48 protein-coding genes and 1 pseudogene are annotated in these 53,955 nt (G+C 61.4%); 14 read left to right on the top strand and 35 right to left on the bottom strand.

What is annotated here, in order from left to right:
• The 7 genes and pseudogenes from ACLRGI_RS18320 to ACLRGI_RS18290 form a co-directional block, all read right to left on the bottom strand.
• Window positions 1-288: pseudogene (locus ACLRGI_RS18320) on the bottom strand (hypothetical protein); the annotation flags it as partial.
• Entirely contained in the window at window positions 285-875 is a 591-nt protein-coding gene (gene ruvX / locus ACLRGI_RS18315; protein ID WP_419202968.1) for a Holliday junction resolvase RuvX, read from the bottom strand. The gene ruvX and the pseudogene ACLRGI_RS18320, both read right to left, overlap by 4 nt.
• A 2-nt stretch (window positions 876-877) precedes the next feature.
• Window positions 878-3,556: an alanine--tRNA ligase gene (gene alaS, locus ACLRGI_RS18310; protein WP_419202967.1), complete on the bottom strand. Its 2,679-nt coding sequence runs from the start codon at window positions 3,554-3,556 to the stop codon at window positions 878-880.
• A gap of 114 nt (window positions 3,557-3,670) precedes the next feature.
• Complete coding sequence (locus ACLRGI_RS18305) at window positions 3,671-3,901, bottom strand: hypothetical protein (protein ID WP_419202966.1); 231 nt, start codon at window positions 3,899-3,901, stop codon at window positions 3,671-3,673.
• A 43-nt stretch (window positions 3,902-3,944) separates the two neighbouring features.
• Window positions 3,945-4,319, bottom strand: coding sequence for a DUF948 domain-containing protein (locus ACLRGI_RS18300; RefSeq protein WP_017197541.1), 375 nt, complete (start codon window positions 4,317-4,319; stop codon window positions 3,945-3,947).
• A gap of 158 nt (window positions 4,320-4,477) precedes the next feature.
• Window positions 4,478-5,098, bottom strand: a complete 621-nt coding sequence (gene rpsD / locus ACLRGI_RS18295; protein ID WP_011774968.1) for a 30S ribosomal protein S4 — start codon at window positions 5,096-5,098, stop codon at window positions 4,478-4,480.
• Between the two features lie 205 nt (window positions 5,099-5,303).
• Entirely contained in the window at window positions 5,304-6,773 is a 1,470-nt protein-coding gene (locus ACLRGI_RS18290) for a replication-associated recombination protein A (RefSeq protein WP_419202965.1), read from the bottom strand.
• Window positions 6,774-6,814: 41 nt separating this feature from the next.
• On the opposite strand from ACLRGI_RS18290, the gene ACLRGI_RS18285 reads away from it, so the two are divergent.
• A complete protein-coding gene (locus ACLRGI_RS18285; protein ID WP_419202964.1) occupies window positions 6,815-7,414 on the top strand; it encodes a Vms1/Ankzf1 family peptidyl-tRNA hydrolase in 600 nt (199 codons plus the stop codon).
• Here ACLRGI_RS18285 and ACLRGI_RS18280 read toward each other — a convergent pair.
• The 3 genes from ACLRGI_RS18280 to hisS all read right to left on the bottom strand — a co-directional run bounded on the left by ACLRGI_RS18280 (window position 7,411) and on the right by hisS (window position 11,539).
• Window positions 7,411-8,205 (bottom strand): GNAT family N-acetyltransferase, encoded by a 795-nt coding sequence (locus ACLRGI_RS18280; protein WP_419202963.1) that lies wholly within the window; start codon window positions 8,203-8,205, stop codon window positions 7,411-7,413. The two genes, ACLRGI_RS18285 and ACLRGI_RS18280, sit on opposite strands and share 4 nt — an antisense overlap.
• 68 nt (window positions 8,206-8,273) lie before the next feature.
• Window positions 8,274-10,079 carry an aspartate--tRNA ligase gene (gene aspS, locus ACLRGI_RS18275; protein WP_419202962.1) on the bottom strand — a complete coding sequence of 602 codons (1,806 nt, stop codon included), beginning with the start codon at window positions 10,077-10,079 and terminating at the stop codon, window positions 8,274-8,276.
• 113 nt (window positions 10,080-10,192) lie between these two features.
• Window positions 10,193-11,539, bottom strand: coding sequence for a histidine--tRNA ligase (gene hisS, locus ACLRGI_RS18270; RefSeq protein ID WP_419202961.1), 1,347 nt, complete (start codon window positions 11,537-11,539; stop codon window positions 10,193-10,195).
• A 206-nt stretch (window positions 11,540-11,745) separates the two neighbouring features.
• On the opposite strand from hisS, the gene ACLRGI_RS18265 reads away from it, so the two are divergent.
• The 3 genes from ACLRGI_RS18265 (at window position 11,746) to ACLRGI_RS18255 (ending at window position 14,917) form a co-directional block, all read left to right on the top strand.
• A complete protein-coding gene (locus ACLRGI_RS18265; RefSeq protein ID WP_419202960.1) occupies window positions 11,746-12,534 on the top strand; it encodes a peptidylprolyl isomerase in 789 nt (262 codons plus the stop codon).
• A gap of 66 nt (window positions 12,535-12,600) precedes the next feature.
• The gene (locus ACLRGI_RS18260) at window positions 12,601-14,187 is read left to right on the top strand and encodes a DUF349 domain-containing protein (protein WP_419202959.1); all 1,587 of its coding nucleotides are present in this window, start codon (window positions 12,601-12,603) and stop codon (window positions 14,185-14,187) included.
• A gap of 121 nt (window positions 14,188-14,308) precedes the next feature.
• Window positions 14,309-14,917 (top strand): hypothetical protein, encoded by a 609-nt coding sequence (locus ACLRGI_RS18255; RefSeq protein WP_419202958.1) that lies wholly within the window; start codon window positions 14,309-14,311, stop codon window positions 14,915-14,917.
• On the opposite strand, the gene ACLRGI_RS18250 is transcribed toward ACLRGI_RS18255, so the two are convergent.
• From ACLRGI_RS18250 to pdxT, 9 genes are all read right to left on the bottom strand, one after another.
• On the bottom strand, window positions 14,914-17,307 hold the full coding sequence (locus ACLRGI_RS18250) for a RelA/SpoT family protein (RefSeq protein WP_419202957.1): 2,394 nt from the start codon (window positions 17,305-17,307) through the stop codon (window positions 14,914-14,916). The genes ACLRGI_RS18255 and ACLRGI_RS18250 overlap by 4 nt on opposite strands.
• Before the next feature lie 161 nt (window positions 17,308-17,468).
• Entirely contained in the window at window positions 17,469-18,458 is a 990-nt protein-coding gene (secF, locus tag ACLRGI_RS18245; RefSeq protein ID WP_419202956.1) for a protein translocase subunit SecF, read from the bottom strand.
• Complete coding sequence (gene secD, locus ACLRGI_RS18240; protein ID WP_419202955.1) at window positions 18,458-20,209, bottom strand: protein translocase subunit SecD; 1,752 nt, start codon at window positions 20,207-20,209, stop codon at window positions 18,458-18,460. Before secD ends, secF begins: the two co-directional genes overlap by 1 nt.
• Before the next feature lie 114 nt (window positions 20,210-20,323).
• On the bottom strand, window positions 20,324-20,707 hold the full coding sequence (yajC, locus tag ACLRGI_RS18235) for a preprotein translocase subunit YajC (protein ID WP_026005306.1): 384 nt from the start codon (window positions 20,705-20,707) through the stop codon (window positions 20,324-20,326).
• A gap of 143 nt (window positions 20,708-20,850) precedes the next feature.
• Window positions 20,851-21,927, bottom strand: coding sequence for a Holliday junction branch migration DNA helicase RuvB (gene ruvB, locus ACLRGI_RS18230; RefSeq protein WP_402933048.1), 1,077 nt, complete (start codon window positions 21,925-21,927; stop codon window positions 20,851-20,853).
• A complete protein-coding gene (gene ruvA / locus ACLRGI_RS18225) occupies window positions 21,920-22,564 on the bottom strand; it encodes a Holliday junction branch migration protein RuvA (protein WP_419202954.1) in 645 nt (214 codons plus the stop codon). The genes ruvB and ruvA overlap by 8 nt, the downstream gene beginning before the upstream one ends.
• 103 nt (window positions 22,565-22,667) lie before the next feature.
• Complete coding sequence (gene ruvC / locus ACLRGI_RS18220) at window positions 22,668-23,246, bottom strand: crossover junction endodeoxyribonuclease RuvC (protein ID WP_419202953.1); 579 nt, start codon at window positions 23,244-23,246, stop codon at window positions 22,668-22,670.
• Between the two features lie 83 nt (window positions 23,247-23,329).
• Entirely contained in the window at window positions 23,330-24,085 is a 756-nt protein-coding gene (locus ACLRGI_RS18215; RefSeq protein ID WP_419202952.1) for a YebC/PmpR family DNA-binding transcriptional regulator, read from the bottom strand.
• Window positions 24,086-24,088: 3 nt separating this feature from the next.
• Window positions 24,089-24,790, bottom strand: a complete 702-nt coding sequence (pdxT, locus tag ACLRGI_RS18210; protein ID WP_419202951.1) for a pyridoxal 5'-phosphate synthase glutaminase subunit PdxT — start codon at window positions 24,788-24,790, stop codon at window positions 24,089-24,091.
• A gap of 102 nt (window positions 24,791-24,892) precedes the next feature.
• Here pdxT and ACLRGI_RS18205 point away from each other — a divergent pair, with 102 nt between their 5' ends.
• On the top strand, window positions 24,893-26,224 hold the full coding sequence (locus ACLRGI_RS18205; RefSeq protein ID WP_419202950.1) for a Mur ligase family protein: 1,332 nt from the start codon (window positions 24,893-24,895) through the stop codon (window positions 26,222-26,224).
• Entirely contained in the window at window positions 26,221-26,997 is a 777-nt protein-coding gene (locus tag ACLRGI_RS18200) for a type 1 glutamine amidotransferase (protein WP_419202949.1), read from the top strand. The genes ACLRGI_RS18205 and ACLRGI_RS18200 overlap by 4 nt, the downstream gene beginning before the upstream one ends.
• A 3-nt stretch (window positions 26,998-27,000) precedes the next feature.
• Here ACLRGI_RS18200 and ACLRGI_RS18195 read toward each other — a convergent pair whose 3' ends face one another.
• Complete coding sequence (locus ACLRGI_RS18195) at window positions 27,001-28,266, bottom strand: CapA family protein (RefSeq protein WP_419202948.1); 1,266 nt, start codon at window positions 28,264-28,266, stop codon at window positions 27,001-27,003.
• Between the two features lie 73 nt (window positions 28,267-28,339).
• Here ACLRGI_RS18195 and ACLRGI_RS18190 point away from each other — a divergent pair, with 73 nt between their 5' ends.
• A complete protein-coding gene (locus ACLRGI_RS18190; protein ID WP_419202947.1) occupies window positions 28,340-30,352 on the top strand; it encodes a M3 family metallopeptidase in 2,013 nt (670 codons plus the stop codon).
• A 57-nt stretch (window positions 30,353-30,409) separates the two neighbouring features.
• Here ACLRGI_RS18190 and pdxS read toward each other — a convergent pair whose 3' ends face one another.
• The 7 genes from pdxS to ACLRGI_RS18155 all read right to left on the bottom strand — a co-directional run bounded on the left by pdxS (window position 30,410) and on the right by ACLRGI_RS18155 (window position 39,861).
• Window positions 30,410-31,336 (bottom strand): pyridoxal 5'-phosphate synthase lyase subunit PdxS, encoded by a 927-nt coding sequence (pdxS, locus tag ACLRGI_RS18185; protein ID WP_017197521.1) that lies wholly within the window; start codon window positions 31,334-31,336, stop codon window positions 30,410-30,412.
• 255 nt (window positions 31,337-31,591) lie between these two features.
• On the bottom strand, window positions 31,592-32,221 hold the full coding sequence (gene pgsA / locus ACLRGI_RS18180) for a phosphatidylinositol phosphate synthase (RefSeq protein WP_419202946.1): 630 nt from the start codon (window positions 32,219-32,221) through the stop codon (window positions 31,592-31,594).
• Window positions 32,211-32,804: an HIT family protein gene (locus ACLRGI_RS18175; protein ID WP_419202945.1), complete on the bottom strand. Its 594-nt coding sequence runs from the start codon at window positions 32,802-32,804 to the stop codon at window positions 32,211-32,213. The genes pgsA and ACLRGI_RS18175 overlap by 11 nt, the downstream gene beginning before the upstream one ends.
• Window positions 32,805-32,823: 19 nt before the next feature.
• Entirely contained in the window at window positions 32,824-34,833 is a 2,010-nt protein-coding gene (gene thrS, locus ACLRGI_RS18170) for a threonine--tRNA ligase (protein WP_419202944.1), read from the bottom strand.
• Between the two features lie 151 nt (window positions 34,834-34,984).
• A complete protein-coding gene (locus ACLRGI_RS18165) occupies window positions 34,985-38,503 on the bottom strand; it encodes a DNA polymerase III subunit alpha (protein WP_419202943.1) in 3,519 nt (1,172 codons plus the stop codon).
• A 3-nt stretch (window positions 38,504-38,506) separates the two neighbouring features.
• Entirely contained in the window at window positions 38,507-38,851 is a 345-nt protein-coding gene (locus tag ACLRGI_RS18160) for a DUF6504 family protein (RefSeq protein WP_419202942.1), read from the bottom strand.
• Between the two features lie 80 nt (window positions 38,852-38,931).
• Complete coding sequence (locus ACLRGI_RS18155) at window positions 38,932-39,861, bottom strand: FAD-dependent monooxygenase (protein ID WP_419202941.1); 930 nt, start codon at window positions 39,859-39,861, stop codon at window positions 38,932-38,934.
• A gap of 58 nt (window positions 39,862-39,919) precedes the next feature.
• Here ACLRGI_RS18155 and ACLRGI_RS18150 point away from each other — a divergent pair, with 58 nt between their 5' ends.
• Complete coding sequence (locus tag ACLRGI_RS18150; protein ID WP_419202940.1) at window positions 39,920-40,456, top strand: TetR/AcrR family transcriptional regulator; 537 nt, start codon at window positions 39,920-39,922, stop codon at window positions 40,454-40,456.
• A 46-nt stretch (window positions 40,457-40,502) separates the two neighbouring features.
• Entirely contained in the window at window positions 40,503-40,892 is a 390-nt protein-coding gene (locus ACLRGI_RS18145) for a hypothetical protein (RefSeq protein ID WP_419202939.1), read from the top strand.
• Between the two features lie 3 nt (window positions 40,893-40,895).
• Here the strand turns inward: ACLRGI_RS18145 and ACLRGI_RS18140 are convergent, their stop codons facing one another.
• Window positions 40,896-41,642: an SOS response-associated peptidase gene (locus ACLRGI_RS18140; protein ID WP_419202974.1), complete on the bottom strand. Its 747-nt coding sequence runs from the start codon at window positions 41,640-41,642 to the stop codon at window positions 40,896-40,898.
• A 168-nt stretch (window positions 41,643-41,810) separates the two neighbouring features.
• Here ACLRGI_RS18140 and ACLRGI_RS18135 point away from each other — a divergent pair, with 168 nt between their 5' ends.
• From ACLRGI_RS18135 to ACLRGI_RS18125, 3 genes are all read left to right on the top strand, one after another.
• Entirely contained in the window at window positions 41,811-42,071 is a 261-nt protein-coding gene (locus ACLRGI_RS18135) for a mycoredoxin (RefSeq protein WP_026542441.1), read from the top strand.
• A 150-nt stretch (window positions 42,072-42,221) separates the two neighbouring features.
• Window positions 42,222-43,307, top strand: coding sequence for an S-(hydroxymethyl)mycothiol dehydrogenase (locus ACLRGI_RS18130; protein WP_419202938.1), 1,086 nt, complete (start codon window positions 42,222-42,224; stop codon window positions 43,305-43,307).
• A complete protein-coding gene (locus ACLRGI_RS18125; RefSeq protein ID WP_419202937.1) occupies window positions 43,304-43,942 on the top strand; it encodes an MBL fold metallo-hydrolase in 639 nt (212 codons plus the stop codon). The genes ACLRGI_RS18130 and ACLRGI_RS18125 overlap by 4 nt, the downstream gene beginning before the upstream one ends.
• A gap of 35 nt (window positions 43,943-43,977) precedes the next feature.
• Here ACLRGI_RS18125 and ACLRGI_RS18120 read toward each other — a convergent pair whose 3' ends face one another.
• From ACLRGI_RS18120 to ACLRGI_RS18105, 4 genes are all read right to left on the bottom strand, one after another.
• Entirely contained in the window at window positions 43,978-46,296 is a 2,319-nt protein-coding gene (locus tag ACLRGI_RS18120) for an FdhF/YdeP family oxidoreductase (RefSeq protein ID WP_419202936.1), read from the bottom strand.
• A 67-nt stretch (window positions 46,297-46,363) separates the two neighbouring features.
• Complete coding sequence (locus tag ACLRGI_RS18115; RefSeq protein ID WP_419202935.1) at window positions 46,364-47,131, bottom strand: lipoate--protein ligase family protein; 768 nt, start codon at window positions 47,129-47,131, stop codon at window positions 46,364-46,366.
• Window positions 47,131-47,934 (bottom strand): thioesterase family protein, encoded by an 804-nt coding sequence (locus tag ACLRGI_RS18110; protein WP_419202934.1) that lies wholly within the window; start codon window positions 47,932-47,934, stop codon window positions 47,131-47,133. The genes ACLRGI_RS18115 and ACLRGI_RS18110 overlap by 1 nt, the downstream gene beginning before the upstream one ends.
• 31 nt (window positions 47,935-47,965) lie before the next feature.
• On the bottom strand, window positions 47,966-48,454 hold the full coding sequence (locus tag ACLRGI_RS18105; RefSeq protein ID WP_419202933.1) for a DedA family protein: 489 nt from the start codon (window positions 48,452-48,454) through the stop codon (window positions 47,966-47,968).
• Between the two features lie 115 nt (window positions 48,455-48,569).
• Between ACLRGI_RS18105 and ACLRGI_RS18100 the strand changes: the two genes are divergently transcribed.
• Window positions 48,570-49,559: a coiled-coil domain-containing protein gene (locus ACLRGI_RS18100; protein WP_419202932.1), complete on the top strand. Its 990-nt coding sequence runs from the start codon at window positions 48,570-48,572 to the stop codon at window positions 49,557-49,559.
• On the opposite strand, the gene ACLRGI_RS18095 is transcribed toward ACLRGI_RS18100, so the two are convergent.
• Window positions 49,556-51,070 (bottom strand): FAD-dependent oxidoreductase, encoded by a 1,515-nt coding sequence (locus ACLRGI_RS18095; RefSeq protein WP_419202931.1) that lies wholly within the window; start codon window positions 51,068-51,070, stop codon window positions 49,556-49,558. The two genes, ACLRGI_RS18100 and ACLRGI_RS18095, sit on opposite strands and share 4 nt — an antisense overlap.
• A gap of 67 nt (window positions 51,071-51,137) precedes the next feature.
• Complete coding sequence (locus ACLRGI_RS18090; RefSeq protein ID WP_419202930.1) at window positions 51,138-51,629, bottom strand: DNA alkylation repair protein; 492 nt, start codon at window positions 51,627-51,629, stop codon at window positions 51,138-51,140.
• Between the two features lie 60 nt (window positions 51,630-51,689).
• On the opposite strand from ACLRGI_RS18090, the gene ACLRGI_RS18085 reads away from it, so the two are divergent.
• Window positions 51,690-52,778 carry a PDDEXK nuclease domain-containing protein gene (locus ACLRGI_RS18085; protein WP_419202929.1) on the top strand — a complete coding sequence of 363 codons (1,089 nt, stop codon included), beginning with the start codon at window positions 51,690-51,692 and terminating at the stop codon, window positions 52,776-52,778.
• A 17-nt stretch (window positions 52,779-52,795) separates the two neighbouring features.
• Here the strand turns inward: ACLRGI_RS18085 and ACLRGI_RS18080 are convergent, their stop codons facing one another.
• Window positions 52,796-53,593, bottom strand: coding sequence for a dienelactone hydrolase family protein (locus ACLRGI_RS18080; protein ID WP_419202928.1), 798 nt, complete (start codon window positions 53,591-53,593; stop codon window positions 52,796-52,798).
• Window positions 53,594-53,955: the final 362 nt, after the last annotated feature.

Below are 53,955 nucleotides of genomic sequence, written 5' to 3'. Positions count from 1 at the left end.
CAGTATCAATGTCTCGTGGGCTCGGAGATGTGTATAAGAGACAGGCGTAGGGGGCGCCGCCGGTGTCGGGGGTGTCGCGGGCGGGCGTTGAACGGCGGGCACCGGACGGGGCAGTTCCGGCTCAACATCTGTTGAGGGAGCCGCCTCTCCAGGAGTCGCTTCGGGAACGGGCACCACGTTGTGGTTCTGAGTGGCGAGGAATCGTTCACGCGCACGCAGCTCTTTGCGGGTCAGCGACATACCGCCGCCGGCGGTACCGCTGGAGGGGTCGTTGTTGACCGGGCTCACAGTTGCAGTCCCCTCTTAGAAGAATCGGATTCACGGCCGGAGGCAGCCCGCAGCGTTGGGGCACTGCTGGGTTTCTCGGACTGCACCGGTGCCTGCACTCGGCGGCCAACGTCCGTTCCTCTGGCTTTTTGCATGTCGATTGCGTGCTGAAGTATTCCAGCAGCAGCAACCTGATCAACCACTTTACGGTGGTTCTTGCTGCTCATGCCAGCTTCGTGCAGGTTGCGGTGCGCCGTAACCGTTGAAAGTCGCTCGTCCACGAGGTTAACCGGAACGTCCAAACCGACGCGTGAAAGCTCGCTCGTGAGAAGATCCGCGTAGTCCATGGCCATTTGCGCGGACGCGCGTTCCTCGCCTTTCATGGTGCGGGGAAGACCCACGAAAATCTGGACCGCCGGCAGCTCCGCGGCGTGTTTGACCACTACGCGCACATCGGAATTTTTCTTGCTGTCCCGTCCTACCGTCTTGAACGGCGTCGCCAGGATCCCGTCGGGATCACAGATGGCCAGACCCACCCGGACGGTGCCGACGTCTACCCCCAGCTTGATGCCCTGGGGGTAGACGTCGCTGTCAGTACTGGAATCCACCGTCAGCGCTTGGCTATCGCATCCACCACCGCTGTGAGGGCCTCGGAGACCTTCCCAGCGTCGGTGCCGCCGCCCTGCGCGACGTCGTCCTTGCCACCACCGCCGCCGCCGAGGATGCCGGCGGCCAGGCGGACCAGCACTCCGGCCTTTACGCCTGCTTCGCGGGCTGCCTCGTTGGTAGCGATCAAAATGACGGGTCGGTCATTGCTGACACCGGCAACAGCCACGGTGGAGGCTTCCGAACCCAAGCGATTCCGAAGATCAAGGGCAAGGTTGCGCAGATCGTCGGCTCCGCCCACCTGACCGGCGTCGTGAGCTACAACCCGAACACCGGCAGCATCCTTGGCGGTACCCACCAAATTTGCGGCTGCTGCTGCGAGCTGCTCCTTGCGGAGGCGATCAAGTTCTTTTTCGGTGGCCTTGAGTTTGTTCAGGGTGCTCGAAATGCGGTCAGCGAGTTGTCCGGACGGAACTTTCAAGAGCTCCGTGAGCTCCGAAACCAGCGCACGCTCTGCTGCCAGGTGACGGAAGGCGTCCAAGCCAACAAACGCCTCAACACGGCGGTTTCCGGAGCCAACGGACTGCTCGCCCAGCAAGGAAAGACTGCCGATCAAAGAAGTGTTGGAGACGTGCGTGCCACCACACAGCTCACGGGACCACGCGCCGTCAATCTCAACTACGCGAACTTCGTTGCCGTAGTTTTCGCCGAACAGCGCCATGGCGCCCAGCGCCTTGGCTTCAGCGAGCCCCATCACCTTGGTGTCCACCCGGAAGTTGTTCCGGATGGCAATGTTGGAGACCTCTTCGATTTCAGACCTTGTAGCGGTGCTCAAGCCTTCGCCCCAGGCAAAGTCAAAGCGAAGGTATCCGGCCTTGTTGTACGAACCGCGCTGTGTGGCTTCCGGGCCAAGTATCTGGTGCAATGCCGCATGCACAATGTGCGTGCCGGTGTGGGCCTGTTCGGCAGCATGCCGACGTTCGCGGTCGACGGCGGCGCGCACCAGCGCGTCGGAGGCGATCTCACCTTCACGGACGATTGCCTTGTGCACGCTTAGGCCCTTGATGGGACGCTGCACGTCCAGGACCTCCACCACAAAGCCATCACCGGTGATGAGTCCGGTGTCAGCTGACTGACCGCCGGCTTCTGCATAGAACGGGGTTTCGTTGAGGACCAGTTCGATCTCGTCACCTGTGGAAGCGTGCGCTATGGCACGTCCTCCGCTGACAATTCCTCGGACTTTCGATTCGCCCTCAAGTTCGTCATATCCCGTGAAGACGGTCTCGCCCTTGCCGAGGAGTTCCTGGTAGGCGCTGAGGTCGGCGTGGCCGCCTTTCTTGCCCTTGGCATCGGCCTGGGCACGCTGGCGCTGCTCGAGCATCAGTGCACGGAAGCCAGCCTCGTCCACCTTGAGCCCGGCTTCTTCTGCCATTTCGAAGGTCAGGTCAATCGGGAAGCCGTACGTGTCGTGCAAGGCAAAGGCATCCGCGCCGGACAGGGGAACGCCGGCAGCCTTCGACTCGGCTACAGCATCCTCCAGGCGTGCGGTGCCTGAAGCGATGGTGCGCAGGAACGCTTTTTCTTCGGCATAAGCGATACGGCTGATGCGGGCAAAGTCCGTCTCCACTACCGGGTAGACGCCCTTCATCGCGTCACGGGAGGCGGGAAGCAGGTCCGGCAGGCAGGCCTTTTCGACGCCGAGCAGGCGCATGGCGCGAACAGCGCGGCGGATGAGCCGGCGCAGCACATAACCACGGCCTTCGTTGGACGGTGCAACCCCATCGGCAATGAGCATCAGGGCGGAGCGAATGTGGTCACCAACAACGCGCATACGGACATCGTCGGTATGGTGCGGGTCTTCCGGGGACTCAGCCGAGGTGTACTCACGGCCGGACAGCTCAGCGGCTTTGTCGATCACAGGACGGACTTGGTCGGTCTCGTACATGTTTTCGACACCCTGGAGGATCATCGCCAGACGCTCCATGCCCAGGCCGGTGTCGATGTTCTTCTGCGGAAGTTCACCCACGATGTCAAAGTCCACCTTGGAGCGGACGTTCTCTATCTGGTACTGCATGAACACGAGGTTCCAGATTTCGATGTAGCGGGTCTCGTCGGCGAGAGGTCCGCCCTCGATGCCGTAGGCGGGGCCGCGGTCGTAGTAGATCTCCGAGCAGGGGCCTGCCGGGCCCGGCTGGCCGGTGGACCAGTAGTTGTCAGCCTTGCCCATGCGCTGGATGCGTTCTGCAGGAATTCCGGTGTTCTTGAGCCACAGTTCCTTGGCTTCGTCGTCCTCTTCGTAGACAGTCACCCAGAGTCGCTCGGCTGGAAGCCCATAGCCGCCGTCGTCAACGCTGGTGGTCAGCAGTTCAAAGGCGAACTTGATGGCGTCTTCCTTGAAGTAGTCGCCAAAGGAGAAGTTGCCGCACATCTGGAAGAACGTGCCGTGGCGGGCAGTTTTGCCCACTTCTTCGATGTCTCCGGTGCGGATACACTTCTGCACGCTCGTTGCACGGCTGTAGGGAGGCTCTTCGCGGGCGGTCAGGTAAGGAATGAAAGGCACCATTCCGGCCACAGTGAAGAGAAGAGACGGGTCGCTGGAAACGAGCGACGCGGAGGGAACGGCGGTGTGGCCCTTGTTGACAAAAAAGTCCACCCAGCGCTTGGTGATCTCCTGCGACTTCATTAGCTGATTACTTACCCTTCTCAATTCACTGCACACGATGTGCGCGGTCCGGCTGGTGCCGTTCCGCAGCTTTCCATTCTGCCCTGTTGAGGGCGTGGGGGCGAACCGCTCCCACTAACGCCGGGCGTCTCCGGCGTCGTCGATCCCCAGTGCTGCCCGCAAATCCTCTTCGCGTTGATGCATCCCCGTGCGCACGGCGTCGGCAAAGTCGAACAAACCGTCAGCCATCCGCCCCACAGCACGATTCAGTCCCTCCGGCCCCAGGTTGGCTTGGGCTTCGGTGATCTTACGGAAGGCAATGACGCCGATGGCGACGCCGATTCCCATCCAGACAATTCTCTTCATGAGGTTCCAGTCTCCCTGTAATTCAGCAGTTGGCTTGGCTTCTTCAGCGGCTGCGGCGGCCGGAGGAAGGTGTGCGGCGTCCAGCGAACGCCGAACGGACGCCATAGCTGAAGGCGGCCACCTTGATCAACGGCGAGCCGACCGTGGCTGCAACCAGCGAGGACAACGCGGAAATGTTGGCTGAGGCGTCGGAGACGTTGGAGGCGATGCCATCAACCTTCTTCAGCTGCTGGTTGGTTGTGGTGACTGTTGCTGTCACCTCATCCATCAGGGGCGTGGCGCCGTCGCTGATGGAACGGATGGAGGTCCGAACTTCGTCAAACACGCCGCCGAGCTTCAAAATGGGCACGGCCAAAAGCAGGACGAGGAGCGCGAACACTCCTGCTGCGATGAGGCCGGCGATGTCGCCACCAGACATAGAACTCTTCTCCTTGGATCGTTTCGCTGCCTCAACCCAGCCGGTTCACGGCTTTGGGCAAGGCCTCCCCCAGTACCTTACCTATAGTGGCCCGGTACCTTACATACAAAGAAGCCCGTGGCGTGTGCCACGGGCTTCTTTGTATGCGCTGCTGAAATTTAGCGAGCGTAGAATTCGACGACGAGCTGCTCTTCACAGATCACGGGGACCTCGGAGCGCTTCGGGCGACGAACAAGGCGTGCCTGGAGGGCGTCAATCTTGACGTCCAGGTATGCCGGCACGTTGTTGAGCACGTGTGCACCAGCGGCTGCCACCTGGAACGGGGGCATGACCTCGGAGCGGCTGTGAACGTGGATGAGCTGGCCTTCGCCAACGCGGAAGGACGGGCGGTCCACGCGGATGCCGTCAACCATGATGTGGCGGTGCACAACAAGCTGGCGGGCCTGTGCGATGGTGCGGGCGAAGCCTGCACGGAGCACGAGGGCGTCCAGACGCATTTCGAGGAGCTCAACCAGGTTTTCACCGGTGAGGCCCTTGGTGCGGCGTGCTTCTTCGAAGGCACGGGTCATCTGGGCTTCGCGGATGCCGTATTGGGCGCGCAGACGCTGCTTTTCGCGCAGACGTACGGCGTAGTCGGAGTCCTGCTTCTTACGGGCACGGCCATGCTCGCCGGGGCCGTACGGACGGCGCTCCATGTACTTGGCGGCCTTGGGGGTCAGAGCAATACCGAGTGCACGCGAAAGGCGTGCAGTACGGCGAGCACGAGTGTTGTTAGCCACTTGTGTCCTTCCAATTACTGCGGTGTGTCAGTGTTACTGGCCTCCATCAGGGAGAGCATCGGCCAACCGCTACCTCTTGCTACTAGCCCGGGCGCACAGCACTATTGAAGGAATCTTCACAGGGATTGTGCGTCAGGCCATGCCAGACAAGGATCTATCCTATCACGCGGGAGGCAACCGGCCGCAGTCGGCCTGGTCCGACAGGCTAGTCGCCACGCACGATCTTACGGAGCTTTTCCAGCCTGGCGGCAATATCCCGTTCGGCCCCGTTATTGGTGGGCTGGTAGTAGTCCTTACCCACCAAGTCATCCGGCGGATACTGCTGCGTCGCCACACCGTGCGGCTCGTCGTGCGCGTACTTGTAGCTCTTGCCGTGGCCCAATTGCTTTGCACCCGGATAGTGCGCGTCACGCAAATGCATGGGAATACCGCCGCCAAACCCTGCGCGAACATCGGCCACAGCTTTGTTCAGGCCCATGTAGGCAGCATTGGACTTGGGCGCAGTGGCCAGATGGACCACAGCTTCTGCCAACACGATGCGACCCTCAGGCATACCGATCAATTGCACTGCCTGCGCCGCCGCCACTGCGGTCTGCAGAGCGGTGGGATCGGCCATGCCGATATCTTCGGCCGCGGAGATCACGATGCGCCGCGCGACGAATCTCGGGTCCTCACCGGCTTCAAGCATGCGCGCCAAATAGTGCAGGGCAGCATCCACATCCGAACCACGGATGGACTTGATGAAGGCACTGGCCACATCGTAGTGCTGGTCGCCGGCGCGGTCGTAGCGAACGGCTGCCGCATCCAACGCACGTTCAGTATGGCGCAGTTCCACCAGTACCGGAGCGTCAGGTACGCCGTCGTTCGCGAGTCCGGGTTCGCCGTCGTCAGTGGCGTCCTCGGAAACATCGACGGCGGCAGAGTCACCGAACGCGACACCGGCAGCGGCTTCCAAAGCTGTCAGCGCCCTACGGGCATCACCTCCGGAGAGCCGTACCAAGTGGTCCAACGCCTCAGGACCAAGCTCAACGCGGCCGGCCAGGCCGCGGGCGTCGGCCACAGCCCGCTGCAACAAACCCGATATGTCGTCATCGGTGAGCGGCTTCAGCGTAAGGAGCAGTGAACGGGACAGGAGCGGCGAGACCACAGAGAAAGAGGGATTTTCCGTGGTGGCAGCCACCAGCACCACCCAGCGGTTTTCCACACCTGGCAGCAGGGCGTCCTGCTGGGCCTTGTTGAAGCGATGGATCTCGTCGAGGAAAAGGACGGTGGTCTTCTTGTACAGGTCCCGGGCCGTTAGAGCCTCGTCCATGACACGGCGAACATCCTTGACGCCGGCGGTGATGGCTGACAGTTCAACGAACTTACGCCCGGGCCCACGCGCGATCACATGAGCGAGCGTCGTCTTTCCGGTTCCTGGCGGACCCCAAAGAATCACCGAACTGGGACCCGCAGGCCCTGCAGCCCCGGCACCGGCCGCGAGTTGCCGCAGCGGCGAACCTTGCCCCAGAAGATGCTGCTGCCCAACCACTTCGTCCAGCGTCCGGGGGCGCATCCTTACCGCCAGTGGACTGCGCTGGGAAGCCATCCAGTAGGCATCGGAGGCATCCCCCGACGCAGGCAGATCCTCCGACTCGTCGTCATCAACAGCACCCGCACCAAAGAGATCTTCCACATGGATAGGCTACTCATAGTTCCAGCAAAGGAGACATCGACGTGGATCGCCGAGCAGCTACCCCTCACCAGCGTTCGGGCAACAGGACCGCTTCGGTGCCCGCGGGCAGGTTGCAGGGATGGGTGGACAGGTTTACGGCGAGCCATGGTGCCGTCGCTGACGACCTCGACGACGGTGGGCTGCTCCTGCGGGCAGCAGATGGGGCCACTGCCCTGCTGAAGGCCCCTTGGCCGCCTGACGGTCGTCCGGGACGGGGCGGAACGGAGCTTGAACGTCTGGCCTCCCTTGCAAACCAGGAGCGGGGACTTGGCCTGCTCTTTGTTCGCCGGGGCGGTTACGCCATAGCCGCTGCCAGCGGATCCAGGATCCTCGCTTCGAAGAGTGGCAATCGTTTCCTCGATGCCAGAGCCACCGCAGAACACGCGTCCCGGATCTTCAACGGACACCGCATTGAGTACATCGTCCCGGGCGGAGACCGTGCCTTGGTGGATCAGGTTCTTGCCCAACCGGCACTGAAAGCAATCTCCGGACGGACGCGCCTGGCCTTCCTGGACATTCAGGAGCCCAAGACAGCGATGCTTGCGAAAGCGGCAACCGAGGCCTGCTCCGTGCGCATCACAGTGACTGATCCCCCGGCCTAGCAGCCGCTTGACGCACGCCTTAGGGGTGCCTGTCGGTACAGGTAACTGCCGTGGTCGGTAAAGCCGGCTTGAGAGTAAAGCAGCTGTGCACCACGATTCGCCTTTGTGACCAAGAGCCAGAAACCCTCGAGATTCCGGTGAACCCCGGCATTCAACAGCGCAGCCAGTACCTCGGTCCCGTAGCCGCGCCTGCGGTGCGACGCCGACGTCGCCATGCAGTAGATGCCGCCCCGGCCGTCCACCAACGCGAGACGTCCGACGGCGGCAGGGGCGCCGTTGTCGTCCCTCACCGTTGCATACAGCGACGGGCAGGCAGTGAGGATCTTGTGCGCGACGGACAGCTCTGCGTCTCCACCACGGCCGTCCGCTGACCACCACACGCGAAGCCATTCTTCGGAGGGCTCATCAGCCATGTCAACGTTCCGGCCGGAAGTGACCGGCAGCTCCTCCATGCCGCGGACCATGATCCTTGTTGCGGATTGCCTCGTGAAGCGTTGCTCATCCAGGACGGCGTTGAGGTCCGCGCTGCAGGAGTCATCGAACACCTGGAAGATCAAGGGAAGTCGCCGAAGCCGATACCACTCCCCCGCTGCCCGCACGCATCGCGGGATATCGGGGTTCCCGTTCGGCACGCCACTTGCACTCCTTGGCCACACGGAATTCGCTCTTTGCGTCACTCCGTCCGAAGCACGGAGCACCCACTGTCCTGCCTCTCCCACGTCAAGGTCTTGGCGCTCGAGGGCCGGCCAGGCCTTGTCCATGAGGGTTTCCAGGAGTGCTTGCTCCATCATGCGGGGATCCTTTCTGACTGGAACGCAAAAGGCCCCCCACCGCAGTGAGGAGCCTTTTGGGCAGGAATTTACTCGGACTTCGTTTCCGGCTTGGCTGCGGGCTTTGACTCCGACTTGACCTCCGGCTTGAAGTCGACGCCTGCTTCCTTGCGCTGCTGCGGCGTGATCGGTGCCGGTGCCGCGGTCAGGGGGTCGTAGCCGTTGCCCGACTTCGGGAAGGCAATGACATCGCGGATCGACTCGACGCCTGCAAGCAAAGCGACCACGCGGTCCCAGCCCAGCGCCATTCCGCCATGCGGGGGTGCGCCGTACTTGAAGCCTTCGAGCAGGAAGCCGAACTTGGTTTCGGCGTCTTCCTTGTCCAGGCCCATGAGCTGGAAGACGCGTTCCTGTACTTCGCGCTCATGGATACGGATGGAACCGCCACCGATCTCGTTGCCGTTGCAGACGATGTCGTAGGCGTAAGAGAGCGCGGATTCCGGGTCCTTATCGAACGTGTCCAGGAACTCAGGCTTCGGCGACGTGAAAGCATGGTGCACAGCCGTCCACTGACCGGCTCCCACTGCGACGTCACCGGATGCGACAGCAGCCGCTGCGGGCTCGAACATGGGAGCATCCACGATCCAAACGAAAGCCCAGTCCTTGGGATCGATCAGGCCGGTACGATGACCGATTTCAACGCGGGCAGCACCCAACAGGGCGCGGGCTGCGGACTTCTCACCTGCAGCGAAGAAGATGCAGTCGCCGGGCTTGGCGCCCACAGCGTCAGCCAGGCCTTCGCGCTCGGTCTCGGTAAGGTTTTTGGCAACAGGGCCAGCCAGTTCACCATCTTCTTTGAAGAGGACATAAGCCAGGCCCTTGTGTCCGCGCTGCTTGGCAAATTCCTGCCAGCCATCCAAGGTGCGGCGGGGCTGGGAAGCACCACCGGGCATCACCACGGCGCCAACATAGGGCGCCTTGAAGACGCCGAAGTTGGTGTCCTTGAAGAACTCGGTGAGTTCGGTCAATTCAACACCGAAACGCAGGTCCGGCTTATCCGAGCCATACTTGGCCATGGCATCCAGATACGTCATGCGGCGGATCGGGGTGGGGATCTCGACGTCGATCAGCTGCCACAAGGCCTTCACGATTGCCTCGCCAAGTTCAATGACGTCGTCCTGGTCAACGAAGCTGGCTTCGATGTCCAGCTGCGTGAATTCCGGCTGGCGGTCCGCGCGGAAGTCTTCATCACGGTAGCAGCGGGCAATCTGGTAGTACTTCTCGAAACCGCCCACTTGGAGGAGCTGCTTGAAAAGCTGCGGCGACTGCGGAAGGGCATACCAGGAACCGGGGGCAAGACGTGCCGGGACAACGAAGTCACGGGCGCCTTCCGGCGTCGAACGCGTCAACGTGGGAGTCTCGATTTCGACATAGCCGCGCCGGTGGAGGAGCTCGCGTGCCACACGGTTCGCTTCTGAACGCAGGCGCATGTTGCGAGCAGGGCCGGGGCGGCGGAGGTCCAGGTAGCGGTGCTTGAGCCGGGCTTCCTCGCCGACCTCAACGTGTTCGTCGATCTGGAACGGCAGGGGTTCGGAGGTATTGAGGATAACCACCTTGTCCGCCATGACCTCGATCTCACCGGTAGCCAACGCCGGGTTCTCATTGCCTTCGGGTCGCTTGTTGACAGTACCTGTTACCTGCAGGACGTACTCGTTCCGCAGGCCGTGGAAGACCTCTTCCTCACGGACAACCACTTGGGCTACACCGGACGCATCACGCAGGTCAACGAATGCAACGCCACCGTGATCACGGCGGCGCCCCACCCAGCCGGCCAGGGTAACGGTTTGTCCAATGTGCTCGGAGCTAAGAGATCCGAGGTCATGTGTGCGCAGCACAGCATTCCTTTCAGCATGAAATATAGAGGGACCGTTGCAAAGACAATCCCGTTCGAGTTTACCCGCCCGGGCCACGGCTCCCGCCACGACGACGGAACGGTCGTTGGCGCCTATCAGGCGGTGGTGACTCGGACGTACAAATCCTCTTCGGCAGGCGTCCAGCCGGCGGGGTCGGCATCTACCTGTTCACCTGAGCGGATGTCCTTGACCTGGTGCTTGCCCTCGTCATCGGTAAACCACACGAAAGGGATGCCGCGACGGTCGGCGAACTTGATTTGTTTTCCGAATTTCTCAGCCTTGGCTGCAACTTCCGTGGCAATGCCGCGGGCCCGCAACTGGGCTGCAATGTCCTGCGCAGCGGACCAACTGTCGTCCGAATTCAGGGCGACAAGTACCGCCGTGGGCACCGAACGCGACGCTGTGGCCAGCTCCTGGCTGAGGATGCGGGAAACAAGCCGCGTTACGCCAATGGAAAGTCCGACGCCGGGGAACTTGCGGTTGCCCTTGCTGGCCAATGCGTCGTAGCGGCCACCGGAGCAAATGGACCCGAGCTGCTCGTGGCCCACAAGCACCGTCTCGACAACAGTCCCGGTGTAGTAATCCAGGCCGCGGGCAATGCTGAGGTCGGCCACTACCTTTCCTGGCGCCCGCTGAACTACCGCCTGAATGACCTGCTCAAGTTCGTTCAATCCCTCTTCAAGGAGTTCGTCTTTCACTCCTAGAGCTCGGACTTTGTCCACGAATGAGGTGTCTTCCGTACGGATCGTGGCCAGCTCAAGGGCAAGGCCGGCCTGCTCGTCAGTGGCTCCGAGCTCACTCTTCAACAGCCCGGCCACCTTCGCAGCGCCGATCTTTTCCAGTTTGTCGATGCTGCGAAGCACTCCCGCCGTGTCCGTCAGCCCAATGCCGCGATAGAAGCCCTCTGCCAGTTTCCGGTTGTTGATCCGGAGCCGGAAATCGGGGATCGGCAGCGCGCTAAGGGCCTCGGCGATGACCAGCGCGATTTCAACGTCATAGCGGAAAGGCAGTTCGCCGTCGCCTACAACATCGATGTCCGCTTGGGTGAACTCACGTGCACGGCCTTCCTGGGGCCGCTCGCCCCGCCATACTTTCTGTATCTGGTAACGGCGGAAGGGAAAGGCCAGGTAGCCGGCGTTCTCCACCACGTAGCGGGCGAAAGGGACAGTCAGGTCGAAGTGGAGTGCCAAGGCGTTCGGATCAGCCTTGTCCGACGTGGCATCCTGGCCTTCGTCGTCCTGGAGCCTGCTGAGGCCATAGACCTCTTTGTCGATCTCGCCTTTGCGGAGCAACTGGCCCACGGTTTCAACCGCGCGGGTTTCAATGGACGAGAAACCGTGCAGTTCGAACGTCTTCCGGAGCGTGTCCAGCACGTGGAGCTCCACCAACCGCTCCTGGGGAAGCCACTCGGGGAATCCGGACAGGGAGGCGGTACGTGCCATGGTGGAAAAGTCTCCTTGAAGAAAGCCGACGCTGGCATGGCACCGCAGCTTTAAACACCGTTTCGGCGTTTACAGGGCGGGCGTCCAGCCGGTCATGCATAAACTATGTGCGGCAGCCAGTTTATGCTTTCCGCGCGTGCACATCTAATGCAGCATGCCCGGTTCCTGTCGGCGGCCTTCGAAAGTGGACACAATCAGGAGGACTCTTGGCAACAAGGTCGCGGGATGACCGCGAAGCGAAACGGCGCATCAGGCAGATGGAAGCCAAGCGTGCCCTGCGGCAGGAACAGGGCAAGCGACGCAAAAGGGATAACACCATCGCCGTGAGCGCCGCCGGTGTTGCGGTGGTTCTGGCCACTGCGCTTCAACTGACCGTCTTCAGTTCCAACCCCACCGAGGCGGAGTTCGCTGCCGCGGAGGCGGGGCTCAGTTCGCCGTCCGCTTCCGCTTCCAGCAGTGCCGACATTCCCAGCCCGGATACTGCCGCCGGCAAGACCTTCACCGGGGAGCTCGCGTTGAACAGCGGCGTTGTGGGCGTAGAACTGAACGGCACCGCGGCGCCGCAGGCTGCCGCCGTGTTCAAGTCCCTCAGCGACGCCAGCTACTATAACGGAGCGTTCTGCCACCGTCTGACAACCTCCGAGACCTTTGGGCTCCTGCAATGCGGTGCGAAATCCGAAGACGGCGCAGACGACGCGAATTATCGGTGGGGACCACTGGAAAATACCCCGTCAGACAACAAGTACCCCGCGGGGACGATCGCCGTGGCCCGCAGCGGGAACGATGCCTACGGCAACGGACACCAATTCTTCATCGTCTACAAGGACACCACTATTCCGGCAGATACCGCCGGCGGCTACACCATAGTGGGCAAGGTGACCAGCGGCCTGGACGTGGTCACCAAGATCGCCGCGGCGGGCCTTAAACCCGGTGAAAACACCAGCGACGGCGCCCCTGTGGCACCTGTCACGATAGACTCGTTTTCTCTGAAGTAACCAGCTCCAGGCCCGGCCTGCGGTGCATTACCTGAGTAGTTCCCTCCAAGCGAAAGACTTTTAGCGGTGACAGACAGTCAGAAATCCGACGAAACAGCAGTAGCGGCCAACGATGAAGCAGTCGAGGCAACCGGAACCAGCGGTACCGAGGCACCAGCTCCGGTGGAGGCCACTCCCGCCAACGAACCAACTCCGGCCAACGAACCGACTCCGGCCAGCGAGACAGCTTCGGCTGCCGATGTAGTTGCTGAGGAAGCGCAGGCCACGGAGCCGGCAACTCCTGAAAGTCCGGCCGCTCCTCGTCCGACGCCAGCCCCGGCGCCCTCCCCCGCAGCGTTCGCGGCCCGCCCCAAGGCTCCCGCCGCCGTCGTCCCTGCAGCCCCGGCTGTGTCCGCCGCCTCGCTGGCCGAGGCAGCCAAGTGGGGACGCGCTGAAGGTGACGGCCACGTCTTCCTGACACTGGATGGCGAGGAAATCGCTGTTGGTCAGTATCCGGGTGTCAGCGCCGACGAAGCACTGGGCTACTTCGCCCGGAAGTTCGACGACGTCATCGCACAGGTGGTTCTCCTGGAACACCGTGTGGAGTCCAAGGCTCCCGCCACGGACATGCAGAAGACGGTGACCCACCTGCGTGAGCAGCTCGCGGAGCGCAACATGGTGGGCGACATCCGTGCTGCCGAAGCCCGCCTGGATGCCTTGTCAGCGCAGATCGTAGAACTGGAAAAGTCCGAGAAGGCCGCCCATGATGCGGTGCGCGCCAGCGAACTCGCGGCACGCGAAGCAATTGTTGCTGAAGCTGAGACCATCGCCGGCCAGGACCCGGCCCAGATCCAGTGGAAAACCTCAAGCGCACGCATGAACGAGTTGTTTGAGACGTGGAAGGCCGCGCAAAAGAGCGGAGTCAGGCTTGGCCGCAGCAACGAAGACGCACTCTGGAAGCGTTTCCGTTCGGCTCGGACGGTATTCGATCGTCACCGCCGCGCCTACTTCTCCCAGCTGGACAGCAACAACTCCGCGGCAAAGTCAGCCAAGGAGGCCTTGATTGCAGAGGCCGAGGCACTTTCCACATCCACCGATTGGGGATTCGCTGCCGGCGAGTACCGCAGGCTGATGGACCAGTGGAAGACCACTCCGCGCGCAAGCCGCAAGGACGATGATGCACTCTGGGGCCGTTTCCGCGCCGCCCAAGACGTCTTCTTCAGCAACCGCCAAGCCGCCAACGACCAGATCGACCAGGAATACACTGCGAACCTGGCCGTCAAGGAACAGCTGGTGGCTGAGGCGCAGGCGCTCCTCCCCATCAACGATCTCAATGCTGCCAAGAAAGCCCTCCAGTCCATCAGGGACCGCTGGGAAGATGCCGGCAAGGTTCCCCGCGCCGATATGGGCAGGATCGAAGCCGGGCTCCGCAAGGTTGAAGACGCGGTCCGGGAGGCCGAAGAAGAGAAGTGGCGTCGGAGCAACCCGGAGACCAAGGCACGCACCAACAGTGCCCTGTCACAGCTTGAATCGGCCATTGCGGGCCTCAAGGACGATCTGGTGAAGGCTGAGAAAGCAGGCGACCAGCGCCGCATCAAGGCCGCACGAGAGGCTCTCGAGGCACGTCAGGCATGGCTTGACCAGATCCAGCGCTCGGCCAGCGACCTCGCATAGGGGATTTTGAGTCCGTAAGGGATTCTGAGCCCAGGCACCTTCCTACAGGCTCCGTTCCGGTTATCCACATAACCGGAACGGAGCCTGTACTCGTAGGGTTGCCACGCGGAATGATCGATGAATGGTCCCCGCTGTCAACGCCCCGCATTTGCTGGAGCCGGTCATCCCCGAGCTCTACTCCCCCAACCGCATCTTTACCTGGAACGAACTGCAGAGCATGGCGTTCGATGGCATCCTGCTGCCCCTGTACGGAAAAAGTTACGCCTCACCCGGGGTAGCGGTCACTCAGCGCCTGAGGGCGCGCGCAGCGGCCCTGACTGTCCCGGAGAGAATCAGAACCAAAGTGGTCGCCGGGCGGCTTACAGCAGCGTGGATCTACGGTTGCGCCAATCCGCCCGACCACCTGTCACTGCTGGTCGATGTGAAACATCGCATTTCCAGCCTGCGGGGAACCACGGCATGCAGTCTCCATGAAGTGCGGCTAGGTCAAATGGACATCGTCAGCCTCGGCGGAATTCTGGTCAGCAGTCCCCTCCGCACAGCAGCCGACATCGCCCTCCATGTCGAAGCCGATCGTGCGCTCCCTGCGTTGAAACGCCTTCTTGACCGGGAAGAACTGGGCATTCGGCTCCGGCTGCTCACTCTTGCCGTCGAGGCGGCTCCGCGGGTGCCCCACAAGAAACGCGCCTTGGCAACGTTGGCTCAGCTGGCTCCGGTAGAACCAGGCTAGCTGCGTCGGCGGTTTCCAGTAGTTCGATACACATCGAAAACGCCGTCGATACGGCGAACCGCGTTCAGGACGTGATGCAGGTACTTAGGATCACCCATTTCGAAGGCAAACTTTGAGATCGCCACCCTGTCGCTCGAGGTGTGAACCGACGCGGCGAGGATGTTCACGTGATTATCGGACAGGATGCGGGTCACGTCGGATAGGAGGGATTTCCGGTCCAAGGCTTCCACCTGAATCTCCACCAGGAACACACTGGACTGGGTAGGTGCCCATTCAACTTCAACAATTCTGTCCGGCTGGTCACGGAGACCGGAAACGTTGGTGCAGTCCGTCCGGTGGACAGAGACGCCCGAACCACGCGTGACGAAGCCAAGGATGGGGTCAGGGGGTACGGGGGTACAGCAGCGGGCCAGCTTCACCCAGACATCGCCCACGCCGCGCACGATGACACCGGAATCCGAGAACTTCGACTTCGCCACCTGGGTAGGAATGCTGACTTCGTCGAGGTCTTCGTCAGGTGTCTCATGGCCACCCAAGTGATCCACGAGCTTTTCCATGACGGATTGGGCCGAGGTATGCCCATCGCCAACACCCGCATAAAGCCCGGAGATATCTACATAATGGAAGTCCTCTGCCACAGCGGACAAGGCGTCGTGGGTCATCAGCCGCTGCAATGGCAGGTTCTGCTTCCGCATGGCCCGGGTCAGCATGTCCTTGCCGCGTTCGATGGCCTCTTCGCGGCGTTCCTTGGTGAACCATTGCCGGATCTTGTTGCGCGCACGCGCAGACTTGACGAAGTGCTGCCAGTCCTGGCTTGGGCCGGCGCCTTCCGCCTTGGAGGTGAAAATCTCCACCCAGTCGCCGTGGTTCAATTCGCTGTTGAGCGGAACCAGCTTGCCATTGACGCGGGCACCGATGGTTCGGTGGCCTACCTCGGTGTGCACGGCATACGCGAAGTCCACGGGGGTTGATCCGGCCGGAAGGGCCATGACTTCGCCCTTGGGAGTAAAAACAAACACTTCCCGGGCGTTGATCTCGTAGCGGAGAGAATCCAGGAACTCGCCGGGATCGGAGGTTTCCTGCTGCCAGTCCACCAGCGACCGCAGCCAGCCCATGTCCCCGTCACGGGGGCTGCCCGGGCCTTGCGCGGTCCGGTTGGGCTGGTCCTTGTACTTCCAATGGGCTGCCACGCCGTATTCCGCGCGGCGGTGCATCTCGTGGGTCCGGATCTGGATCTCCACAGGCTTTCCGCCGGGGCCAATCACCGTTGTATGCAGTGACTGGTACATGTTGAATTTGGGCATCGCGATGTAGTCCTTGAACCGGCCCGGAAGGGGGTTCCATCGTGAATGCAGCGTCCCTAGTGCGGCGTAACAGTCACGCACCGAGTCCACCAGGACCCGCACGCCCATGAGGTCATTGATGTCGTCGAAATCCTTGTCGCGGACGATCATCTTCTGATAAATCGAGTAGTAGTGCTTGGGCCTGCCGGTGATGGTTGCCTTGATCCGGGCCGTTCGAAGGTCATCCGCGATCTGGTTGCGGATGACGCTCAGGCTTTTTTCCCGCTCCGGTGTGCGGTCTCCCACCATGCGCACGATTTCCTCGTACACCTTGGGGTATAGCGCGGCGAAGGACAGGTCCTCCAGTTCCCACTTGATGGTGTTCATACCCAGGCGATGTGCCAGCGGCGCGAATATCTCCAGCGTTTCACGGGCCTTGCGTGATGATGACTCCGCGGAAACAAACCGCCAGGTACGTGCATTGTGGAGGCGGTCTGCGAGCTTGATCATCAGGACACGGATGTCCTTGGCCATCGCCACAACCATCTTGCGGACGGTTTCGGACTGGGCAGCCTCACCGAAGCTGACCTTATCCAGCTTGGTGACGCCGTCCACCAACATGGCAACTTCGGGTCCGAAATCCCGCGTCAGATCAGCCAGAGTGTATGGGGTGTCCTCCACGGTGTCGTGAAGCAACGCTGCTGCCAGGGTTGTTCCGGTCATGCCAAGTTCAGCCAGGATGGTGGCCACGGCCACGGGGTGGGTGATGTACGGATCACCGCTCTTGCGCTTCTGCCCTTGGTGGCTCTGCTCAGCCACGGCGAAGGCGCGTTGGATCAGGTCGAAGTCCTCTTTGGGATTGTTGGCCCGAACCGTGCGCAGCAGCGGCTCCAAGATTGGCGAGTAGGGGGCGATACCCCGTCCCGTCAGGCGGGCAAGCCGGGACCGCGTACGTTCCCTCCGTCCCGGGAAGGTGGGACGCGCGCCGGGAGCATCCACCGGAACCGCAGCTGCAGTACGTCCGGGCACACTCGTTGCCGGAATTGCCACACTCTTGCGGCCGTCATCCCCGCCCGCCGGTGGCGCCGACGTCGCACGTTCTTCCACAGAAGTACCCCTCACAACCGATTTAATTCTCCCAGTCTATTCCCGCAGGTGAATGCTTCTGCAACCGGGCAGCACATGACGATGACATGGGCAAGTCAAAGAGCCGGCCTCCGCAGTGATGCGGAGGCCGGCTCCAGGCCTAACAACGGGGCTGAACAGCCCTAGATTGTAGCTTCAGTCCTGCGGTGGGCAACCTTCTTGGCTTGCTTGACGAGGTCAGGCTCACTCTGGCGCAGCCACGCGTACAGCGGCGCCGCGATGAAAATTGTGGCGGCGGTGCCGATGAGAATACCGACGAACAAGGCAAGGGAAAGATCACGCAGGGTGCCGGCGCCCAAGAGCCCGGCACCAATGAAGAGGATTGCCGCGACCGGCAGGACTGCCACCATCATGGTGTTGATGGAGCGAACCAGGGTTTGGTTGACAGCCAGGTTGACCTCCTCGCCAAAGGTGCGGCGTGTGGAGGTGGAGATGTCCGCGGTGTTTTCGCGGATCTTGTCGAAGACCACCACAGTGTCATACAGCGAGTAGCTGAGGACGGTCAGGAAGCCGATGATTGCCGACGGCGTGACTTCGAAATCGCTCAGGGCGTAGACGCCTGCTGTGGTGAACATAGTGACGAGCATGCCCACGAGTGCCGACAAGGACATCTTCCAAGTCCTGAAGTACAGCGCCATCAGGACGGCTGCCAAGGCAACAAAGACCACCAGGCCGATGAGGGCCTGGCGTGTGACATCCTGACCCCAGGTGGGGCCCACGAAGTTGGACGTCACTTCGTTCTCTGTCACGCCATAGGCGCTGGTGAGGCCATCCTTGATCCGGTTCGTCTCGTCATCGGTCAGCTGATCTGTTTGGATCCGCATGGTGTTGCCCGCAACGTTGGCGACACGGGGGATGGCATCGGGCACCACGTCATGGACGGCCTTCTCGCCGAGGCTTGCCTCAGTGGTGCTCACGTTTGAAACTGTGAACTCCGAGCCGCCACGGAACTCGATTCCAAGGTTGAACCCGCCCTTGACCACCGGAATCAGGATCGACAGCGCCACGGCCACAGCCGCAATGATGAACCAGATCTTCTTTGAGTTGACGAAGTTGTATGAGCGCTTGCCCGTGTAAAGCTCGTGGCCGAAGGTTGCGAAGCTCGTGGTCATTACTTCTCCTCCTTGGTGCCGTTCGAAGTACCAGTAAGCTGGCCCTTCTCGGCAAGGCGCCTCTCGGCGATGGTCATGCGTCGTTCGGCTTCGGCTGCCGCACCGGTGTTGCGCGGGCGGACCACTGCGGGCTTTTCCTCAGGTGTGCGGAGACGGCCCGCGCCGCGGTAGAGCGGAACTGCGCCGAGACGGTCAGGGGAAAGCCCGGAGAAACGGTGCCCTTCCCCGAAGAACTTGGTGCGCGCAAGGACCTGCAGCATGGGGTGTGTAAACATGAACACCACCAGGAGGTCAGCCAGGGCAGTCAGCCCCAAGGTAAAGGCAAAGCCACGCACGTTGCCGACAGCTACGAAGTAGAGGACCAGCGCAGCCAGGAGGTTGACGGCCTTGGAGGCCAGAACCGTGCGCTTGGCTCGCTTCCACCCGTTCTCGACGGCGGAAACAAGGCCACGTCCCTCGCGCAGTTCATCCCTGATGCGTTCGAAGTAGACGATGAACGAGTCCGCAGTCTGGCCAATGGCCACGATCAAACCGGCCACACCTGCCAGGGACAGGCGATAGTTTTCCGTCCATCCAAGGATGGCGATGGCAAGATACGTCAGCACACCGGCAACAACGAGCGATGCAATGGTCACAAGACCCAAGGCCCGGTACTGGAACAGCGAGTACACCACAACCAGCAACAGGCCGATCATGCCAGCCAGCAACCCGAGTCGAAGTTGGTCGCCACCGAGCGTGGCAGAAATCTGCTCTTGTGATTGGATCTCGAAGCTGATGGGCAACGCGCCGAAGCGCAACTGATCAGAGAGCGCCTTCGCAGACGCCTGTGTGAAGTTGCCCGTGATCTGGGGCTTTCCATCAGTGATCACCGCAAGGGAGCGGGGAGCAGAAATGACCTTGTCGTCCAGGACAATGGCGAACTGGGACTTGGGGTCGTTCGTTCCCTGGGCCTCGGCCGCAACGTAGAACTGGTTGAGTCGCTCCGTCACTTCCTTGAACTTGGCCGTGGCGTCGGAGTTGAACGTGATGGTCACGCCCCAGGAGTTGGTGACCGAACCCTGCGCGCCCTGGACGGGATCAAAGGAGGAGCCTGTGATGTCCTGTCCCTTGACCTCAACGGGCCCCAGAATGTACTTGACGGCCGGGGTCTCTGCCGTGGCGGCCTCACAAGTCACCAACGGTTTGGCCGGATCGGAGCGCTCACGCTTTTCCGGGGATGGATTCACGCAGTCCAGCGCTTCGAATTCCTTGTAGACATCCGCGGTCACCCAGTTAATATCGCTGGCATTGGCCGGCTCTGCGGTGGGTTTGGGCAGCTGGTCGTCCGGCGTCCGGGATTCGACTGGGATGGCTGCGGGGTCCGCGGCAGCGATGACCGGGCGGAAGTTCATGTCGGCCGAAGCCTGGATCAAGTCCCGGGTTTCCTTGGATGGTGTTCCCGGAAGGCTGACCACTACGTTGCGGCCGGACTGTGTGCTGATTTCCGCTTCAGCAACACCGGAGCCATCTACGCGCTGGCGGATGATGGCAACTGCCTGGTTGAGTTGCTCCTCGTTGATCTCACTGGAACCCTCTACCCTGGGAGCCAGGATCATCTGGGTTCCGCCTTCAAGGTCCAGAGCAAGCTTTGGAGCCCAACTGGCATTGCCAGTCAGTACTCCGCCAGCAAGGACAGCGGTTAATACAACGAAAATTGCTCCAAGCCAGGTCAGCACCCTGCGGGCTGAGTTTTTTGGGCCGGTCCGTGCCATTATCGATCTTCCTGTTATCGCCGGACAGCCGCCGGCCGACGCTGGTAAGCGTCTGCCGGCGGCTCTCCGCTGCCGTAGAAGTTGCCTTGCGCGGTGTCGCCGCGACTGACGGTGCTAGTTGTCCTTCTTGTCCTCTTTGTTGAGGCGCGCGATGGTTTCTTCCGGTGTCTCGACGGCGGCAGGAGCTTCAGTCTCCGCGGCGGTCAGGGAAGAAGCGTCGTCCGGAACTACCGGTGCTTCCTCGGGGGTGGTTTCGACCACCTTGGTGACTGCCTGACGGTGAACCGTGGCCTGGTTACCCGGGGAAAGTTCGATGACGACCTTGTTCTCAGCTTCGTCGATGGACACGATGCGGCCAAAGAGACCGAAGCTGGTCATGACGTCGACGCCCGGAGCGAACTTGGACTGCATTTCAGCCTGCTGCTGCTGGGTCTTCTTGTTGCGGCGGAACATCATGAAGACAAAGAGTCCAAGCATGACGAACAGCAATATGGTCATTGGATCCACAGGGAAGTTCCGTTCTGTACTTACGTTTTGGTTCACGGCAACGTCCCTGGCAGATCCGCATAGCGGGCATGGATCAAGGACTCGAACGTGCCGAGCGTCATACCAGTCTAGTGGGAAAAGCTGAACGGAGCGTGTTAACCGACCGTATCTATGCTTTCGGCGTGGTTTTCGTCCTCACCGAACAGGGCAAGCGTCTCTTGGCCGAAGACACCGGCCGGTACGGCATAGCCAAGATGAGTCCAAGCGGACGCCATCGCGATCCGGCCCCGCGGCGTACGCCCCAAGAGTCCCTCACGCACCAGGAACGGCTCGGCAACGGTCTCCACTGTTTCGGGTTCTTCACCCACGGCAATGGCCAGGGTGGACAGACCCACCGGGCCACCGTTGAACTTGGTGATGAGTGCTTCAAGAACGGACCGGTCCAGCCTGTCCAGGCCCCGTTCATCCACTTCATACATATCCAAGGCTGCGGAAGCCGATCGGGCATCGATTTGCTCGATGCCATGCACCAACGCCCAGTCACGGACACGGCGCAGGAGTCGATTGGCTATACGCGGTGTTCCCCGGGACCTGCCGGCAATCTCCGTGAATCCTGCAGAGTTCACCTTCAGGTCCAGAAGCCCGGCCGAACGGCGGAGGACAAGTTCGAGCTCGGCCACCGAATAGAACTCAAGATGGCCGGTGAAACCGAACCGGTCCCTCAAAGGACCCGGAAGAAGGCCTGCGCGGGTGGTGGCACCTACCAAAGTGAAAGGAGGGAGCTCCAGTGGTATTGCAGTTGCACCCGCCCCCTTGCCCACCACGATGTCTACACGGAAATCCTCCATGGCCATGTACAGCATTTCTTCTGCGGGCCTGGACATGCGGTGGATTTCGTCAAGGAACAGGACCTCGCCCTCTGAGAGCGAGGAAAGGATGGCTGCGAGATCCCCGGCGTGCTGGATGGCCGGGCCGCTGCTGATACGCAGGGGCGCGTTCATTTCAGCAGCAATGATCATGGCAAGGGTGGTCTTGCCGAGTCCCGGAGGCCCTGACATCAGCACGTGATCAGCGCTGCGACCACGCATCTTCGAAGCCTCAAGCACCAGGGCAAGCTGCTTGCGGACGCGATGCTGTCCCACAAAATCGTGCAGGTTCTTGGGGCGGAGGGCGGCCTCAATGACCCGCTCTTCCGGTTCCTCTCCCCCGCTGACGAGAGACTGCTCAGCCACGGCTGCCTACACGGTTGCCTGCGCGTGCCCCGTCCTGGCCGAGCCACCGCAGCGTAGCGCGGAGTATCTGGGCCACGTTTCCGGCGTCGAGGAGTTCCGGCGAATCGGCCATGGCTTTGTCGATGCTGCCGTTGGCGTCCTTCTCGGACCACCCCAGGCTGGTCATCGCTGCGACTACCTGCGGTTTCCATTCGGCGTTCGGTGCTGCGGCGGGAGCAGTACCGGTACCGGTTCCATGCGGGACCAACTTCCCGGCCAGTTCGAGGACAATACGGCCAGCTACCTTGGGGCCGATGCCCGGCACCTTGGTGAACGCCTTACTGTCACCGGTGTGTGCCGCCACCCGGATGGCCTCCGGTTCGTGCACGGCAAGGACCGCCAAGGCCAAGCGCGGGCCCACTCCGCTAACGCTGAGCAGCACGTCGAAAACCTCGCGTTCGTCGTCGTCGGCGAATCCGAACAACGTCAGTGAGTCTTCGCGGACGATCATGGACGTGAAGAGCTTGGCTTCAGTTCCTGTTGTGAGGTGGCTCAAGGTCTGGGGTGTGGCAAAGACGCTCATGCCCGCACCGTTGAGGTCGATGACAGCGGTGGACAAACCAACGTGGGCTACGGTTCCACGGAGAAAACTGATCAAGACCCGGCTCCTGAAATACTGCCTGCTCCGATGCCGTGTAAACAGCGGCTAAAGCGGACTATCCGAACATATCTACGAATAGCCTAGCAAGGGCGGCAGCCAGTCACCGTTTGCGCCGCGCTTTGGCTTCGGCGTCGGCCCACGCTTTCTGCGCCGGAGTGAGTCCGGCTTTTCCATCTGCACCACTGGCTGAGCCCATGCCGCTGCCTGCGCGCCACGCATGGGTGAGGGCCAAGGCGAGGGCGTCTGCCGCATCAGCGGGCTTGGGTGGAGCATCCAGGCGCAGTATCTTGGTCACCAGTTTGGTGACGGCATCCTTGTTGGCGGTGCCGCTGCCGGTGACAGCGGCTTTTACCTCGGAAGGGGTATGCAACGCGACGGGGATGCCACGGCGTGCTGCTGCCGCTATGACAACGCCCGAGGCCTGGGCTACACCCATCACCGTGCTCACATTCATCTGCGAGAACACCCGTTCGACGGCGACGACGTCCGGCTTGTGCAGGTCCAGCCATTCGTCAATGGCGTGGGCAATGACCAGCAAGCGCTTATCCAGGGTGAGCTCAGCGGAGGTACCGACCACTCCGACTGCCACCATGGTGGCACGACGGTTCCGCTCGATGTCCACCACGCCGATGCCGCAACGGGTGAGGCCCGGATCGACTCCCAATACGCGAAGAGTCAAGTCCGGGCCTTCCTGAATGCTGTAGAACCTGCTTGGCTGTCAAACCTGCTGGCTGTCAAGGTTATGCGTTGCGCCCCGGCCGCCTATTCGGCGTCGAGGGCCGCCTGAACTTCCTCGCTGAGGTCCGCATTGCTGTAGACGTTCTGGACGTCGTCCAGGTCTTCCAAGGCATCCACGAGCTTCATGAGCTTCTTGGCGCCGTCAACGTCAAGGTCCACCTGCATGGACGGTACGAATTCGGCTTCGTCGGTTTCGTAGTCGATGCCCGCTTCTTTCAGGGCATCGCGGATGGCCTGGAGGTCGGAGGGCTCGGAGTGGATCTCCCAGTTCTCACCGCTGTCCTTGACTTCCTCGGCTCCGGCATCGAGGACCGCCATGAGGATGTCATCTTCGCTGAGGCCGTTCTTCGGGAGGACAACAACACCCTTGCGGGCGAAGAGGTAGCTCACGGAACCGGGATCGGCGATGGTGCCGCCATTACGGGAAATGGCCAGGCGCACCTCGGAAGCCGCGCGGTTCTTGTTGTCGGTGAGACATTCAATCAACAGGGCCGAGCCCTGGGGCCCCCGAGCCTCGTACATGATCTCGGTGTAGTCCACCACCTCACCGGTGAGGCCAGCCCCACGCTTGATGGCGCGGTCGATGTTGTCGTTGGGTACCGAGGTCTTCTTGGCCTTCGTGACGGCAAGTTCAAGGCCCGGGTTGCCCGCCAGGTCCGGACCGCCCATGCGGGCAGCAACTTCGATGTTCTTGATCAGTTTCGCGAACGACTTTGCACGCCTGCCGTCAATGATGGCTTTCTTGTGCTTGGTGGTCGCCCATTTGGAGTGGCCTGACATGCTTTACGCTTCTCCTCTGATCATTCGAATAAAGAGTTCATGCACGCGTTTCTCTCCCGTCACTTCCGGATGGAAGGAGGTGGCCAGCAGTTGGCCGGAACGCACTGCAACAATTCTAGCCACTCCGTGCAAAGTAGCCGTGTGGCTGGCGTGGTCGGGGTCAACCTGGGCAAGGACTTCCACACCCGGACCTACTCGCTCCACCCAGGGCCCGCGGATGAAGACCGCATGAACCGGATCTACACCGGATTCCCCTGCGCTGAAATCCAGGCCTTTGAAATCGAGGTCAGTTTCGAACGACTCGCGTTGCCGTCCGAAAGCGTTTCGGCGGACCGTGATATCCAGCCCACCAAAGGTCTGCTGCGGCTTGCCCTCCAGGTCTGTGGCCGGGTCTGCAATTTCATTGGCCAACAGAATCATGCCGGCGCAGGAACCGTAGACGGGAAGGCCGTCGGCTATGCGCTTTTGAAGGGGGTCCCTGACTTCGAAGATCCGGGAGAGTTTGTCTATGGTGGTGGATTCGCCGCCAGGGATAATCAGGCCGTCGATGTCGTCGAGCTCTGAGGGACGACGAATACCGACGCCGGTGGCGCCGGCGGACTCAACAGCGTGGATATGCTCGCGGAAGTCGCCCTGAAGAGCCAGCACGCCGATCCGGAGTCCTGAACCCACGCGTGACGAAGCGTCGGAAAGGGGGTTGGTCATTCGACCATCATAGTGGCCGGAAGCGTTGCCGACGCTGCCGCGCCCCATCAGCCACTCATGGCAGTCGGGGTTCCATGCCCTATCTGGGATATATTACAGAGCATGCTTTCCTTCAGCGTTCCCCTCGGCAAGCTGGTCCGCACACTGTCCCGGCTTCGGGGCGGAGGCTCAGCTTTTCCCGGCCTGGTAGTCGAGAAAATCGATCCCGGCTTCATGCAGCGAACGCTGGACTCGCTCCCCCTCGGCGTCGCAGTGGTGAGCGGCACCAACGGTAAAACCACCACCACCAAGATGGTGGTGGAACTCCTTGAAAGCCAAGGTTTGAAGGTCTTTACCAACCGCAGCGGAAGCAACTTCACCCGGGGTGTAGCCGCATCGCTCCTGGGCGATGTGGACTGGCGTGGACGCCTCAACGCGGACATCGCGATCCTGGAACTCGACGAAGCCCACGCCGTTCACTTCGTGAATAAGGTGGAGCCCCGCTTCAGCCTCCTCTTGAATGTCCTGCGCGACCAATTGGACCGCTTCGGCGAAATCGACAAGACCGCCCGCTTGCTGGAGCACATCGCCTCCAAGACGACGGACACCGTGGTCCTCAACCGGGAAGACCCCCGTGTGGCACGGATTGCCGCCGCCCTCAATACCCTCGATGCCCTCCACCACCCCGGGATCAGGTACTTCGGACTGGACGAATCGTTGCGGAGCACTTTTCCCAACGATGACGAAATGCGCACCACGGGCATCGGTCCATCCCCGTCAGGCACCTCTGTAGCTGCAGAAACCGGTGACGATGTAGATCTGCCGGCCGCCGACGTCGTCCTGCGTCGCGTAGGTGCCCGGGACGCTGACTTTGAGTTCGACGGCGAGACGGTCACCACCTCGATGAAACTGCGTGGTGTCTACAACATCTTCAATGCTGCGGCAGCTTTGTCGTTGGCGCGGGCCATTCTGGGAACCGGCCCGGTTGACACCCCCAAGCTCGTGAAGGCCTTGGGAGAAGTTGCTCCCGCGTTCGGCCGCGGTGAAAGCCTCACGGTGGACGGGCAGCCCTTGGAGCTGGTGCTCGTCAAGAACCCCAGCGGTTTCCGGCTCGGCCTCAAGTCCTTTCCTGCCGGTGGATACGCCACCATGATTGCCATCAATGACAACTATGCCGATGGCAGGGACATGTCCTGGCTCTGGGATGTCGAGTTCGATTCCTTGCGGGAAGACGGCGTGGAGGTCCTCACCGGTGTCCGCGCCTACGACATGGCGCTCCGCCTCCAGTACGACGACGTTCCCTTCGGAATCGTGGAACCGGACATCACCGCCGCACTGCGGACTTTCATAGACGGCTCTCGAGGCAAGCCCAAGCGTGTCTTCTGCACTTACACCTCCATGCTCGCCATTCGCCGTGAACTGGCCAAAATCACCATAGTTGAGGTGGTCTCATGACCTCGGAAACCCAGCCCACGACAGACAACCAGCCCACGCCGGACAACATGCCCAGCAAGGGAACACTCCGAGTCCTCCAGCTCTACCCGCGGGAAATGAACATCTACGGCGACTGGGGCAACGCCCTGGTCCTCAAGCAGCGCATCAAGTGGCACGGCTACACCCCGGAGTTGCTCGAGTACAACGTAGGTGACGAATTCCCGGACGACGTGGACATCATCGTGGGTGGAGGCGGGCAGGACAGCGGCCAGCTGGTCATCCAGGACGACCTCCAGTCACGCGGCGTTCAGTTGAAGCAGCTCGCTGATGAAGGCGCACCCATGCTGGTCATTTGCGGCCTCTACCAGCTTTTCGGGAAGTTCTTCAAGACCAGCACCGGGCCCGTCATCCCCGGCATCGGCATCCTTGACGTCGAAACCCATGGAAGCGACGAGCGGCTCATCGGCAACGTCACCATGAAGTCTGCCGAGTTCGGCGACATCCTGGGTTACGAGAACCACAGCGGGCAGACCACCTTGGGTTCCGGCGTCGAACCCCTCGGGACCGTCACCAAAGGCGCTGGCAACAACAGCAAGGACGGGCACGAGGGCGCCCGCTACAACAACGTAGTAGCGAGCTACCTGCACGGTTCATTGTTGCCGAAGAACCCTGCCATTGCGGATTTCCTGATCCGGACAGCGGCCGAACGCAAATTCGGTACGTTCGTGCCCGGGACTCCCGACGACGGTTACGCCCGCCTCGCGCGCGAACACGCCGCCCGCCGCCCGAGGTAGGCGCTACTTTTCCTTGGTAATCAGCAGTTCGTGCGCGCCTGCAGTTGCTGCCCCCATCGACTCAACCACCGCTTGGGTTCGTTGATGGGTCTCAGCATCGGCGGCAGGGGTTGCGCAGACTCCCTGTGGCGCATCGCTGGCCACAGAGCACCAGCGATAAGGATCACGAACGATGACTGACGGCGCCCAGGCAAGATCCGAAGCTGTCCAAACACCTGCAGCGTTCTGGCTGAACTGTGCCCTGACGAGCAGCCCTTCATTGTTCACGACGTACCACGGGGACAATTCCGTGACACCGTTGCCCAGGCCGTAGACGATCCACGTTCCTTTGTAGTTTTCGATCGGGAGCACGGAATGGGTGTGGTGCCCGTAGATCATGGTGAACTGACCGCTGTCCACCAAAGCGTGCGCGACTTCCTGCTGCTGGGCATTGGCTTCGCTGGCGTACTCGTCGCCGGCGTGCATGACACCCAGGACGATGTCAGCTCCAAGGGCTTTCGCTTGCGTCGCCTTGGCAATCATCGCCGCTGGATCCAACTCGTCAACCAGCCACGGGTATTCCGGGATTTGCCCGTTATGGCCGTACGTTCCAGCGATGACGGCCACCTTGGCGGCATCCGTTTGGAGCATGAGAATCTCTTTGGACTCCGCCTCCGTCCGGTAGGAACCGGTATGCTTCAGGCCTGCAGCATCCAACGCATCCAGTGTCCGGAGCAATCCTTCGGTCCCGCGATCAATAGTGTGGTTACTCGCCGTTGTACAGGCCTGGTATCCCACATCTTTGGCTGCCGTGATGATTTGCGGCGGCACATTGAAGGACGGATAAGCAGAGAACGGCCCGTCCGGTGCGGCAACAGGCGTTTCCTGGTGGCAGATGGCGAGGTCGCTGTTACGGATGTAGCGACGCTGCCCTTCCAGAAGCGGCACGAACGTATAGCCTGGCTGGCCCGCTGCCGCAGCATCAGCTCGCGCTTGTTGCCAGAGCTGGGCATGAACCAGCATGTCACCCGTCACCGTGATGGAGGTGCAGCGCAGCTCAGGGCATGCCGGCCCCTTCCCTGGTGTCGGATTCGGCGCGGGAGTACGCGTTGGGCTCGGGGTCTGGATCGCCGGGGCAGAAGCGGTGCTGCTGCTGTTCGCGTCATCGTTTTCGGCAATGACACCACAAGCGTTTGCAGATAACGCCAGAACCGCCGCGCCAAGCAGGAGTGCCACTTTGCGAGGCGGGAACCATCCCCCGGAAAATCTGCTTTTGCCCATGACTGTCATACTACGGCCGTAGCCCTGCGGAACCTGGCGTGCCGCTCTTGAGGACACGATCCCTACGTGAAAGAGTCACTTCATGACCAATCCCCTCTTGAGTCCCAGCCCCCTGCCCTATGGGCTTCCACCCTTCGCCTGCATATCAGCAGAGCACTATGCCGAGGCCGTCGAGGCAGGGCTAAGTTCGCAGCTTCAGGAAGTTTCCCGCATCGCGGCCAACCCTGAGCCAGCCACCTTGGAAAACACAGCCGTGGCCATGGAACGGTCCGGACGTCTCCTCACTAGGGCAGCGGCGGCATTCTTCACACTGGTTTCCGCGGATGCTTCAGACGCCATCAAAGCGCTGGAGACAGAGCTGTCACCCAAGTTCTCGGCACACCAGGATGCAGTGTTCATGAACCGCGCACTCTACGAACGATTCGCCGCCATCGACGCCAAGGGCCTCGACGCGGAATCGTCCCGGCTGGTGCAGGAATACCTCAAGGAATTCCGGCAATCGGGAATTCAGCTCGATGATGCCGGCCAATCCCGCTTGCGTGAGATCAACGCAGAGCTGTCCCGAGTGGGCACCGCGTTTGGCCAACGCGTCAAGGAAGCCATGAAGTCCGCCGCCCTGCTTATTGACGACGCCGACCACCTGGCCGGGCTGCCCGAGGAAGCTGTCACAGGCGCCGCTGAAGGGGCCAAACTTGCAGGGCATGACGGCAAGTACCTGCTGTCCTTGATCCAACCCAGCAACCAGCCTGCATTGGCGTTCCTGGAGAATCGGACCATCCGGCGTCGTCTGTATGAAGCGTCTTTGGCCCGCGGGACCGACGGCGGCAGCCTTGATGTCCGTGACTTGGTGAAGGCTGCTGCAGGGCTTCGTGCCGAGAAAGCGGCCCTCCTGGGGTTTGCCAACTTCGCTGAAATGGTGGTTGACCAACAGACTGCGCCCGGTTCAAGCGAGGTACTGGCGATGCTGGGCCGACTCGCACCGGCCGCAGTACGTAACGCCCGGTCAGAGGCAGAAGCCTTGGCGGAGTCCGCCGGACACATACTCGAGCCGTGGGATTGGGCGTATTACTCTGCCAGGGTCCGAAAGGAAAAGTTCGACGTGGACGAGCAGTCACTTCGTCCCTACTTCAGCCTTGAAACCGTACTCAACAAAGGGGTCTTCCACGCGGCAACGCAGTTGTACGGGGTCACTTTCCATGAGCGCGCAGACCTGGAGGGCTATCACCCCGACGTCCGCGTATGGGAAGTCCGAAACGAAGACGGCAGCGGCCTCGGGCTCTTCCTGGGCGACTACTACACCCGGGAATCAAAGCGCGGAGGCGCCTGGATGAATTCCTTGGTGGAACAGTCCAGCTTGCTGGGAACCCGTTCCGTGGTGATCAACAACCTCAACATCACCAAGCCGGCCCCCGGGGAGCCGACACTGTTGTCCCTGGATGAAGTACGCACGGTTTTCCATGAATTCGGCCATGCATTGCACGGCCTCTTTTCCGAGGTCACCTATCCGAGGTTCTCAGGAACGTCCGTACCTCGCGACTTTGTGGAGTACCCGTCCCAGGTCAACGAAATGTGGATCATGTGGCCGGAGGTACTGGCCAACTACGCGCGCCATTACTCCACCGGGGAAGCCCTCCCCCAGGACACCGTGGACAAACTCAATGAGTCATTGTTGTGGGGAGAAGGATTCGCCACTACTGAGTATCTCGGGGCGGCGCTCCTCGATATGGCGTGGCATCTGCTGTCCGGGGCGGACGTCCCGGACGACGTCCTTGCCTTCGAAGCCAAAGCCCTTGCAGACGCCGGCGTCGCGCACCCGCTGATCCCACCGCGGTACCGCACAGGCTACTTCCAGCACATCTTTGCCGGCGCGGGCTACGCAGCGGGTTACTACTCCTATATTTGGAGCGAGGTGCTGGACGCCGACACCGTGGAGTGGTTCAAGGAAAACGGTGGTCTGACCCGTTCGAACGGAGAGCGATTCCGGTCAGAGCTGCTCTCACGGGGCAACAGCCGGGACCCCTTGGAATCCTTCCGCTCCTTCCGCGGCCGGGACGCCACGCTGGAACCCCTCCTGAAGCGCCGCGGACTGGACTAGATACGACCGCGGCCGGCCACCTCGGAAGGTGACCGGCCGCCGTCGAACGGTTAGCTCTTACCAGCCGCGCTCTGCGAGGCGGTGCGGCTGCGGGATGTCGTCGACGTTGATGCCCACCATGGCTTCACCGAGTCCGCGGGAGACCTTGGCAATAACATCGGGGTCGTCGTGGAACGTGGTGGCCTTCACGACGGCGGCGGCACGCTCTGCCGGGTTGCCGGACTTGAAGATGCCCGAACCAACGAACACACCATCGGCGCCGAGCTGCATCATCATCGCAGCGTCAGCCGGGGTGGCGATGCCACCGGCGGTGAACAGCACCACGGGGAGCTTGCCGGTAGCGGCAACTTCCTTGACCAGTTCGTACGGGGCCTGCAATTCCTTGGCCGCAACGTACAACTCGTCCTCGGGAAGGGCTGCGAGTTTGGCGATCTCGGAGCGGATCTTGCGCATGTGGCCGGTGGCGTTGGAAACATCGCCGGTGCCGGCCTCGCCCTTGGACCGGATCATCGCCGCGCCCTCGTTGATGCGGCGCAAGGCCTCACCAAGGTTGGTGGCACCACAAACGAAGGGAACGGTGAAGTTCCACTTGTCGATGTGGTTGATGTAGTCGGCCGGGGTCAGGACCTCGGACTCGTCGATGTAGTCAACGCCGAGGGACTGCAGGACCTGGGCTTCGACGAAGTGGCCGATGCGGGCCTTGGCCATGACCGGGATGGACACAGCGGCGATGATCGCATCGATCATGTCCGGGTCCGACATGCGGGACACGCCGCCCTGGGCGCGGATATCGGCCGGGACGCGCTCGAGCGCCATGACAGCCACGGCACCGGCATCCTCGGCGATGCGGGCCTGCTCGACGTTAACGACGTCCATGATGACGCCGCCCTTGAGCATCTCCGCCATGCCCCGCTTAACGCGGCTGCTGCCCGTGACGCTGTTCGCGGACGAACCGGCTTCGTTGCTTACATCTGGTGTAGACACAAAAACCCCTATGGGTAGATAAACGACCTTCTTGCCGGAGGCGCGCACAGCCACACGACCGCAATCAGCGCACACCGGGTTTCAGGTCAAGGTGACCAAGTACTAGTAATAGTAGTCGCACCTTGCAAGGTGGCAGTACATTCATTACTGCCTCGAAGGGCAACAAAGCGGGCTGTGGTAGGACAGGTGCACAACTGCGCAGGAGCCACTTTGGTCGGTTGCCAGTTCCACTGACAGTCCTTAGCTGCTGGCCGCCTAGGCTGCAGCCGTTCCATCGGCTTCGGCCATCGCTTGCCGGCGTACGGCGGACATCCGCTGAACGATCGTCAACACGCTGGCCAGCGCAAGGAGGATCAGCGTCCCGAACAGTACAACCGGCGGTAAACCCAATCCCGTGAGCCCGGCGATGAGAAGTACGGAAGCCAAACGCTCTGCGCGTTCGGCGATGCCCACACTCGCCTGGTAGCCCAAGGACTCGGCTTTGGCCCGGGCATAGGAAACAACCATTCCAAGAACAAGGCAGACGACGGCTGCAGCGCCTATCGCAGGGTCCTCCCCTCCGGTGAAAAACCATATGGTCAGGCCCGCGAAGATCGCACCGTCGGCGAGCCTGTCCAAGGTGGAGTCCAGGAAATTACCCCAGCCACCGCTGCGCCCCTGCAGCCTCGCCATGATTCCGTCCACGACATCCGAGAATGCGAAGAAGGCAACTACAACCGAACCCCACCACAGGAAGCCCAACGGGTAGAGGACCAGTCCGCCCAGTATCACGCCGGCGGTTCCTGCAATGGTCACGGCGTCAGGAGACACGCCGATCCTCAGGAGCCAACGCGCTAGAGGAGTAAACAGTGAAGTAAAAAAGCCGCGCGCATGCCTATTGAGCATTCGACTCCCCCGGCCAGGCTTCGGCTACAAGCTTGCGGACCTCATCAAGGGTCTGCGTGATGGCCTTGGTCTGGGCGATGATCGGGAAGAAGTTTCCATCCCCGCCCCAGCGTGGAACAACGTGCTGATGGAGATGGGCAGCAATGCCTGCGCCGCCTGTCACTCCTTGGTTCATGCCCAGGTTGAAGCCGCTCGGATTCGAAACTTTCCGCAGCACACGCATTGCCGTCTGGGTAAGTTCGGCGAACTCCGCCGTTTCCTCCACTGTGATGTCCGTGTAGTCGGGAACGTGGCGGTAGGGGCAGATCAGCAAATGCCCTGGGTTGTAAGGGAACAGGTTCAGGACCACATAGCAGGTCTTCCCCCTGTGGACGATGAGGGATTCCTCATCTGAACGCGTGGGTCCTACACAGAAAGGGCAGTCGTCCTTGTTCTTGAATTGATCCTGCCCGCCCTTGATGTAGGCCATACGGTGCGGAGTCCACAGGCGCTGAAACGCGTCCGGTACGCCCGCCAATCCGAAGTCATCGGTAACGCCGGCGTCGCCCGGAAGGTCAGCTGCCGCGCCTGTGTTCTCCTGCACCGTCTATGTGTCCGTTCCGTCAGCTCTCGCGGTTCTTGACAGCGTCAACGATCCGGCGGACCGCCTCGGACACGGGAACTCCGTTGTCCTGGCTGCCGTCCCGGAAACGGAACGACACCGCACCGGCTTCTGCGTCCTCACCACCGGCAATCAGCACGAAGGGGATCTTGTCCTTGCTGGCTGTCCGGATCTTCTTGGGGAACCGGTCTGAGGAGATATCCACCTCGGCCCGGATTCCTGCAGCCTTGAGTTGGCCAACGACGTCGAACATGTAGTCGTTGAAGGTTTCGGCTACAGGGATTCCCACCACCTGGACAGGAGCCAGCCAGGCCGGGAATGCCCCGGCGTAGTGCTCGGTGAGTACACCCATAAAGCGCTCCACGGAACCAAACAGGGCACGGTGGATCATGACGGGTCGTTGGCGCGTGCCATCGGCAGCCTGGTACTCAAGCTCGAAACGCTCGGGCAGGTTGAAGTCCAGCTGTATGGTGGACATCTGCCAGGTCCTGCCGAGGGCATCCTTTGCCTGGACAGAGATCTTCGGCCCGTAGAATGCTGCTCCACCCGGGTCGGGTACCAATTCCAGGCCGGAGGCCGCCGCGACCTCGGAAAGAGTGCGTGTGGCTTCCTCCCAGGCGGCATCGTCACCCACGAACTTTTCTTCGTTCTTGGTGGAGAGCTCCAGGTAGAAGTCATCCAAGCCGTAATCCTTGAGCAGGCCCAGGACGAAGTTCAGCGTGGTGGTGAGCTCGTCCTTCATCTGCTCCCGGGTGCAGTAGATGTGGGCGTCGTCTTGTGTCATGCCCCGGACTCGGGTCAGCCCGTGCACAACACCGGACTTCTCGTAGCGGTACACGGAGCCGAATTCGAAAAGGCGCAGCGGAAGTTCGCGGTAGGACCGGCCGCGGGAGCGGAAAATCAGGTTGTGCATGGGGCAGTTCATCGGCTTCAGGTAGTAATCCTGCGCCGGCTTGCGCACCGTGCCGTCTTCGTTGAATTCGGCGTCCACCTGCATCGCCGGGAACATGCCGTCCTTGTACCAATCAAGGTGGCCGGAAACCTCGTAAAGGTGGCCCTTGGTGATGTGCGGGGTGTACACGAACTCGTAGCCGGCGTCCACGTGGCGCTGCCGGGAGTAATCCTCCATTGCCTTGCGGATGATGCCGCCCTTGGGGTGGAACACAGGGAGGCCGGAGCCCAGCTCATCGGGGAAGGAGAAGAGGTCAAGTTCCACGCCGAGCTTGCGGTGATCCCGTCGCTCAGCTTCGGCAATCCGTTCCTGGTAAGCCTTCAGGGCTTCCTTGGTGGGCCACGCGGTGCCGTAAATGCGCTGCAGCTGCTGGTTGTTCTGGTTGCCGAGCCAGTAGGCAGCGGATGAACGGGTCAACGCGAAGGCGTTGGAGATGATTTTGGTGTTTTGCAGGTGGGGACCGCGGCAGAGATCGCACCAGACACTCTCGCCACTCTTGCGATCCACATTGTCGTAGATCGTGATGTCGCCCGCACCGACCTCAACGTTGACGCCTTCTGCAGCGTCCGTGGCGTCATTCTTCTTCCCCAGCAGCTCCAGCTTGTAGGGCTCGTTGGCCATTGCTTCGCGGGCTTCTTCTTCTGTAACCACACGGCGAACAAACTTCTGGTTTTGGTTGATGATTTTTTGCATCATCTTTTCCAGGGTCCGGAGGTCTTCCGGGGTGAACGGCTCAGCGACGTCGAAGTCGAAGTAGAAGCCGTCGGTGATGTAAGGGCCGATGCCAAGCTTGGCGTCGGGGCGCAGCTGCTGGACAGCCTGGGCCATCACGTGGGCTGTGGAATGGCGGAGAACGTTAAGCCCATCAGGGGAATCGGTGGTGACGCCCTCGACGTCTGCACCCTCGGTGAGAACCTGGTCAAGGTCCTTCAGCACACCATTGACACGGGCTACAACGACGTCGCGGCGCTCGAAGAAGAGTTCCGCGCCGGTAGTCCCTTCCGTCACCTTGGTCTCTTCGCCATCGACGATGAGGGTGATCTGTTGGGCATCTGACACGGGTGTCTCCTATTCATAGTTAAGGCTTCATAGCTTGTGGCGTACGGGGACCACAGCCAGCCACCGTCAATCGTATCCGCTTCGGCGAAGGCGGCCAAAGCAGCGCGCCGTGGCCGGATTCTGCTGATCGAGGCAGGATTCTGCCGGGGTATCAGCTTCCCAGGCCAGTGATGGCAAGGTTCCTGGAGATGCCGTGGAGCGGACCGTGGTGGGTGTATTCATCCGGTAGTCCCACTTCGGCAGGCAGGAGTTCGGCATAAGGCAATGCTTCGGGCCGACTGAGGTCCCAGGCCTTGCTGGCGCTAATGCTGATTCCCTTGGGACCGGTCCTTCTGGTGGTTCCACGTATCAGCAGCAGGCGGGTACCAAACAGCAGTTGACCTGATTCTTCCTGGGCTTCATGAAAGAAGACCGAGTCCACGCAACCGGTGCCGTCATCGATGCTGATAAAGACAACGCGGCGCCCCCCTCTCATAGGCGGGGTCTGGGTGGCGATGCGGACCCCTGCCACCAGTACTTCGGTCCCGTTGCGCAAGCCCAGGAGTTTATCGGCCGTGGTGACACCCAGTTTGTCCAATAGTGGCCTATGGCTTTCCATCAAATGTTCGCTGACGTCCACTGCCATGAGGTCAAGTTCGGCCCTGACGTTGTCCACCATGGATGGCTCGGGAAGTTCCGGAGCCAGGTTCCTCAATTCAACATCTCCCAGGGCAAAGGCCAGTTGTCCTTCAATGACATCCGCACCCTTCTTTGAAGGGCTGCTTTGGAGCGCCTGCAAATGGTGCACCAGATCGGCCCGGTTCGCCTTTCCGCCGGAGTCTTTATGCAACGCATCAAAGGCGCCAAGTTGGGCCAATCTCTTGATGTTCGGCTTGCTCACCCTCGCCCGGGCCCGCAGGTCCGCCAAAGAATCGTAAGGTTGCCCGGCCACGATCCGCTTCAGTTCCGCGCCAGAAAGACCATAGATACCCGTGAGGCTCAAACGGATGCCAAGTTTGCCCTGGTCCGGACCTTGCCGGATTTTCTCCACCCGGTATTCAGCGTGGCTCCTGTTGATATCCAAAGGCAGGATGGGAATGCCGAGCCGGCGGGCTTCAGCTACCAGCAGGCGTTTGGGATACATCCCGGGATCGTGTTCCCACAGTCCGGCCAGGAAGGCCTCGGGATGATGGGCCTTAAGCCAGGCCGACTGATAAGTGGGCACGGCAAAGGCAGCACCGTGGGCTTTGCAAAAACCAAAACTGCCGAAGGCTTTCAGGGTTCCCCAGACCTTGTCCACCACTTCGGGAGAGTATTTCTTGATGGCTTCCCTGCGGAAGTACTTCTCCACCCCTGGCTCATGCACTTCGTCTCCCAGGGCTCTGCGGAACTCATCAGCCCTGTCCAAGCCGCAGTTGGTCATGACGTGGAAGGTCTTCAGGATCTGTTCATGGAACACCGTGACCCCGTGGGTTTCTTCCAATACGGGCTTGAGGTCCTGATGGGGATAAATCTCAGGAGCAAAGCCATGCCGATGTTCCAGGAAGGGCCGCACCATATCGGATTTCATGGGGCCAGGCCTGAAAAGGGAGATATCAATGATGAGGTCGTTGAATTCCCGGGGGGCCATCTTTCCAATGAGCTCACGCTGTCCCGGTGATTCGATCTGGAAGCAACCAAGTGTATGGGTGCTGCGAATCAGCTCATAAGTGGGCTCGTCGTCGAAAGGCACGGCGTTGAGGTCAATCCTGCCCTCAGGGGAAATGAAGTCGGGACCATCCCCACCGGGCTTCACTGGGTGCTTCCCTGCCGCCACGACTTCGGCTTTGGAAGGATGCAAGCGAATCACTTCCCTGACCGCAAAGGCCATGGCACTCTGCATGCGCACTCCCAGCACATCCAGTTTGAGCATTCCCATGGGGTCCATGTCGTGTTTGTCGAACTGACTCATGGGCAGACCCAGGCCGCTGGGCTGAACGGGAGTTCGGTCCAGGAGCGTTGCATCTCCCAGGATCACGCCACAAGGATGCATGGAGATGTGGCGGGGAAGCCGATCCAGTCTTTCGGTAAGGTCCACCAACAGGTCCAACTGTTGGTTTTCCTCCATGGCTCCCCGTTCCACCCGCCCGGCAAAGTCGCGAAGCTCGGGCTTCTCCACCAAAGCTTCCCGGAATTTGCGTGCAGAGAATCTCCACAGTTGCTTGGCAATTTCACCCACTTCTTCGTCCGGCATCCCCAAGGCCATACCGGCATCCCGCACTGCACCACGCGCCCTGTAGCCGTTTTGCATGCTCATCAGGGTGACGCGTTCTGCTCCGAAGCGGTCAAAGATCTTTCGGTAGACGTTGTGCCTCTCAGCACTTTCCACATCAATATCGATGTCAGGAAGCGTGGAACGCCGGCCTGAGAGAAAGCGCTCGAAAATGAGGTCATGGCGGATGGGGTCCACTTGACTGATATCGATCAGATAATTGACCAGGCTCGAGGCGCCGGATCCCCTCGCAGCTACCCTGACTCCCATATCGAGGATCATCTTTGAAACCTCGGCCACGGTGAGGAAGTACGAGGCAAACCCAAGCCTGCCAATGATTCCGAGCTCGTGATCCAACCGCGAGCGCAACTGTTTTTCTGCCTCTCCACTGATCCCAGGGAACCGTCTGTTGATTCCTGCTTCGCAGCGTTGGGTGAGTTCAAGGAGGGGATCTGCCTCGATCCCAATAATGGAGGCCTCGGGAACTACCGGCTTTTTCCATCCCATGTCGAGGGCAGGATCGATCCGGCATTTGTCGGTGAGCGCTTCAGTGTTTGCCAGGAGCTTGGTGAGGTCGGCTTTCCCCATGTTTGCTGCGTTCATGATTTCTTTGCCGAGTTGGAGCATTTGCTGTGGTGTCTTCAGCCAGCCCTGCCCTGTTGGTTGGAGGTGGCCTGCTGGTGGGAGCAGGGGTGCAGTTGAGAGTTCCGGGAGGGATTTGAGGGTGCGTGCGGAGTCGAGGACGTCTGCGGTGGCGGCTCCGTCCTGGGCGCAGTACCGGACGGCGTTGCTGAGGATGGCGGGGATGTTGTATTCGAGTGCGAGCTTGAGCATGCGTACGGCGTGGGCTGTGCTGAGGGGTTCTCCGGGGGCGCTGAGGTGGGAGACGACTTCAGCGACCATGGTGCCGGGGGGCATGGCATCGATCCATTGTTTGAAGAGCGTCCTGGGCCTTAGGTATTTGCGGCCTCCCATGGCTTGGCCGACGTCCGAGTCGGGTCCTATCAGTACGGTAAGGACTGGTTTGAGGGTTTTGGGGTCAAGGGTCCTTGAGGCGAGTTCGCCGCGTGTGACCGCAGCGGGGACTGCTCCTCCGGCTTTCCCTGAGGTGCGTGCATGGGCGTCGGATATGAGGCGGCATAGTGCCCTGTATCCGGCGCCGTTGTTGTTTCCGTGGGCGAGTACGACGACGCGGCCCGCAACTTGGGTGCGGTGGTCGCCGTCGTCGTCGAATACGGCCAGGTCTACCCCAACGATGGGGTCGATGCCTGCGGCCATGCATGCTTTGAGGTGTTTGATGGTCCCGTACAGGCCGTCACGGTCTGTGCAGGCGAGCGCTGTGGCTCCGTCTGCTGCTGCTGTTTGGGCTAGCTCATCGGGCCAGGAGACGCCGTAGTGTGCGCTGAAGGCTGTGGAGACGTGCAGGTGGGTAAAGCTCAAGGTTTACGCTGATTCTTCGGGTTCTACTGCGCGTGCCGGGGCGGCGTCATGGATGCGCAGGAGTCTCCAGCGTCCGCTGCCCACGTGTCGGACGAGGTCAAGGGTGATGGGGCGGTTGGTTTCTGCGTCAGCTGGGGCAGGGAGGAGTTCTACACGCCAGATTTCGTGGTCGACCAGACCAGCCCCGCTTCCCAGGGGTGCGCGGCTCTCTTCCAGCCACCATTGGCGTCGTTCGTACCATCGAACAGGTTCGTTGGTGACTGTGTATTGGGCGCCTTTCCATTGGACTTCCAGCGGCTGGCCCGTGTTGGTGCAGAGTACTCCGACAGATTCACTGAACAGCCCCATCTCCACACCTCTTTACGCCGGGATCAATATTCGAAAGTATGTTCGAATAATCTCAGTTTACGCCGACGCTCCCCCAAAACCTACTTCGAAGTTCCTGCCCTTTCCCGGGTTCGCGCTACCCGCTTACCCGCCTGCTTGAACAAGGCGTCGCGCAGTGGCTGTGCTCCCCTTGCCAGGGCCACACTCCCCATGGTGGAGGAAGCCAGCCGGAGCAACTGCGTCCGCATGACCCTCTTCTTGTTATAGGCAGCGAGCGCTTTGTCCATGGGGTGCTCGTTCAGCAGGCTCCCCAAGGTCATGGCATCGATGAGCGCTTCACAGGCACCGCGGCCCAGGTTTGGAGTCATTGCGTGCGCGGCATCCCCCACCAGCACTACGTTCCCCCGTGAGTATGTGGCCAGGGGCGGGGTGGTCCAGATGCGTTGCGCAAGGGACGTTTCCGGATGTGCCAGGGCGAGCACATTTTGCACAGCGGGCGAATAGTTGGCGTAGCGGCTCCGGCTGACTTCGAGCGCCTCCGCGACGTCCACCCTGTCCGGTCCCCATTCTGAGCGGAAGGAGGCGTACCAGTTACTTCCACCCACGGCCGGAGCCAACCCGAATATTTCACCGCGCCCCCAGTATTCTCCAACCTCTGGTGGGGCCGGGGTTCCGGGAACTACTCCACGGACCGCAAGGAAGGGCGTGGGCTTTGCCGCACTTCGCTTGCCCCAGTAGTCCCGCCGGACAACACTGTTGACCCCATCGGCACCCACGGTCAACGCGCCTGCGTCCGGGAGGGGATCCACCCTGCCCACTACCCGGCGCACGGAGGCATGCACCGCGGTGTCAAGAAGTCTCAGTAATTCGGGGCGGGATACTCCTAACAGCCCTTCACCTTCCATGGACAGCAGGGGTTCTCCTGAAGGGCGTCGAAGTGCGCCGGCTTTGATGATGGCCCCACGGTTCCGCACGGCCCCGAGAATCCCCAGCCCGGCGATTCCTCCACCGATGATGTTCACTTTTTCCATGCCCACACTGTACTACTACATTTGTAGTGCCGATAGGGGTTGAAGCTAGACTTTCGCCATGCCGGACCGCCGAACAGAACTTGCCGACGCAGCGCTCGCAGTTGTCGCTGCCAGGGGCCTCAAGGGTCTCACACACCGGGCCGTCGACGCCCAGGCGGGTGTCGCCGTCGGAACTACCTCGAACTATTTCCGCAATCGCGCAACCCTGACGCGGGCCGCCGTCGACCGTGTTGAAGAACGGGACCGGCTCCTGCTTCAGCAGGGTGGAAAAGAGATCCCGACGTCGGTGGCCGGCTTGGCGGAGCAAATTGCCGGAGCCGTCATGGGACTCGCGCATGAGAACGCTGAACTGACCCGCGCCCGTTTCGCCTTCGCCCTGGACCAGCCCGACGTTGTGGCTGCCGGGCACGAGCGGCTGGTATCGGCTTTGACGCAACTGCTTGAAGCCATGGGCCTATCGGAAGCAAGGGCCCGGGCCGAAGCGGTATCCGACTACAGCGACGGCTTGGCCATGCACCTGCTGACCGCCCGTAAAGGGCAGGACATGGACACCGCTACGGTGGCGCGGAACGTTCGTCGTCTCTTGGAAGGATGACACCGAGGGGGTGGACGGCAGCCGGTCCACAGAGCAGGATTGTGGCATGAGCACCAATGACGCACTCCTGAAGCAGGTCAACATCTCCGCTGAAGACGACAAGCTCGTGGCACGCTTCGAAATCGATGGCAACATACCGGGCTCCGGCGCTTACGTCGTGGGCCTTGTTGCTGCCAGCGAGGACTATTCCTCACAGCGAAGGCTCGGCATCGAGTTCATGAACGGGGAGGCGATCTCGTTCTATTCCTTCAACCACTCCCTCAGCGCCGAGGAAAACTATGACATCAAAGGCGTGGAGCATTCCGGCAACGTCATCACGGGAAACTTTCCTATGTCCGCCATCCACGGACTGAGCAAAGGCCACGTCATGACAGGCTTCAGCGAAGCCGACGGCCGGGAGTTCCAATCCGGCGTACCGGTCAACGAAGCCCTCTGAGTCCTAGAAGAGGCCTTCCACCGGTTCAATAAGTTCCGGTGAGTTGTTCCGGACATTTCCGACGGCGGATCCCACGGCGTCCAGCGTCCAAGCTGCGGCGGCGTCGTGCGCCTTGGACCGGACCAGGTCCACCAACCCCTGGGCATCTTTCCCGCGCGGATCCAACCACGCTTCCATCGTCTCAGTGCTCATGGGCAACGGAACGCGGTCATGGAGGGCAGTCAGTTCGTCAAACACAGAGGCACTGCGCCGGGTTCGCGCCTCATCAACCGTTGGCGTGTCAGCGGTCAGGATGGACATCGACAACAACCAGCGGCCCGGATCATCCGGGGAAGCTGACTGGTCCCGCCACCACTCGTACAAGCCCGCAAAGACCAGACCTTGGCCATCTGCAGGATGCACATAATATGGTTGCTTGTTCCTGCCCTCGCCCTTCTTCCACTCGTAGTAGCCATCCGCCGGAACCGCGCAACGCCTGGCAACGGCAGCTTTCTTGAAGGACGGCTTCTCCAACAACGTTTCGCTCCGGGCGTTGATAAGCCGGGCACCACCCTTGGGATCCTTAGCCCACGACGGCACCAGCCCCCACTTCGCTACGTGCAGCTGCCGTTTCACGTCGTCGTCAACCAGCCTCTCCAAGACAATGGGAACGGCATCCGTAGGAGCCACATTCCACGATTTCTCAAGGGCAATCTCGTTCTCAAGCTCAGCGTCGAAATCAGCGAGCAGGTCTCCCACCGCACGGGCCATCACATAACGTCCACACATGGCAACAGTCTGCCCTCTCCCCGCAGAACACACCAGCGCAGGCATGTGGCGTAACCCGCCTTCGCAGCCGAACGGGAATTATTCGGGCGCGGGTTACCGTTGATAACAACGAACCATCCCGTGCAAACGATCAACATTGAGGAGAGCTCTGTGGACTTCACTCCCGACTCCGGCACCATCACCATGTTCTCAACCACCTGGTGCGGCTACTGCAACCGCCTGAAGAAGCAGCTGGACGCCAAAGGCATCGGCTACACCGAGATCAACATCGAAGAAGTCGATGGCACCGCCGAACTCGTCGAGCAGCTCAACGGAGGCAACCGAACCGTCCCCACCGTGCTCTTCCCCGACGGAACCGCAGCCACCAACCCCTCAGCCTCCGAAGTTGAAAAGCGCCTGGTAACTGTCTAGCCACCGGCTCTACGCATAACCGCACCTGGGCGGGCCCGCACGGAACAATCCACAACCTGTCTGTCACCTGTGATAGACAGAATGGGAATCCGTAGCGGGCCCGTTTGCATATAAAGGCCTGCTCTCCGAGTGCCCGAAGGGAACATCTCCATGGTCCACGCAGTCAAAGGTGTAATCGTCCGCTCCAAAGGCGAACCCGCAACCCTGGAAACCATCCTGGTTCCCGAACCCGGCCCAGGCGAAGCCTTGGTGGACATCCTCACCAGCGGTGTCTGCCACACAGACCTCCACTACAAACTCGGCGGCATCAGCGACGACTTTCCGTTCCTGCTCGGCCACGAAGCCACCGGCGTAGTCAGCGCAGTGGGCCCCGACGTCACCGACGTCGCCCCCGGCGACCGCGTCGTCCTCAACTGGCGGGCAGTCTGCGGCAACTGCCGGGCCTGCAACCGCGGCCAAGCCCAATACTGCTTCAACACCCACAACGCCACCCAAAAGATGACCTTGGAGGACGGCACGGAGCTCTCCCCCGCCCTCGGCATCGGCGCGTTCATCGAAAAGACCCTGGTCGCCGCCGGACAGTGCACCAAGGTAGACCCCGACGCCGATGCCGCCGCCGTCGGACTGCTCGGCTGCGGCGTCATGGCAGGGCTGGGCGCGGCCCTGAACACCGGCGGCGTCAAGCGAGGCGACTCGGTTGCCGTCATCGGCTGCGGCGGTGTGGGCGTAGCAGCCATCGCCGGCGCCGCGCTCGCAGGCGCCACCACCATCATTGCGGTCGACATAGATGCCAAGAAGCTTCAGCGTGCCAAGGAACTCGGCGCAACCCACACCGTCGATTCCTCCACAAGCGACCCCGTCGAAGAGATCCGCGCACTGACAGGCGGTTTCGGTGCAGACGTGGTGATCGACGCCGTTGGACGTCCCGAAACCTATAAGCAGGCCTTCTACGCCCGTGATCTCGCAGGCACCGTTGTCCTGGTGGGCGTCCCCACACCCGAGATGACCCTGGAACTGCCGCTCCTGGACGTCTTCGGCCGCGGCGGATCACTCAAGTCATCCTGGTACGGCGACTGCCTGCCCTCACGGGACTTCCCCATGCTGGTGGACCTCTACAAGCAAGGGAAACTGGACCTGGACGCGTTCGTGACCGAGCGAATCACCATCAACCAGGTCGAAGAAGCGTTCGACAAAATGCACGAAGGCGCCGTGCTGCGCTCGGTGGTTGAGCTGTGAGCGCCGGCAACGTCACGATCGATCGCGTCATCACCTCCGGGACATTCTCCCTTGACGGCGGAACCTGGGACGTGGACAACAACGTCTGGATCATCGGGGACGACTCCGAATGCATCGTCATCGACCCCGCCCACAACCCCCAAGCAATTCGCGAGGCCGTGGGCAGCCGTACGGTCAAAGCCATCTTGCTGACACACGGCCACGACGACCACATCAGTTCCGCAGGCGCGTTCTGGGAACTCGTCAAAGCGCCCATCCACCTGCACCAGGAAGACTGGATGCTATGGCGGGCAGTGTTCCCCGAGATTGATCCGGATGTGGCAATCGTTGACGGCGACGAGTTCACCGTTGCCGGTGCAACACTCAAAGCGATCCACACTCCCGGGCACTCGCCCGGGTCTGTCTCGTTCCACCTGCCAAGCGAAGAAACACTCTTCAGCGGCGACACACTCTTCCAAGGCGGCCCCGGCGCGACAGGACGCTCCTACAGCGACTTCCCCACCATCATCGAGTCCATCCGGACCAAGCTCCTCCCCCTGCCGGAGGCAACCGTGGTGCGCACCGGACACGGCGATTCCACCAGCATCGGCGCGGAGAAGCCCCACCTGGATGAATGGATCGCACGGGGTCACTGACTCCGGTCGCCAGCAGATCCGCGGCGTCGCTCGCATTAGCCGGCTGCTGTCCCGTACACCGGGGCGGCAGCTGGCTCAAGCCGAATTATCACCGACTTGGAGGCAGGAGTGTTGCTCTCCTCGGCCGTCGAATCCAACGGCACCAAGACGTTGGCCTCCGGGTAATACGCCGCAACGCAGCCCCGGGCACTGGGGTACGAGACCAAACGCAGCTGACGCAGGACACGGTCCACGCCGTCGTCGGCCTCGCTGTGTACGTCCACGTAACCGCCGTCCTCGAAACCCAACTCCGCCAGGTCTGACGGATTCACCAGGAGGACCATGCGGCCCTTCTTGATGCCACGGTAGCGATCATTCATGGTGTACGTGGTGGTGTTGAACTGATCGTGCGACCGGATCGTTTGGAGGAGCAGGCGGCCACTGGGAATCACGATTGCCTCAAGCTCATTGACCGAAAACATAGCCTTGCCTGATGGCGTGGGAAAGGTCCTGCTATCCCTTGGACCGTGCGGCAAAACGAAGCCATCCACAGCACGAATGCGGGCATTGAAATCCTCAAACCCAAGCACCACACGGGAAATGTGGTCCCGTATAGCGTCGTAGTCGCGACCAAGCCCGTCCCAGTCCACCGGCACTTTGTCCCCCAGGACAGCTTGGGCAAGGCGGGTGACGATGGCCACCTCGGACAAGACTTCCCGGGCAATCGGCTCCAAGGGGCCCGCCGAGCGGTGCACAGCACAGACGGTGTCCTCCACAGTGACGAACTGCTCGACACCGCCCTGCCTGTCGATCTCCGTTCGCCCCAACGTGGGCAGGATCAGCGCCTGTTCACCCACCACCGCATGGGACCGGTTCAGCTTGGTTGAGATCTGCACGGACAAGCGCGTTTTCCGTATGGCCGTTTCAGCCACCGCGGTGTCAGAAATGGCATGAACCAGATTGCCGCCCAACGCCACTAAAACCTGTATCCTTCCATCCCGCATACCCCTGATGCTGTCCACAGCATCGACGCCCGGCTTCCGGGGCGGATCAAAGCCAAATTCCCGGTGTATTGCCTCCATGAACCATGGCGGCATCTTCTCCCAGATGCCCATGGTCCGGTCACCTTGGACGTTACTGTGCCCACGGATGGGGCAGGGCCCCGCGCCGGGCTTACCGATGTTGCCGCGCAGCAGGAGCAGGTTGATGATCTCCTTGATGGTGGGCACGGCCTTCTTGTGCTGGGTGATACCCATGGCCCATGTAACGATGACCTTTTCCGCGCGGAGATACCTGCCGGCCAATTCATCAATGTCCGCGCTGGTGAGCCCAGTCGCCCTGAGGACATCGCGCTCGTTCAACGTTGCCAGATGCGCGGCGAGGCCAACGAAGCCTTGGCAGTGCTCATCAATGAACGGGCGGTCCAGCACTGTTCCGGGAGCAGCCCGTTCGGCATCCAGGACACGCTTGGAAAGAGCCTGGAGCAGCGCCATATCCCCGGCGATGCGGATGTGGAGGAACTGGTCGGCCAGGTCTGTGCCCTTGCCAATCAGTCCGCGTGGCTTCTGCGGGTTCCTGAAGTTGATCAGGCCAGCCTCAGGCAAGGGATTCACGGCCACGATCTCCGCGCCGGCTTCCTTCGCTTCTTCCAGCGCCGTGAGCATCCGGGGATGGCAGGTACCCGGGTTCTGCCCCATGATGATGATCAGGTCGGCTTTGGCGAAGTCCGTATAAGTGATAGCTGATTTGCCCACTCCGATGGTCTCTCCCATGGCAACACCAGTGGATTCGTGGCACATGTTCGAACAGTCCGGAAGGTTGTTGGTTCCGAACGCCCGCACAAACAGCTGGTAGAGGAATGCCGCCTCGTTGCTGGTCCGGCCGCTGGTGTAGAACGTCGCTTGGTCCGGGGTTTCAAGCCCGTTCAGCTCGTGCGCGATGACCTCAAACGCCCGGTCCCAACTGACAGGTACATAGTAATCAGACCCGGCAGCCTTGAAGACCGGCTCCACCAACCGGCCTTGCTGACCCAGCCAATACTCGGACTTGGATTCCAAAGTGCTCAAGCTGGTGTCGGCCCAGAACTGTGTGGGAATCTTCAGTGGCTCAGCCTCCCAGCCGATGGCCTTGGCACCGTTCTCGCAAAACTCAGCTGTTTTACGTTCCGGGGGGTCGGGCCAAGCGCAACTCATGCAATCGAAACCGTCCTTTTGATTGACGGCCCGTAGTGTCTTCCATGCCCGGGACGGACCCATGTCAGCCATGGCGTGCGGAAGTGTTTCGCTCAGGCTGGGCAACCCGGCTGTGGAACGCTTGGGTGGGCTGACGCTGATATCCACGTCAGAATCCTCAAGTGGGTGCTTCTTCCGGCCCATTGTTCCACCGCGATCCGCGTGCTGGGGAAACCTTTCTACCTCAGACTAAACCCGGGCACCGACACGCTCAACTGACCTGCGGTGACTCGCTCAGCAAAGCCCGGAAGTCGCCGTCGAGGATGTCTGCGTAGCCGCGGTAAGCCTCAATCACGGCATCCTCCACGGTACTGACGTCCAGATGCGGCAGCAGGTCATTAGCAGCGCCAGCCGTGGCTGTATCCCACTCAAGGCCGAGCGCAGCATAACTTGCAGTCAGGACCTCGCGGATGGGTTTGGAATCTTCCACAACGATCACTGAGCTGAACAGCCATCCTCCGGAGACGACACGCTGGGCTGTGCCGATGAGCTTGATGCGGTGGGCAGGGAAATCAGGATCCTCACCGTGAACGCTGAACTCTCCAGGACAGTACTCCCCCGGAATTTCCCCGACGGCGGCGTGGACGCCGACGCTGCGAAGCGCACCGGCCAGCAGCTCACCGAACTCCGAGAAACGGGCTTTGGCGCGCACAATTGCATCAGGGTGGGGCTCAATATGATCTATCACCAAGGTGCCCTGGTGATACGCGGCAGCCCGACCGCCGGCTTTGCGTATCAGGGGTTCGAAACCGAGCTCGCGGCAGGCCTCCTCGGCCGCCTGAAAACCAGGCAGGTTGGCATCGCGCTGGCCGAAAGCAACGGTAGGCTGCGGACGATAAAGGCGAAGCGACGGGCCGAGCTTTCCGTTACGGGCCCGCTGAAGCAGTTCCAAAGCGAAGTCGAGGTCTCCCGCTGCGCCCATCGACTCCTTCTGACGATATACCGTGAGCTGGCGTGACGCTGTTTCCGGGCCGCCCATCAGCTTTTCCTCAGAATCAGGATCTGTTCGGCCCGCCCGAAGGGTCCGTTGACATCATGGAGCACAGTGGATGTCAGGCCAATCCCGTCGGCTCCGAAAGAGACCTTGTTATCCAAGCCCAACCATTCGCCCGACGGAGCACGGTACATGTGGATCTGAAGATCAACATTGGGAAATATGTAGCTGTTTTCGCCCGGTGGAACACGGGCCGCGATGCCATTGGCTGTATCCACCAAGCCCATGAGACGGGCAAGATCGGTGCTGTCGTTGTGCTGGGTCAGCGGATGGGATGTTCGGATCCACACCTTACCGGACCCTGGACGGTGTCCCTCGGCGATGCGCATCTCCAAGGACCGGATGTATCCCCCCGGCCAAACACTGGCGCCATCCCATGGCTTGCATTCATCGGGGGCCGGCATGGGCTCGTCTTCCACTGCGGCCACAGCGCTGGTGTCACTGGTGACCATACGCCAGGCGGCAGCACGGGTGGCCACACGGCCGCCCGCCGAAAGCTCTGCCTGGATAAGTTCAATGGTCCTTCCCGGCCTCAGCGTCGAGGTGGTCACCTGGAACTCCCCGCCGGGAATCAGACCGAGGATTTCGTAGCTGATCCGCGCCAGGCGGACATCATCCCGTGGCTCGTGGCGAACCAGGGCATCGGCAATGATGCCCGAAGCGGGAGCCATGTGTTGTTCGTGGGGATTCCACGCGCCTTGGGCGTGGATAGTGGACCTGTAGCGGCCCTCGCCCAACGATTCGTAGTAAAAATCGCCGTCCGCCAGTTCCGGTAATGCAGTAGTCAACCCAGGCCTTTCGCCGATCCAGCTGTAGAACTCAGACCACTGTATCCGCTGATTTGGCCTTCGCCCGACGCCGCCGGACCACGAGAACCCAGACAACGATTCCCGCCAAGGCCGCGACTCCCGCTGCCGCGCCAAGCGGTGAGGCAGCTGCTACCGCCAGCCAGGCCTCCAAAGCAGCGAGACCAATGGTGGCGTAAAGCAGCGCCCAGATGACGGAACCTGCTACTGCGGCCGGCAAGTACCGCCGAAGCGGCATGCGCGCGGCACCGGCAGCGAGGTTGATGGCCGTTTGGAGCCCAATGGTCAGAAAAGAGAGTACGACGGCGTACGGTCCCCAGCGTTGAATCAGGGCTTGAGCACGGGCTGCTTTGGGCCGCTCCAAAGAATCACTGAAGCGCGTACGCGCGAGACCGGCCACCGCTCCCCGCCCGATCCAGTACGTGGCATTGACGCGGATCATGACAATTGCGAAGAGCGCCGCGACTGCGACGCCGAAAGGCAAACTCATGATCTGATCCACTCGACTTAGGCTACCCTAAGCATCGCGCGGATGAAGACTCGGTCCCTGGCAACGCCTCGCAATCATCGGAGCGGGTGCAAAGCCCCTGATGATGGCAAAACAATAGGATGAGTGCATGGACCTCCGCGACGCCGCCCAGGAGCTGTACGCCGAAACACCCCGTGATTTCACGGCTGAAAGAACTGCATTGGTCCGCAAAGCGAAGGATGCCGGCCAGAAGGACCTGGCTAAAGAGATTGGCAGTCTCCCCAAGCCGGCCGCCGGCGCCTGGGCCATTAACATGCTGGCCGTTCACAAGCCCGAGGTGATTGACGGCGTCGTACGCTTTGGCGTTTCGCTGCGAACCGCCCAGGAGGAGGGCGACGCAGAAGCGTTTCGCGAACTCGGACAGCAACGCCAGGGCCAACTGACAGCAGCCGTCCACGCGGCCAAGGATCTTGCATCCGAGCTTGGCGCTCCTCTCAGTGCTGCAGCGGCATCCGACGTTGAGCAGACGTTCCGGGCAGCCATGGCTGATGCCGGCGCCGCTGCCGCAGTAGGAACAGGCCGGCTGGTGCGGGGGCTCAGTGGCAGCGGCTTCGAGGCAGTGGACCTTTCAGGCGCCATCGCAGCGGCTGGTCCCGACGACGAAGCCCGCCCCGAAGATGGAGACGCGCCAGCGCAGCGTGCAGCCAGGAAGGAAGCAGCACCACGTTCCAAGAGCGCTCCGCCTCCCAAAGCCATTCCGTCCCAAGAGAAAGCGTCCAAACAGAAATCCTCCAAGGACGAAGCGACGTCCCTGGCCGATCGGCGTGCCGCTAAACAACGAGCAGCCTTGGAAGAGGCCCGCAGGGAATTCGAAGCAGCCGACGAAGCAGCCAAGGAAGCAGAAGCGGAAGCATCGAAGGCGTGGGCCGCTGTCCAGGAGTTGGCCGACCGTCGAACAAACCTCAAATCCGAGATCGACGACGTGAAGAAGCGCCTTGCCGCCCTTGAAGCCGAACTCATAGGAATCACCCGCGATGGGGAATCCGCCGAATCAGAGAAGAAACGTGCCGTCCGGGCCGCAACGCAGCAACGACGCGCCGCGGATCAAGCCCAGCGGCGCGTCGATCGGCTGAGCTAGTCCTTCTTCTTGACCGGCGACTTGACCGGCGACTTCTGCAGGTGATGCGTGGCCGGGCCCTCAAGGTATTTGCCCTCGGGGGTGAAGCGCGAACCGTGAAGGGGGCAATCCCACGATTTTTCGGCGTCGTTCCAACTGACGATTCCACCCAGGTGCGCGCAACTCGCTGAAACCATGCAAACGTTGCCGTCCACGGTGGATACTGCTGCCGGTTCACCCTTGTACAGTCCCACTACGCCGGTTCCTTCTGCCGGACGCGTTTGATCCGTAATTTCGGGATTGGTTTTGATTTTTGCCCTATCCTCCACCATTCGCTTGGTGGTGCCGGCGTTGAGGCGGACAGCTTGGAGCGCTCCCCGGGGTGAGGTAACCCGGTGATGGATGACGCTCGCCCAGTCTGACTGGCCGCCCAGGATGTCCGAGGTTATGGACAGGGCTGCCGCTACCCCGTTGCTCATCCCCCACTTGTTGTAGCCCGTGCCGAAGAATATCCGTCCGTGGCCGCGGGGAAGTTTGCCGAAGAACGGCATCAGGTTGGTGGCTTGGTAGTCCTGCGCTGACCAGGTGTGGGTGACCTCGGCTCCAGGATAATGCTGCGTGGCCCAGCCAAGCAGCTCGTCCAAGTGCGACTTGGGCGATTTCGCCCGGCCCGCCGTGTGTCCATAGCCGCCGACCAGGAGCAGCTCCCCCTCGGGTGTTGGTTGGGTGCGCTGGGATCGGGTGGGTGAATCGATGGACAGATACATCCCTTTCGGAATATCACCCGGGACCTTCAACGCCGCAGCATAGGACCGGTTGGGTTCAAGCTTGGCGAAGTACAGTCCGCGGTCCAGGATGGGAATACCCGTGGCTATCACCACAGTGTCGGCAGTGAAAGATCCCTTGCGGGTGGAGACCTCCATGGGTTGCTCCGAACTCACGTTCTGAACCTGCATGTCCTCCACAATGAGACCGCCGTGCTCGCGGATGTCCCTCGCGAGCGTTTCCAGCACGTCCATGGGGTGGATCTGGGCCTGGTCTTCGAGTTCCAGCGCTTCCACAACGGGGAATGGCAAACCCGGATCACGGCTGAAGTGGACGTCCAAACCTGCGTCCCGCGAAACCGCGGCCTCCTTGCGGAGCCTCTGGCCGCCGTCGTCGGTGGTTGCGAAGGTCACGGCAGTCCGGCGCTGGTACGGGATGCCCTGCTGCTCCATGTACTGTGTCAGCCACGCCTGTCCGCTCTTGTTGGCCTCCACATAAGCCTGCACCACTTTCAACGAGTACTGACTGTGCAAAGCCGAAAGCGCCCCACCTTGGAGGAGGCTCAACTTGCCTGTGGTGTTGCCGGTGGTCACTGCACCCAGTGTTAGGGCCTCGAAGACCACCACCCGTTGGCCGGACCTGGACAACAAGAGGGCGGTCACCATTCCGGTGAGCCCGGCGCCCACCACTATCGTGTCAAAGTGCTTTTCCTCGGGGACGGAGTCGGACATGAAGCGGGTTTCCCGGTCCAACCACAGCGATTTCATCGATTAGCCTGCCTCTCAATTCACTGGCATGTGGTGAGGGAAACGCTAGGCGGGTCGCTGGTGCTTATCAAGAGGTGGCGGCGCGTGTCGCCAGGGCCGCTGCGTGACGTAGTTCCGGGTCCGGGTCTGCAGCCCAGCGCCCCAGCACACGTTCAGCGCGTTCTTTCGCCAGTCCCTCCAGCCTCGCCATCAACGGCCTCACAACGTCTGCCGCCAGAGGATCCACCAGCTCCCGTGTGCCGGCCTGCCTGATGAAACCTTCAATGCGGGTGAGGTCGGTGTTGATCAGGACCCCTACTTTGGCCTGCAGCAGAACCACCGCGGCGAGTCGCCGTTCGAAGACCGGCTCGGCCCACAGTTCCGAGCTCAAAGCAGTGATTTGGTCGTGGTCAAGATTCTTGTACCGCTTGAGCGCATCCCTCACAGTTCCCCGTACGGCACCCACGGACGCGCCGTATACCTTCAAGCTACCGCTCAGACGCTCATTGGCCTCTGCAGCTTTCTCCCAAGTGGACTCCATCTGCAGGGTGTAGTCCACGAATTCACCGGCTTCACTCACCTGTCTATTTTGTCAGTGCCTCGCCATAGCGTGATCACAACAGCAATCGACAGGAGCACCATGCCGTCCCAAGAGCTCGCCACCGAAGCATCATTTCCGGGTGTCCCGGCGGCGCCGTCCATGCCCGACTGGTACCCCACACTGCTCCAGACTGTGGCTCAAGAGGTCCGTGTCGGCAGGACCCGGGCGCTGGCAGCCGCCAACAGCGAGTTGTTGAATTCGTACTGGAGCATCGGCCGGCAGCTCGCCGAACGTGAATCCGAGCAAGGCTGGGGAGCCAAGGTTGTCACGCGCTTGTCTGCCGACATCCGGACCCGCTTCCCGGAAGCGAAAGGCTTCTCCCCCAGGAACCTGAGGTACATGAAGAGCTTCGCGCAGGCATGGCCGGACTTCCCAAAGTTGCAAGCGCCGCTTGCAACCTTGCCCTGGTACCACCAGATCGCGCTTCTGGAAAAGCTCGACGACGCCGCCACGCGCCTTTGGTACGCGGCGGCAGCTGCCCAACACGGATGGTCGCGCAACGTGTTGACCCACCAGATCTCGACGCGCCTGCACGAGCGATCAGGGCAGGCCATCACCAACTTTGCCTCCACCATGATTCCTGCGGATTCGGACCTCGCGCAGCAGGCAACCAAAGACCCCTACGTCTTCGACTTATTGTCCATGAGTGATCGGCACACCGAACGCGACTTGGAGCTGCAGTTGGTGAAACATGTGGAGAAATTCCTGCTGGAGTTGGGCCAAGGCTTTGCCTTCGTGGGCGAGCAGGTCCGGCTGGAGATTGCCGGTGACGAGTTCTTCGCTGACCTGCTCTTTTACCATCTGAAGTTGCGCTGCTACATGGTGATTGAACTGAAAGCCGTGAAGTTCGAACCCGGCTTCCTAGGGCAGCTTGGCATGTACATGGCAGCCGTGGACGATCTCATGGCGCATCCGGACGACAAGCCCACCATCGGATTGCTGCTGTGCAAGGAGAAAAACAGCGTGGTGGCGGAGTATGCACTGCGTGGATTCAACGCTCCCGTGGGCATTGCGGAGTGGAAGACCTCCCTTGCTGATTCCTTGCCCGACGAATTGGTGGCCAGCCTGCCGAGCATCGAGACTTTGGAGGCCGAGTTGGCCAGTGAGGCTGCGCGGTTGCAGGGGTAGTTCCCGGTTTTGGCGGCTTAGACGTTGTCCTTGAACCACGCCAGGGTGTCGTTCCATGCTGCGATTGCCTGGGCCTCCACGTAGCGCTCACCGGTGTCGTTGTGGAACGCGTGGTCCACTCCCGGATAGACCTTGAGCTGGTGCTTGACTGTTGAGGCGTCCAAGGCCTCCTGGAGTTGGGCCATCGCGCCGGTGATGCGTGCGTCGTTCTCTGCGTAGACGCCAAGGACCGCAGGCCTTATGGTGGGGACTTTCGCTGGATCCGGGGCTGGACCATAGAAGGCGGATGTTGCTTTCAGTCCTTGGATCTCGGTGCTTGCCTGCCACGTGATGCCGCCGCCGAAGCAGAAACCCACCATGGCGATCCGGCCCTCTTCGACGAAGTCCTGGCCGTTGAGGTACTGGAAGGCTGCTTTGAAGTCGTCCACGTGACGTTGGGCGCCGGCCTGAGTCAGAGCGCCAGGGACGGCATCGGGATCCATGCCCGCCGTGCCACCCTCCCTGCTGAGGAGGTCCAGCGCCAGCGCCGCGTAGCCTTCGTTAGCGAAGCGACGGGCGACGTCCTGGATGTGCGGTGTGAGCCCACGGTTTTCGTGCCAGATGAGGACGCCGGGCCCTTGTTGTCCGCCTTCAGGCCTCGCAAGATAGCCGGTAATTTCCGTGCCTCCTGAATCAAAGGTGACTGTCGCTGTATTCAGTCCCGCAGCGCCTTCAGGAATGGACAAGGGGCTCTTGGCATTGGGAACGGCCGTCGTCGCTGGCCCCGGCGATCCTGTTTCAGATGCCGACGATGTTGCGGGCGAAGGCGTTGGCATCGGGTCCGTTGTCCTGGGAACCTCATCTGGTGAACGTCGTGTGCGACATGTCCCCAGACCGAAAGTCGTCATAGAACTCTTCGATCAAGTACTTTTCAAACTTGCCAAGCTGAGTCATGGTGGCCCTCCCGACGAATGTCGATTATCTTCCCCTGATGTGAAGACGCGGACAAGGCCGGGATGGTTCAGTCTCAGTCCCGGGAGAGGCGTCTAATAATGTCGGTGCCCCCTGCGAGAGTAGGGACATGAAGCAGATCCGGGATAGGCAAACGAAGAGAGCGGCGTCCGCTGCGCCTCTTCGTGCCATGTCCCGAGACGTGTCTCAGCCCGGCGTTGTTCATGCCAACACTGTCAGTGGTGAC

Origin of the sequence: Paenarthrobacter sp. PPS72, assembly GCF_048537125.1 — a bacterium.
Classification (GTDB): domain Bacteria; phylum Actinomycetota; class Actinomycetes; order Actinomycetales; family Micrococcaceae; genus Arthrobacter; species Arthrobacter nitroguajacolicus_E.
The sequence above is the reverse complement of the archived record's forward strand: the minus strand, read 5'-3'. Positions and strand labels throughout refer to the sequence as shown.

Bases quoted from the DNA above. Each gene is read 5' to 3' on its own strand.
- alaS (WP_419202967.1), bottom strand. From the start codon at position 3,556: ATGAAGTCGCAGGAGATCACCAAGCGCTGGGTGGACTTTTTTGTCAAC.
- ACLRGI_RS18305 (WP_419202966.1), bottom strand. From the start codon at position 3,901: ATGAAGAGAATTGTCTGGATGGGAATCGGCGTCGCCATCGGCGTCATT.
- ACLRGI_RS18300 (WP_017197541.1), bottom strand. From the start codon at position 4,319: ATGTCTGGTGGCGACATCGCCGGCCTCATCGCAGCAGGAGTGTTCGCG.
- ACLRGI_RS18280 (WP_419202963.1), bottom strand. From the start codon at position 8,205: ATGATGGAGCAAGCACTCCTGGAAACCCTCATGGACAAGGCCTGGCCG.
- hisS (WP_419202961.1), bottom strand. From the start codon at position 11,539: ATGGCACGTACCGCCTCCCTGTCCGGATTCCCCGAGTGGCTTCCCCAG.
- ACLRGI_RS18255 (WP_419202958.1), top strand. From the start codon at position 14,309: ATGGTCCCCGCTGTCAACGCCCCGCATTTGCTGGAGCCGGTCATCCCC.
- secF (WP_419202956.1), bottom strand. From the start codon at position 18,458: ATGACCACGAGCTTCGCAACCTTCGGCCACGAGCTTTACACGGGCAAG.
- secD (WP_419202955.1), bottom strand. From the start codon at position 20,209: ATGGCACGGACCGGCCCAAAAAACTCAGCCCGCAGGGTGCTGACCTGG.
- yajC (WP_026005306.1), bottom strand. From the start codon at position 20,707: ATGACCATATTGCTGTTCGTCATGCTTGGACTCTTTGTCTTCATGATG.
- ACLRGI_RS18215 (WP_419202952.1), bottom strand. From the start codon at position 24,085: ATGTCAGGCCACTCCAAATGGGCGACCACCAAGCACAAGAAAGCCATC.
- pdxT (WP_419202951.1), bottom strand. From the start codon at position 24,790: ATGACCAACCCCCTTTCCGACGCTTCGTCACGCGTGGGTTCAGGACTC.
- ACLRGI_RS18205 (WP_419202950.1), top strand. From the start codon at position 24,893: ATGCTTTCCTTCAGCGTTCCCCTCGGCAAGCTGGTCCGCACACTGTCC.
- ACLRGI_RS18200 (WP_419202949.1), top strand. From the start codon at position 26,221: ATGACCTCGGAAACCCAGCCCACGACAGACAACCAGCCCACGCCGGAC.
- ACLRGI_RS18195 (WP_419202948.1), bottom strand. From the start codon at position 28,266: ATGACAGTCATGGGCAAAAGCAGATTTTCCGGGGGATGGTTCCCGCCT.
- ACLRGI_RS18190 (WP_419202947.1), top strand. From the start codon at position 28,340: ATGACCAATCCCCTCTTGAGTCCCAGCCCCCTGCCCTATGGGCTTCCA.
- pgsA (WP_419202946.1), bottom strand. From the start codon at position 32,221: ATGCTCAATAGGCATGCGCGCGGCTTTTTTACTTCACTGTTTACTCCT.
- ACLRGI_RS18160 (WP_419202942.1), bottom strand. From the start codon at position 38,851: ATGGGGCTGTTCAGTGAATCTGTCGGAGTACTCTGCACCAACACGGGC.
- ACLRGI_RS18155 (WP_419202941.1), bottom strand. From the start codon at position 39,861: ATGGAAAAAGTGAACATCATCGGTGGAGGAATCGCCGGGCTGGGGATT.
- ACLRGI_RS18150 (WP_419202940.1), top strand. From the start codon at position 39,920: ATGCCGGACCGCCGAACAGAACTTGCCGACGCAGCGCTCGCAGTTGTC.
- ACLRGI_RS18145 (WP_419202939.1), top strand. From the start codon at position 40,503: ATGAGCACCAATGACGCACTCCTGAAGCAGGTCAACATCTCCGCTGAA.
- ACLRGI_RS18140 (WP_419202974.1), bottom strand. From the start codon at position 41,642: ATGGCCCGTGCGGTGGGAGACCTGCTCGCTGATTTCGACGCTGAGCTT.
- ACLRGI_RS18130 (WP_419202938.1), top strand. From the start codon at position 42,222: ATGGTCCACGCAGTCAAAGGTGTAATCGTCCGCTCCAAAGGCGAACCC.
- ACLRGI_RS18120 (WP_419202936.1), bottom strand. From the start codon at position 46,296: ATGGGCCGGAAGAAGCACCCACTTGAGGATTCTGACGTGGATATCAGC.
- ACLRGI_RS18115 (WP_419202935.1), bottom strand. From the start codon at position 47,131: ATGGGCGGCCCGGAAACAGCGTCACGCCAGCTCACGGTATATCGTCAG.
- ACLRGI_RS18100 (WP_419202932.1), top strand. From the start codon at position 48,570: ATGGACCTCCGCGACGCCGCCCAGGAGCTGTACGCCGAAACACCCCGT.
- ACLRGI_RS18095 (WP_419202931.1), bottom strand. From the start codon at position 51,070: ATGAAATCGCTGTGGTTGGACCGGGAAACCCGCTTCATGTCCGACTCC.
- ACLRGI_RS18085 (WP_419202929.1), top strand. From the start codon at position 51,690: ATGCCGTCCCAAGAGCTCGCCACCGAAGCATCATTTCCGGGTGTCCCG.
- ACLRGI_RS18080 (WP_419202928.1), bottom strand. From the start codon at position 53,593: ATGCCAACGCCTTCGCCCGCAACATCGTCGGCATCTGAAACAGGATCG.